General features: G+C 71.6%; 52 protein-coding genes and 2 tRNA genes (2 of these 54 cut by a window edge). 40 read left to right on the top strand and 14 right to left on the bottom strand.

The window, feature by feature from the left end; all coding sequences use genetic code 11:
* The 5 genes from pepN to IEX47_RS07075 all read right to left on the bottom strand — a co-directional run.
* On the bottom strand, window positions 1–2,383 hold the 5' portion of the coding sequence (gene pepN, locus IEX47_RS07095; protein ID WP_188783280.1) for an aminopeptidase N. Its footprint begins 191 nt before the window's first position; only the first 2,383 of its 2,574 coding nucleotides appear in the window; the start codon lies at window positions 2,381–2,383; its stop codon lies beyond the left edge, outside the window.
* A gap of 104 nt (window positions 2,384–2,487) precedes the next feature.
* Window positions 2,488–3,930: an aspartate ammonia-lyase gene (aspA, locus tag IEX47_RS07090; RefSeq protein WP_229662694.1), complete on the bottom strand. Its 1,443-nt coding sequence runs from the start codon at window positions 3,928–3,930 to the stop codon at window positions 2,488–2,490.
* Between the two features lie 55 nt (window positions 3,931–3,985).
* On the bottom strand, window positions 3,986–4,993 hold the full coding sequence (locus IEX47_RS07085; RefSeq protein WP_188783279.1) for an asparaginase: 1,008 nt from the start codon (window positions 4,991–4,993) through the stop codon (window positions 3,986–3,988).
* Window positions 4,993–6,432, bottom strand: a complete 1,440-nt coding sequence (locus IEX47_RS07080; protein WP_188783278.1) for an amino acid permease — start codon at window positions 6,430–6,432, stop codon at window positions 4,993–4,995. The genes IEX47_RS07085 and IEX47_RS07080 overlap by 1 nt, the downstream gene beginning before the upstream one ends.
* Complete coding sequence (locus IEX47_RS07075) at window positions 6,429–7,115, bottom strand: FadR/GntR family transcriptional regulator (protein WP_188783277.1); 687 nt, start codon at window positions 7,113–7,115, stop codon at window positions 6,429–6,431. Before IEX47_RS07075 ends, IEX47_RS07080 begins: the two co-directional genes overlap by 4 nt.
* A 139-nt stretch (window positions 7,116–7,254) precedes the next feature.
* Here IEX47_RS07075 and chrA point away from each other — a divergent pair, with 139 nt between their 5' ends.
* The 7 genes from chrA to IEX47_RS07040 all read left to right on the top strand — a co-directional run bounded on the left by chrA (window position 7,255) and on the right by IEX47_RS07040 (window position 14,576).
* On the top strand, window positions 7,255–8,610 hold the full coding sequence (chrA, locus tag IEX47_RS07070; protein ID WP_229662693.1) for a chromate efflux transporter: 1,356 nt from the start codon (window positions 7,255–7,257) through the stop codon (window positions 8,608–8,610).
* A 29-nt stretch (window positions 8,611–8,639) separates the two neighbouring features.
* Window positions 8,640–9,260, top strand: coding sequence for a DsbA family protein (locus tag IEX47_RS07065; protein WP_229662692.1), 621 nt, complete (start codon window positions 8,640–8,642; stop codon window positions 9,258–9,260).
* 52 nt (window positions 9,261–9,312) lie between these two features.
* A complete protein-coding gene (locus tag IEX47_RS07060; RefSeq protein ID WP_188783274.1) occupies window positions 9,313–10,548 on the top strand; it encodes an N-acetylmuramoyl-L-alanine amidase in 1,236 nt (411 codons plus the stop codon).
* Window positions 10,549–10,637: 89 nt separating this feature from the next.
* Window positions 10,638–12,446, top strand: a complete 1,809-nt coding sequence (gene metG / locus IEX47_RS07055; protein WP_188783273.1) for a methionine--tRNA ligase — start codon at window positions 10,638–10,640, stop codon at window positions 12,444–12,446.
* Between the two features lie 25 nt (window positions 12,447–12,471).
* Window positions 12,472–12,687 carry a hypothetical protein gene (locus tag IEX47_RS07050; protein WP_188783272.1) on the top strand — a complete coding sequence of 72 codons (216 nt, stop codon included), beginning with the start codon at window positions 12,472–12,474 and terminating at the stop codon, window positions 12,685–12,687.
* 307 nt (window positions 12,688–12,994) lie between these two features.
* Window positions 12,995–13,840 (top strand): hypothetical protein, encoded by an 846-nt coding sequence (locus tag IEX47_RS07045; protein ID WP_188783271.1) that lies wholly within the window; start codon window positions 12,995–12,997, stop codon window positions 13,838–13,840.
* 85 nt (window positions 13,841–13,925) lie between these two features.
* Window positions 13,926–14,576: a hypothetical protein gene (locus tag IEX47_RS07040; protein WP_188783270.1), complete on the top strand. Its 651-nt coding sequence runs from the start codon at window positions 13,926–13,928 to the stop codon at window positions 14,574–14,576.
* Here the strand turns inward: IEX47_RS07040 and IEX47_RS07035 are convergent.
* The 3 genes from IEX47_RS07035 to IEX47_RS07025 are packed head-to-tail and all read right to left on the bottom strand — an operon-like array spanning window position 14,552 to window position 17,309.
* Window positions 14,552–14,929: a YrdB family protein gene (locus IEX47_RS07035; RefSeq protein WP_188783269.1), complete on the bottom strand. Its 378-nt coding sequence runs from the start codon at window positions 14,927–14,929 to the stop codon at window positions 14,552–14,554. The two genes, IEX47_RS07040 and IEX47_RS07035, sit on opposite strands and share 25 nt — an antisense overlap.
* A gap of 12 nt (window positions 14,930–14,941) precedes the next feature.
* Complete coding sequence (locus tag IEX47_RS07030; protein ID WP_188783268.1) at window positions 14,942–16,594, bottom strand: DUF885 domain-containing protein; 1,653 nt, start codon at window positions 16,592–16,594, stop codon at window positions 14,942–14,944.
* A gap of 40 nt (window positions 16,595–16,634) precedes the next feature.
* Window positions 16,635–17,309, bottom strand: coding sequence for a nitroreductase (locus tag IEX47_RS07025; protein WP_188783267.1), 675 nt, complete (start codon window positions 17,307–17,309; stop codon window positions 16,635–16,637).
* Between the two features lie 37 nt (window positions 17,310–17,346).
* Between IEX47_RS07025 and IEX47_RS07020 the strand changes: the two genes are divergently transcribed.
* The 17 genes from IEX47_RS07020 (at window position 17,347) to IEX47_RS06940 (ending at window position 30,095) form a co-directional block, all read left to right on the top strand.
* The gene (locus IEX47_RS07020; RefSeq protein WP_188783266.1) at window positions 17,347–17,916 is read left to right on the top strand and encodes an LURP-one-related family protein; all 570 of its coding nucleotides are present in this window, start codon (window positions 17,347–17,349) and stop codon (window positions 17,914–17,916) included.
* Entirely contained in the window at window positions 17,916–18,284 is a 369-nt protein-coding gene (locus tag IEX47_RS07015; RefSeq protein WP_188783265.1) for a hypothetical protein, read from the top strand. The genes IEX47_RS07020 and IEX47_RS07015 overlap by 1 nt, the downstream gene beginning before the upstream one ends.
* 54 nt (window positions 18,285–18,338) lie before the next feature.
* A complete protein-coding gene (locus IEX47_RS07010; protein ID WP_107700354.1) occupies window positions 18,339–18,848 on the top strand; it encodes a ribose-5-phosphate isomerase in 510 nt (169 codons plus the stop codon).
* Window positions 18,848–19,678, top strand: a complete 831-nt coding sequence (locus IEX47_RS07005) for an Fpg/Nei family DNA glycosylase (RefSeq protein ID WP_188783264.1) — start codon at window positions 18,848–18,850, stop codon at window positions 19,676–19,678. The genes IEX47_RS07010 and IEX47_RS07005 overlap by 1 nt, the downstream gene beginning before the upstream one ends.
* 51 nt (window positions 19,679–19,729) lie before the next feature.
* Window positions 19,730–20,779, top strand: coding sequence for a PP2C family protein-serine/threonine phosphatase (locus IEX47_RS07000; RefSeq protein WP_188783263.1), 1,050 nt, complete (start codon window positions 19,730–19,732; stop codon window positions 20,777–20,779).
* A 77-nt stretch (window positions 20,780–20,856) separates the two neighbouring features.
* Window positions 20,857–20,930 (top strand) — tRNA-Gly (locus tag IEX47_RS06995).
* 23 nt (window positions 20,931–20,953) lie between these two features.
* A tRNA-Pro gene (locus IEX47_RS06990) sits at window positions 20,954–21,026 on the top strand.
* 70 nt (window positions 21,027–21,096) lie between these two features.
* Window positions 21,097–22,485, top strand: a complete 1,389-nt coding sequence (tig, locus tag IEX47_RS06985) for a trigger factor (RefSeq protein ID WP_188783262.1) — start codon at window positions 21,097–21,099, stop codon at window positions 22,483–22,485.
* Between the two features lie 237 nt (window positions 22,486–22,722).
* Window positions 22,723–23,790 carry an esterase/lipase family protein gene (locus tag IEX47_RS06980; protein ID WP_188783261.1) on the top strand — a complete coding sequence of 356 codons (1,068 nt, stop codon included), beginning with the start codon at window positions 22,723–22,725 and terminating at the stop codon, window positions 23,788–23,790.
* 17 nt (window positions 23,791–23,807) lie between these two features.
* Entirely contained in the window at window positions 23,808–24,356 is a 549-nt protein-coding gene (locus IEX47_RS06975; RefSeq protein ID WP_188783260.1) for a hypothetical protein, read from the top strand.
* Between the two features lie 19 nt (window positions 24,357–24,375).
* Window positions 24,376–25,005, top strand: coding sequence for a hypothetical protein (locus IEX47_RS06970; RefSeq protein ID WP_188783259.1), 630 nt, complete (start codon window positions 24,376–24,378; stop codon window positions 25,003–25,005).
* A 54-nt stretch (window positions 25,006–25,059) separates the two neighbouring features.
* Window positions 25,060–26,274, top strand: coding sequence for a lipase family alpha/beta hydrolase (locus IEX47_RS06965; protein WP_188783258.1), 1,215 nt, complete (start codon window positions 25,060–25,062; stop codon window positions 26,272–26,274).
* Window positions 26,271–26,747, top strand: coding sequence for an SRPBCC family protein (locus tag IEX47_RS06960; protein ID WP_188783257.1), 477 nt, complete (start codon window positions 26,271–26,273; stop codon window positions 26,745–26,747). Before IEX47_RS06965 ends, IEX47_RS06960 begins: the two co-directional genes overlap by 4 nt.
* Before the next feature lie 120 nt (window positions 26,748–26,867).
* Complete coding sequence (locus tag IEX47_RS06955; protein ID WP_188783349.1) at window positions 26,868–27,473, top strand: ATP-dependent Clp protease proteolytic subunit; 606 nt, start codon at window positions 26,868–26,870, stop codon at window positions 27,471–27,473.
* Window positions 27,474–27,481: 8 nt separating this feature from the next.
* The gene (locus tag IEX47_RS06950; RefSeq protein WP_107700343.1) at window positions 27,482–28,087 is read left to right on the top strand and encodes an ATP-dependent Clp protease proteolytic subunit; all 606 of its coding nucleotides are present in this window, start codon (window positions 27,482–27,484) and stop codon (window positions 28,085–28,087) included.
* An 87-nt stretch (window positions 28,088–28,174) separates the two neighbouring features.
* Window positions 28,175–29,452 (top strand): ATP-dependent Clp protease ATP-binding subunit ClpX, encoded by a 1,278-nt coding sequence (clpX, locus tag IEX47_RS06945; protein ID WP_188783256.1) that lies wholly within the window; start codon window positions 28,175–28,177, stop codon window positions 29,450–29,452.
* Window positions 29,453–29,591: 139 nt separating this feature from the next.
* Window positions 29,592–30,095 (top strand): hypothetical protein, encoded by a 504-nt coding sequence (locus tag IEX47_RS06940; RefSeq protein ID WP_188783255.1) that lies wholly within the window; start codon window positions 29,592–29,594, stop codon window positions 30,093–30,095.
* 175 nt (window positions 30,096–30,270) lie between these two features.
* Here the strand turns inward: IEX47_RS06940 and valS are convergent, their stop codons facing one another.
* Window positions 30,271–32,904: a valine--tRNA ligase gene (valS, locus tag IEX47_RS06935; protein ID WP_188783254.1), complete on the bottom strand. Its 2,634-nt coding sequence runs from the start codon at window positions 32,902–32,904 to the stop codon at window positions 30,271–30,273.
* A gap of 137 nt (window positions 32,905–33,041) precedes the next feature.
* On the opposite strand from valS, the gene IEX47_RS06930 reads away from it, so the two are divergent.
* The 8 genes from IEX47_RS06930 to rodA all read left to right on the top strand — a co-directional run bounded on the left by IEX47_RS06930 (window position 33,042) and on the right by rodA (window position 41,408).
* On the top strand, window positions 33,042–34,499 hold the full coding sequence (locus IEX47_RS06930; protein ID WP_188783253.1) for a bifunctional folylpolyglutamate synthase/dihydrofolate synthase: 1,458 nt from the start codon (window positions 33,042–33,044) through the stop codon (window positions 34,497–34,499).
* On the top strand, window positions 34,496–34,966 hold the full coding sequence (locus IEX47_RS06925; protein ID WP_229662691.1) for a DUF4233 domain-containing protein: 471 nt from the start codon (window positions 34,496–34,498) through the stop codon (window positions 34,964–34,966). Before IEX47_RS06930 ends, IEX47_RS06925 begins: the two co-directional genes overlap by 4 nt.
* 28 nt (window positions 34,967–34,994) lie before the next feature.
* Complete coding sequence (gene ndk / locus IEX47_RS06920; protein WP_188783252.1) at window positions 34,995–35,414, top strand: nucleoside-diphosphate kinase; 420 nt, start codon at window positions 34,995–34,997, stop codon at window positions 35,412–35,414.
* A gap of 223 nt (window positions 35,415–35,637) precedes the next feature.
* Window positions 35,638–36,666: a rod shape-determining protein gene (locus IEX47_RS06915; RefSeq protein ID WP_188783251.1), complete on the top strand. Its 1,029-nt coding sequence runs from the start codon at window positions 35,638–35,640 to the stop codon at window positions 36,664–36,666.
* The gene (gene mreC / locus IEX47_RS06910) at window positions 36,666–37,589 is read left to right on the top strand and encodes a rod shape-determining protein MreC (protein WP_229662690.1); all 924 of its coding nucleotides are present in this window, start codon (window positions 36,666–36,668) and stop codon (window positions 37,587–37,589) included. The genes IEX47_RS06915 and mreC overlap by 1 nt, the downstream gene beginning before the upstream one ends.
* The gene (gene mreD / locus IEX47_RS06905) at window positions 37,586–38,110 is read left to right on the top strand and encodes a rod shape-determining protein MreD (protein WP_188783250.1); all 525 of its coding nucleotides are present in this window, start codon (window positions 37,586–37,588) and stop codon (window positions 38,108–38,110) included. Before mreC ends, mreD begins: the two co-directional genes overlap by 4 nt.
* Window positions 38,110–40,233: a penicillin-binding protein 2 gene (gene mrdA, locus IEX47_RS06900; RefSeq protein WP_188783346.1), complete on the top strand. Its 2,124-nt coding sequence runs from the start codon at window positions 38,110–38,112 to the stop codon at window positions 40,231–40,233. Before mreD ends, mrdA begins: the two co-directional genes overlap by 1 nt.
* The gene (rodA, locus tag IEX47_RS06895) at window positions 40,230–41,408 is read left to right on the top strand and encodes a rod shape-determining protein RodA (RefSeq protein ID WP_229662689.1); all 1,179 of its coding nucleotides are present in this window, start codon (window positions 40,230–40,232) and stop codon (window positions 41,406–41,408) included. Before mrdA ends, rodA begins: the two co-directional genes overlap by 4 nt.
* A gap of 18 nt (window positions 41,409–41,426) precedes the next feature.
* Here the strand turns inward: rodA and IEX47_RS06890 are convergent, their stop codons facing one another.
* On the bottom strand, window positions 41,427–43,493 hold the full coding sequence (locus IEX47_RS06890; protein WP_188783249.1) for an acyltransferase family protein: 2,067 nt from the start codon (window positions 43,491–43,493) through the stop codon (window positions 41,427–41,429).
* A gap of 41 nt (window positions 43,494–43,534) precedes the next feature.
* On the opposite strand from IEX47_RS06890, the gene IEX47_RS06885 reads away from it, so the two are divergent.
* Window positions 43,535–45,532, top strand: a complete 1,998-nt coding sequence (locus IEX47_RS06885; RefSeq protein WP_188783248.1) for a TIGR03960 family B12-binding radical SAM protein — start codon at window positions 43,535–43,537, stop codon at window positions 45,530–45,532.
* A gap of 83 nt (window positions 45,533–45,615) precedes the next feature.
* Window positions 45,616–46,197 (top strand): TIGR03086 family metal-binding protein, encoded by a 582-nt coding sequence (locus IEX47_RS06880; RefSeq protein WP_188783247.1) that lies wholly within the window; start codon window positions 45,616–45,618, stop codon window positions 46,195–46,197.
* Here the strand turns inward: IEX47_RS06880 and IEX47_RS06875 are convergent.
* The 4 genes from IEX47_RS06875 to IEX47_RS06860 form a co-directional block, all read right to left on the bottom strand.
* Window positions 46,185–46,859, bottom strand: a complete 675-nt coding sequence (locus IEX47_RS06875; RefSeq protein ID WP_188783246.1) for a DUF4190 domain-containing protein — start codon at window positions 46,857–46,859, stop codon at window positions 46,185–46,187. The two genes, IEX47_RS06880 and IEX47_RS06875, sit on opposite strands and share 13 nt — an antisense overlap.
* Before the next feature lie 73 nt (window positions 46,860–46,932).
* On the bottom strand, window positions 46,933–48,093 hold the full coding sequence (locus IEX47_RS06870; protein ID WP_188783245.1) for a TIGR03118 family protein: 1,161 nt from the start codon (window positions 48,091–48,093) through the stop codon (window positions 46,933–46,935).
* Window positions 48,094–48,230: 137 nt separating this feature from the next.
* On the bottom strand, window positions 48,231–49,097 hold the full coding sequence (locus IEX47_RS06865) for a DUF4190 domain-containing protein (protein ID WP_188783244.1): 867 nt from the start codon (window positions 49,095–49,097) through the stop codon (window positions 48,231–48,233).
* Window positions 49,094–49,591 (bottom strand): hypothetical protein, encoded by a 498-nt coding sequence (locus IEX47_RS06860; protein WP_188783243.1) that lies wholly within the window; start codon window positions 49,589–49,591, stop codon window positions 49,094–49,096. The genes IEX47_RS06865 and IEX47_RS06860 overlap by 4 nt, the downstream gene beginning before the upstream one ends.
* Before the next feature lie 161 nt (window positions 49,592–49,752).
* Between IEX47_RS06860 and IEX47_RS06855 the strand changes: the two genes are divergently transcribed.
* The 6 genes from IEX47_RS06855 to proB all read left to right on the top strand — a co-directional run.
* Window positions 49,753–50,454 (top strand): TIGR03936 family radical SAM-associated protein, encoded by a 702-nt coding sequence (locus tag IEX47_RS06855; RefSeq protein ID WP_229662688.1) that lies wholly within the window; start codon window positions 49,753–49,755, stop codon window positions 50,452–50,454.
* Window positions 50,455–50,812: 358 nt separating this feature from the next.
* Window positions 50,813–54,271 (top strand): Rne/Rng family ribonuclease, encoded by a 3,459-nt coding sequence (locus tag IEX47_RS06850; RefSeq protein ID WP_188783241.1) that lies wholly within the window; start codon window positions 50,813–50,815, stop codon window positions 54,269–54,271.
* Between the two features lie 178 nt (window positions 54,272–54,449).
* Window positions 54,450–54,752 (top strand): 50S ribosomal protein L21, encoded by a 303-nt coding sequence (gene rplU / locus IEX47_RS06845; protein ID WP_188783240.1) that lies wholly within the window; start codon window positions 54,450–54,452, stop codon window positions 54,750–54,752.
* Window positions 54,753–54,797: 45 nt separating this feature from the next.
* Entirely contained in the window at window positions 54,798–55,052 is a 255-nt protein-coding gene (gene rpmA / locus IEX47_RS06840; protein WP_188783239.1) for a 50S ribosomal protein L27, read from the top strand.
* A 108-nt stretch (window positions 55,053–55,160) separates the two neighbouring features.
* Window positions 55,161–56,711, top strand: a complete 1,551-nt coding sequence (gene obgE / locus IEX47_RS06835) for a GTPase ObgE (protein ID WP_188783238.1) — start codon at window positions 55,161–55,163, stop codon at window positions 56,709–56,711.
* Window positions 56,708–56,812 carry the 5' portion of a glutamate 5-kinase gene (proB, locus tag IEX47_RS06830; RefSeq protein WP_188783237.1) on the top strand. 1,008 nt of this gene lie beyond the right edge of the window, so the window shows 105 of its 1,113 coding nt (coding positions 1–105); it begins with the start codon at window positions 56,708–56,710; its stop codon lies beyond the right edge, outside the window. Before obgE ends, proB begins: the two co-directional genes overlap by 4 nt.

The following is a 56,812-nucleotide window of genomic DNA, read 5'->3' as shown; positions in this document are numbered from 1 at the left end:
GGGCCAGCCAGACCGTGCGGGTCTCGAGCAGGGTTCCGGCGATCTCGAGGTACTTGTCGACGTACGGCGCGAGCACCTCGTCCTGCCCGGCGACCTGGAAGTTCGCGCAGGTGCGGCGGGCGGTCTCGTTGGGGGTGTCGTCGGCGAGGACGCCCACCTGCCACGCGCGCGCCTTGGCCTCGGCCGTCGGGATCGCGGCACGGGCACCCGACGCCGCCTCCTGGCCGGAGATGGTCGTGTCGCGCGCCAGCTCGGCGTCGATCTCGACATCACCGATGCGACCACCCGCGGCGAGCGAGGTGATCAGGCCCCACCGGAGGTCCTGCGAGACGTCGAGGCCCTCGACCGTGTGCTCGCCGGCGAGCAGCGAGGCGACCCAGTCGAGCGCGTAGCCGGTGTTGGGCGACGCCGCGAAGGCGCGCACCAGCGCGAGCTGGTGGTCACTGCCCGGCTCGGCCTTGCTGACGAGTCCGCGCAGGCCGTTGGACCAGATCTCCTTGAGCGAGTCGCGGTTGGTGCCCGGCGCGGAGAAGAGGTCGACGGACGACTTGGCGTAGCCGAGCAGCGCACCGACCGCGGTCAGGTCGCTCTCGGTGCCGACGCCCTGCAGGACGAGCGCGACGAAGTCGGTCGCCCGCATCTCCGCGTCGCGGGTCATGTCCCACGCGGCGCCCCAGCACAGCGCCCGGGCGAGCGAGTCGTCGAGCTTGTCGATGTTGCCGACCAGCGTGGCGAGCGAGCGCTCGTCGAGGCGGATCTTGGCGTAGGTCAGGTCGTCGTCGTTGAGCAGCACCAGGTCGGGCTGCTTCTGCCCGACGAGCTCCTCCACGGACGTCGAGGCACCGGCGATGTCGGTCTCGACCTGGTGCACGCGGGTGAGCGCGCCGTCGACCACGTTGTAGAGGCCGACCCGGATCCGGTGACGACGAAGCGTCGGGTAGTCCGGGTGCGCCGCCTGCTCCACGGAGAAGCGCGTGAACTCGCCGGCGTCGGAGACGTCGAACGACGCCGAGAGCGTGTTGACGCCCGAGGTCTGCAGCCACTCCTCCGCCCAGCCGTCGAGCTGGCGCCCGGACGCCTCCTCGAGGGCTCCCAGCAGGTCGGAGAACTCGGAGTTGGAGAAGGCGTGCTTCTGGAAGTACGCCCGCAGGCCGGCCAGGAACGGCTCCTCGCCGACCCAGTGCACGAGCTGCTTCAGCGTCGAGGCGCCCTTGGCGTAGGTGATGCCGTCGAAGTTCTGCTCCACGGCCTCGAGGTCGTGGTTGTCGGCCGCGATCGGGTGCGTCGAGGGGAGCTGGTCCTGGCGGTAGGCCCAGTTCTTGCGCGCGTTGGTGAAGCCGGTCCACGCGTCGGCGTACTTCGTGGTCGCCTTGGCGGCGGCGTGGTGCGAGGCCCACTCGGCGAACGACTCGTTGAGCCAGAGGTCGTCCCACCACTTCATCGTCACGAGGTCGCCGAACCACATGTGCGCCATCTCGTGGAGGATCGTGTTGGCGCGCTGCTCGTAGAACGCCTTGGTCTGGCGCGAGCGGGGAAGGTACTCGTCGCGGAAGGTCACGCAGCCGGCGTTCTCCATCGCGCCCATGTTGTACTCCGGCACGAAGAGCTGGTCGTACTTGCCGAACGGGTAGGGGTAGGCGAAGGCCTCCTCGAAGAAGCCGAAGCCCTGCTTGGTGATCTCGATGATCTCGTCGCTGTCGAGGTGCTCGACGAGCGACTGGCGGCAGAAGACGCCGAGCGGGATCTCGCCGTGCGCGCCCCGGTAGACGTCGGAGACCTCGTGGTACTCGCCCGCGACCAGCGCGGTGATGTACGTCGACATGCGGACCGTCTCCGCGAACTCCCAACGGGCGACGCCGTCGGACACGGCGACCGGCGAGGGAGTGGGGGAGTTGGAGACGACCTTCCAGTCCGCCGGAGCGGTCACGTGGAAGGTGAAGACCGACTTGAGGTCGGGCTGCTCGAAGGTGCAGTAGACGCGACGCGCGTCGGGTACCTCGAACTGCGTGTAGAGGTAGACCCGGTCGTCGGCGGGGTCGACGAAGCGGTGCAGACCCTCGCCGCTGCGGCTGTAGGCCAGGTCAGCGCGGACCACGAGCTCGTTGTCGGCCTCGAGGCCGTCGAGCGCGATCCGCGAATCCGCGTAGACCTTCTCCGGGTCGAGTGAGCGACCGTTGAGCGTGATCTCGTGGATCTCCGCTGCGCCGACCAGGTCGGCGAAGGTCTCCGCTCCCGGCTGGGTGCAGCTGAAGCGGATGGTCGTGGTGCTGGCGAAGGTCGTCGTCGACTCGCCGCTCAGGTCGAGCTGGACGAGGTAGGACGCGACGTCGAGGAGGGCTGCGCGGGTGGCGGCCTCCTCGCGGGTGAGGTTCGTTCCGGGCATGAGCGCCATCCAACCACCCGCTCCCGCACCGTCACAGTGCGGGAGCGGATCGATAGGGAAGCGTGATCAGGCCGTGCCGGGCGCGGTCGTGGTGCCGGCCTCCGTCACCCCGCCGTGACCACCCGGTCCGGACGCGCGAGGTGGTCCGGCTGGAGCAGCTCGGTGAGCCGCTCGGGCGTGAGCAGGCCCCGCTCGAGCACCAGCTCGGCCACGCCACGGCCCGACGCGAGGGCGTCCCGGGCGATCTCGGTGGCGGCCTCGTAGCCGATCGTGGGGTTGAGGGCCGTCACCAGGCCGATCGAGTTCTCGACGTACCCGAGGGTGGTGGCGGCGTTGACCGTGATGCCGTCGACGCAGCGCTCCGCGAGCGTCAGGCAGGCGGCCTCGAGGTGGGAGATGCTCGCCGCGAGCGACTTCCAGATCAGCGGCTCGAAGGCGTTGAGCTGGAGCTGCCCGGCCTCGGCGGCCATGGTCACGGCGACGTCGTTGCCGATCACCTCGAAGGCGACCTGGTTGACCACCTCGGGGATGACGGGGTTCACCTTGCCGGGCATGATCGACGACCCGGCCTGCATCGGCGGGAGGTTGAGCTCGCCGAAGCCGGCGCGCGGGCCCGAGGAGAGCAGGCGCAGGTCGTTGCAGGTCTTCGACAGCTTGACCGCGACCCGCTTCAGCACGCCGGACAGGTGCACGAAGGCCCCGCAGTCCTGCGTCGCCTCGATCAGGTCGGCGGCGGTGACCAGCGGGAGGCCCGTGATCGTGCGCAGGTGCTCGCAGGCCGCAGCGGCGTAGCCCGCGGGGGCGTTGAGGCCGGTGCCGATCGCGGTGGCGCCGAGGTTGATCTCGTGGAGCAGCGCGGCCGACTCCTCGAGCCGGGCGCGGTCCTCGCCGAGCATCACGGCGTACGTGCGGAACTCCTGGCCGACCGTCATGGGAACGGCGTCCTGCAGCTGCGTGCGGCCCATCTTGAGGACGTCGGCGAACTCGTCGGCCTTGGCCGCGAAGGAGTCCTCGAGCACGCGCATCGCGTCGGCGAGGCCGCGCAGCGCGAGGATCGTCGCGACGTTGACCGCGGTCGGGTAGGCGTCGTTGGTCGACTGGCTGAGGTTGACGTGCTCGTTGGGGTGGATCCGGGAGTACTCACCACGGGCGTGGCCGAGGAGCTCGAGGGCGCGGTTGGCGATGACCTCGTTGGCGTTCATGTTGGTCGAGGTGCCGGCGCCGCCCTGGATCGCGTCGACGACGAACTCGCCGTGCAGCGCCCCGCCGCGGATCTCGCGGCACGCGCCGACGATGGCGTCGGTGATGTCGGCCGGGAGCAGGCCCAGGTCGTGGTTGGCCAGCGCAGCGGCCTCCTTGACCGCGGCGAGCGCGGTGACCAGGTGGGGGTAGCTGCCGATGACGACGCCGGTGATCGGGAAGTTCTCCCGGGCGCGGGCGGTGTGCACGCCCCAGTAGGCGTCGGCGGGGACGGCCTTGTCGCCGAGCAGGTCGTGCTCGATGCGGGTGGCCGGGGTCGCGGGCTCGGTGATGGTCGTGGCGGTCACGAGGGTCTTCCTTGGGTTGGTCGCGGATCGCGCGACGGGGGAGGGGTGAGCGGATTCAGCGGAGGGTGAGTGCTGCGGTGAGCGCCAGGCCGTCAGGCCCGGTGGTCGGGAAGCCGGACGCGGGCAGGTGGGGCCGGAGCGCCTCGACGTCGACACCGGCGTGCGCGAGGGCTGCCAGGGTCACGGGCAGGCGGGCCCGGTCGTTGCCGTCGGCGATCTTGAGGGCGAGCGCGGTGCCGTCGGGCAGCGCCGCGACCTGGACCGCCTCGAAGCCGTCCTTCGCCACCAGCCCCGGCACGGCGCGCATCAGCGCTGTCGTGTCGCGGCGGGTGCCGGCGACCATCTCCGGGCTGTCCCGGTACGCCGCGGCCACCGCGGCCTCGGCGGTCCCGTCCGGCGCCGCCGCCAGACGGCCCACGGCGCGGGCGAGTCCGGTGAGCGACATGGCGAAGAGCGGAGCCCCGCAGCCGTCGACGGCGACGTGGGGCGAGTCGGCGCCGGTCAGCTCGGCGACGGTCTCGGCGACCGCCTGCTGGAGCGGGTGGTCGATCGCGAGGTAGCCGCCACGGTCCCAGCCGTTGCGGAGCACCGTGCGGAGCATGGCGGCGTGCTTGCCGGAGCAGTTGTGCGCGAGCTTCGACGGGCCGCGACCTGCGGCGACCCACCGGTCACGCTCGACGGCGTCGTACGGGAGGTCGGCGGGGTTGCCGAGGTCCGCCTCGGTGAGGCCGATGCCGTGGAGCACCGACCGGGCGCCGTCGAGGTGGACCTGCTCGCCGGAGTGGCTGGCGCCGGCGAGGGCGAGCAGCGCGGGCGGCAGGTCGACGCCGAGCCGGGCGAGCGTGGCGGCCTGGAGCGGCTTGGCGGCCGAGCGCGGGTAGATCGGCGCCTCGACGTCTCCGAGGGAGAAGGTGACGTCACCGCTCGGGGAGAGGACCACGACGGAGCCGTGGTGCACGCCCTCGACCATGCCGCCGCGGCGGAGCTCGACGAGCGGGGCGTGGGCCGGGGAGCCGGCCGGCGCGGATCGCGCGCCGGCCGGCTTCACGAGGGCTTCCTGCATCACTCGACCTCGTCGAGGACCGCGGTGTTGATGTTGCCGCGGACCGCGTACCAGCCGGCGACCAGCGCTGCGATCAGCAGCGGGATCGCGAGGAGGGTGATCCGGCCGACCTCGTCACCGGCCATCAGCGCGGCGACGGTGACGAGGAAGACGAGCGTCGCGATCTCGGTGAAGGGCGAGAACGGGAGCCGGAAGGAGGGGCGCTCGACCTCGCCGCGCTTCGCCGCACGGACGAAGAGCAGGTGGCAGACCACGATGATGCCCCAGGTGGCGAGGATGCCGATCGAGGCCAGGTTGAGCACGATCTCGAAGGCCTGCGACGGCACGAGGAAGTTGAGGAAGACACCGCCGACGCAGACGGAGGCGGTGAGCAGGATGCCGCCGTACGGGACATGGCTGCTGTTCATCCGGCCGGCGAAGCGCGGGGCGGAGCCGGCGGCGGAGAGCGAGCGGAGGATGCGCCCGGTGGAGTAGAGGCCGGAGTTGAGGCTGGAGAGCGCGGCGGTGAGGACGACGAGGTTCATCACGTCGCCGGCAGCCGGCACGCCGATGTTGGAGAGCACGGTGACGAAGGGGCTCTCGCCGGCCTTGTACGCCGACCACGGGAGCAGCATCGTCAGCAGGACGACGGAGCCGACGTAGAAGATGCCGATGCGCCACATGATCGAGTTGATCGCCTTGGGCAGGACCTCGTGCGGGTTCTCCGCCTCGCCGGCCGCGACACCGACCAGCTCGACCGAGGCGTAGGCGAAGACGACGCCCTGCATGAGCACGACCATCGGCAGCACGCCGTGGGGGAAGATGCCGCCGTCGCTGGTGAGCAGGTGCGGGCCGGCGTGGGTGTCGCCGACCTGGTGGCCGGTGACGATGAGGAAGATCGCGATCGCCATGAAGGCGACGAGGGTGGCGACCTTGACCAGCGCGAACCAGAACTCCATCTCGCCGAAGACGCGGACCGAGAGCAGGTTCAGCGAGAGGACGACGGCCAGCGCGATCAGCGCGAGGACCCACTGCGGCACCGGGGCGAAGAACGACCAGTAGTGGGCGTAGAGCGCGATCGCGGTGATGTCGGCGATGCCGGTGGTCGACCAGTTGAGGAAGTACATCCAGCCGGTCGTGTAGGCCCCCTTCTCGCCCATGAACTCACGGGCGTAGGAGACGAACGCACCCGAGGAGGGGCGGTAGAGGACGAGCTCGCCGAGCGCGCGGACGACGAAGAAGGCGAAGAGGCCGCACACGGCGTACGCGATGGCGAGGGAGGGGCCTGCCTGCGCAAGCCGGCCGCCGGCGCCGAGGAAGAGCCCCGTGCCGATGGCGCCGCCGATCGCGATCATCCGGATGTGGCGGGCCTTGAGCGCCTTGTTGTAGCCCTCGTCGCTGTGGTCGACAGCGTGATGGGGGTGCGGGGCGGGCGCTGTGTTGAGCGTCTGCTCGGTCATGCGCGGTTCTCCTTGTCGGGCGCGGTGGCGCCGGTGGGGGTGGTGCGGCCGACGATGTGCTCGAGGGCCTCGTCGACGTGGTCGAGGTGGGAGCACATCGCGAGCTCGGCCTGGTCGGCGGAGCCCGCGGCGATCGCCTCGACGATGCGACGGTGCTCGACGTTGGACGCCTCGCGGCGGTCGTCGAGCTGGTTGACGAACGCGGACTGGACGGCAAGGGCGTCGCGGATCTCCTCGATGACCTTGCCGAAGACGGGGTTGCCCGAGGCGCGGGCCACGGTGATGTGGAAGAGCGAGTCGAGCGAGACCCAGAAGGCGTCGTCGGTCTCGGCGTCCATCCGGTCGAGGAGAGCGGTGAGCCCCGCGATGTCCTCGGCCGTGTGGCGCGTGGCGGCGTAACCGGCGGCGGGGACCTCGACGTGGCGGCGTACCTCGAGGAGGTGCTGGGCGGAGTAGGCGCCGAACGTCGGGCTGTCGGCGGCCTGGTCGGAGACGACGTACGTGCCCTTGCCGGTGCGGGACTGGGTGAGGCCGAGTGCCTGGAGGCCGCGCAGGGCCTCGCGCACCACGGAACGGCTGATGCCGAACTCCTGGCAGAGCGTGGCCTCGGAGGGGAGCCGGTCGCCGACGGCGAAGCGGCCCGACTCGATGCTCGAGCGGAGCTCGGCGAGGAGCGCCTCCATGGCACTGACCCGGCGAAGCGGCTGATGTCCGGCTGTCTGCCTGTCTGACAGGTTCATGCAGACGAGCGTGACGTGGGACACGTCCCGGTGTCAAGACCTGACGCTCCACCAATTCGCCGCCGCCCCGATACTGGGCCGCGTGAAGCTAGCCGCGAGCGACCGTCACGTCGTCCCCCTCCGCGAGGCCACCAAGGCCTGGGGGCTCGTCGCCCTGCAGACCTTCGGCGGCCCCGCCGGCCAGATCGCGGTGATGCAGCGGACGCTCGTCGACGAGCGCCGCTGGCTGGGGGAGCGGCGCTTCCTCCACGCCCTGTCCTACTGCATGCTCCTGCCCGGTCCGGAGGCCCAGCAGCTGGCGATCTACACGGGCTGGCTGCTCAACGGCTGGCTCGGCGGCCTGATCGCCGGCGTCCTCTTCGTGCTCCCCGGCGTCGTCGCCCTGCTCGCCCTCTCCTGGACGTACGCCGCCCAGGGCGACACCACGCTCGTCGCCGGCGTCTTCGCGGGGCTGGCGCCGGCGGTGCTGGCGATCGTCGTCCAGGCTGTCCTGCGGGTGGGCGGGCGTGCGCTCTCCACCCGCTTCACGGTCGGCATCGCGGTGGCTGCCTTCGTTGCGCTGGCGGCCTTCGCCGTCCCGTTCCCGGTCGTGGTGCTCGGTGCGGGAGTCGTCGGCTGGCTCGCGCACGCTCGCAACCCGGGGCTCGTCGTCGCGAAGGCCCACGCCGACGCAGACGGCGGGCCGACCCCGCTGATTGCCGACGACGCGCTCCACCACGCCCGCCCGTCGTGGCGTCGCAACCTGGCGATCCTGCTGGGCGGGGCGCTGCTCTGGGCGGCGCCGGTCGCGCTCGTGGCGGCGGTCTTCGGGCGCCACTCGATCTTCGTCGACCAGGGCCTCTTCTTCGGCGGCACCGCCCTGGTCACCTTCGGCGGCGCCTACGCCGTGCTCGCCTTCGTCGCGCAGAAGGCGGTCGAGTCCTACGGCTGGCTCAGCGGCGGCGACATGGTCAAGGGGCTCGCGCTCGCCGAGACCACGCCGGGCCCCCTGATCATGGTCGTGCAGTTCGTCGCGTTCCTCGGCGCCTGGCACGCACCCGGCTCGCTCCAGCCGTGGCAGGCCGCGCTCGTGGCCTCGCTGCTGACCACCTGGGTCACCTTCGTGCCGTGCTTCGTCTTCATCTTCCTCGGCGCCCCGTACGTCGAGCGCCTTCGCGGCAACCGCTCGCTCTCGGCCGCGCTGGCCGGCATCACGGCCGCGGTGGTGGGCGTGATCGCCAACCTGGCGGTCTACTTCGCGCTGCACACGCTCTTCACCCGGACGCACCTGCTCGAGGCCGGTCCCGTGCACCTGCTCGCGCCGGTCTGGTCGTCGTTCGCGTGGCAGCCGGCGGCGATCGCGGTCGCGGCCTTCGCGCTGGTCTTCGGGCTGAAGTGGTCGGTCCTGCGCACCCTCGGCGTCTGTGCGCTGCTCGGCCTGGCCTGGCAGTTGCTGTAGGCAACCAGTCCCGTGCTTTGCTGGGGCGCGTGACCGACGCTGCTGACTTCTGGTTCGACCCGCTCTGCCCGTTCGCCTGGGTGACCTCCCGCTGGATCCTCGAGGTCGAGAAGGTCCGCGACATCGAGGTGCGCTGGCACGTGATGAGCCTCGCCTACCTCAACCAGGACCGCGACATCGACGACGACTACCGCGCGATGCTGGCGCCCGCGTGGGGCCCAGTGAGGGTCTGCGTCGCCGCCGCCGAGCGCCACGGTGACGAGGTCCTCCTGCCGCTCTACACCGCCCTCGGCACCCGGATCCACCACGAGGGCCGCAAGCTGCACCAGCAGGACGACGCAGGCCGGGCGCTCATCGCCGAGGCGCTCGCGGAGGCCGGGCTCGACCCCCGCCTGGTCGACGCGATGGACGACGCCTCCCTCGACAGCGCCGTCGCGAAGTCGCACCGCGAGGGCATGGACCAGGTCGGCGACGACGTCGGCACCCCGACGATCGCGTTCAACGGCACGGCGTTCTTCGGGCCCGTGATCACCCGGATCCCGCGCGGCGAGCAGGCCGGCGCCCTGTGGGACGCCTCGGTCACGCTCGCCTCGTTCCCGTCCTTCTTCGAGCTGAAGCGGAGCCGCACGGAGGACCCGCAGTTCGACTGAGTCGTCCAGGTCGGAGTGGCGGCCGCGACTGATGTGACGCAAGATGTTGAAGGTGCGTGCACGTCTCGGAACCCTGCTGCCCCCTGTCCTCGCCCTCGGCCTCGCGTCGACGGCCGTCCTCGGCGTACGTCTCGACGACGCCGGGAGCATCACGTCGGCGCCGCCGGACGTCGCCCGCGCGGTGCCTGCCGTGGCCCGTGCAGCCCCCGGTGTGCGAGGCATCCAGACGCCCATCACCGCCGACCTGCGCGAGCACGGCGGCGCGACGGGGGTGCTGCGCCCCGGCCGCTTCAGCCAGGTCGCGGTCACGTGGCACGGCACGGCCCCGGCCGTGCGGGTCAGCACCCACACGGCCGGTGCCTGGACGCCCTGGCGCACGATCGAGACGCTCGACGACCTCGACCTGAACGAGGGCGACGGGACCCGCGGCACGGACCTCCTCCCCGTCGGCACCTCCGACGCCGTGAGGGTGCGGGTCTCCGGCGGCCACGCCCGTGAGCTGAAGGTCGTCACGATCGATCCCGGCCCCAACCGCGTCGCGGACGCCACCGACCCGATCGCCCTCGCGGCCGGCACACCGACCGACGGAGCCTCGCCGGTCGCGACGAGCGCCTCGGCCACGCCGGCGTCGATCGCCGACCCGCTGCCGTCGCCGCCGGCGTACACCCCGCCGAGCCACTACGCGCCGCAGCCCTACCTCTACTCCCGGGCGGACTGGGGCGCCGACGAGACGCTGCGCAAGAACCCGCCGGAGTACAACCAGGTGATGATGCAGATCCACGTGCACCACACCGCCTCGACCAACAGCTACACGCGGGCGGACGTGCCGCGGCTGATCCGGGGCATGTACTGGTACCACACGCAGTCGCTGGGCTGGAACGACATCGGCTACAACTACCTGATCGACCGCTTCGGCCGGCTCTGGAAGGGCCGCTACGGGCAGGGCCGCAACGCCCCCGTGCGCGGGGCGCACACCCTCGGCTTCAACTACGAGTCCGTCGGCGTCTCCATGATCGGCAACTTCGAGACGGCCAACCCCAGCACGTACGCCGTCTCGATGCTGGTGAAGTTCGCTGCCTGGAAGGCCGACTACTGGCGGATGAAGCCGACCGGCTACCGGCTCGTGACCTCCGAGGGCAGCGACAAGTACGCCGCCGGCACGCAGGTGCGGCTCCCGGTCATCGACGGTCACCGCAACACCAACGACACCGCCTGCCCGGGCCGGTACCTCTACGCGAAGCTCCCGGACATCCGCAAGCGCGTGCAGACGCGCGTCGACAACTACTGAGGTCGTGACCGGGCGCGGTGACCCAGCGGGGTGACCGGCGCCCGTGACCTCGGCGTACGGCGCGGTGGCCCGGCACTAGGATCGGGCCCATGAGCAACGCCCCCTCGCGCAAGGTCCTCAGCGCGGTCGCCTGGCCGTACGCCAACGGTCCCCGCCACATCGGCCACGTGGCCGGTTTCGGCGTACCGTCCGACGTCTTCAGCCGCTACATGCGCATGGCGGGCCACGACGTGCTCATGGTCTCGGGCTCCGACGAGCACGGCACGCCGATCCTGATCGCGGCCGACGAGGCGGGCGTCTCCGCGCAGGAGCTCGTCGACCAGAACCACCGCAAGATCGTCGAGGACCTCGTGTCGCTCGGCGTCTCCTACGACCTCTACACGCGCACCACCACGCGCAACCACGAGGCGACGGTCCAGGAGCTCTTCCTCGGCGTCTACGCCAACGGCTACTTCGTCGAGCAGACGACGTACGGCGCGATCTCGCCGTCGACGGGCCGCACGCTGCCCGACCGCTACATCGAGGGCACCTGTCCCAACTGCGGCGCCGACGGCGCGCGCGGCGACCAGTGCGACAACTGCGGCAAGCAGCTCGACCCGCAGGACCTCAAGAACCCGCGCTCGAAGATCAACGGCGAGGTGCCGGAGTTCATCGAGACGCAGCACTTCTTCCTCGACCTGCCGGCGCTCGCCGACGCGCTGGGGGAGTGGCTCGACCAGCGTGAGGCCTCCGGCCTGTGGCGCCCCAACGTCATCAAGTTCTCCAAGAACATCCTCGACGAGATCCGCCCGCGCGCGATGACGCGCGACATCGACTGGGGCATCACCGTCCCGCTCGACGGGTGGCGCGAGAACCCCACCAAGAAGCTCTACGTGTGGTTCGACGCGGTCATCGGCTACCTGTCGGCGTCGATCGAGTGGGCCCGCCGCTCGGGCAACCCCGAGGCGTGGCGCGACTGGTGGAACGACCCCGAGGCGCTGTCCTACTACTTCATGGGCAAGGACAACATCACCTTCCACAGCCAGATCTGGCCGGGTGAGCTCCTCGCCTACAACGGCAAGGGCTCGAAGGGCGGCACCGTGCACGCCCTCGGCGAGCTCAACCTGCCCACCGAGGTCGTGTCCTCGGAGTTCCTCACGATGGAGGGCAAGAAGTTCTCCTCGTCGAAGAAGATCGTCATCTACGTGCGCGACCTGCTCGCGCGCTACCAGGTCGACGCGTTCCGCTACTTCGTCGCCTCCGCCGGCCCCGAGTCGCAGGACAGCGACTTCACCTGGGCGGAGTTCGTCCGGCGTACGAACGACGAGCTGGTCGCGGGCTGGGGCAACCTGGTCAACCGCACCGCCAACCTGATCGCGAAGAACTACGGCGAGCTGCCGGCTGCGTCGGCTCTCGAGCCGGTGGACGAGGCCGTGCTGGCAGCGGTGGAGGGCGCGTTCGACACCGTCGGCTCGCTGATCGGCGCCCACCGCCAGAAGGCCGCCATCGGTGAGGCGATGCGCGTCGTCGGCGACGTCAACAAGTACGTCTCCGACCTCGAGCCCTGGAAGCTCAAGGGCGAGGAGAACGCCGACCGCCTCGCGACCGTCCTGCACGTGATGGCCCAGTGCGTGGTCGACCTCAACGTGATCCTGTCGCCGTTCATGCCGCACTCGTCCAACGCGATCGACGCGATCATGGGCGGCGCCGGCGACGTGCAGCCGATGCCCGCGATCGTCGAGGCCGACGACCTGGACGGCGGTGCGGGCTACCCGATCATCACCGGCGACTACACCTCCGCCCGTGCGTGGGGCCGTCGCCCGATCGTGCCCGGCACCCCCGTCGAGAAGCCGGCGCCGGTCTTCGTGAAGCTCGACCCCGCCGTCGTCGACGAGGAGCTCGAGCGCCTCGACGGTTGAGGCCCGGTTCGCGCGTTCGTGGCGCGTGAAGTCGCCGGTCCTGTCGGCGCTCTTCGGGCTCGTCCTCGTTCTCAGCCTGAGTGATCGGGACTGGCGCGCGGCGACGCTTGCCGTGCTGCTGATCACCTGTCAGCTGCCAGCGCAGAGGCGTGGCGAGCCGGTGTGGTCCCGCGCTCTCCGGATCGGTGTCGCCGTCGGGGCAGCCGCGCTCGTCGTCTCGTGGCTCGTGTCGGTGCCCTGACGAACCGGTGGACTTTTCGTCAGCATGTGACGAAAAGTCCTCCCGTTGTTGCGAGCTGCGACGGCGTGCGCCTGACGCCACAAGACGGTAACTCTGGGTCAGCATCTGGCACGGAGTCTCCGCGTTTCTGCGGGCGTCGGCGGCGAGGTGGTGACGGAGCCGGGGCACAGCCCGAGCGTTGAGCTTTCGCCCTCCGCCGCGCCCAGGGCGACCACGCAGGGCGCCGCGGGCGAAAGCGAACCAGGGAGGGCTGCGCCGCGGCGCAGCCACCAGGCCACCCCCACCCAGCACCACCTAGGCTCCCCGCGTGGACCTCAGCCTGCTCGACCTCGGCACCCGCAAGTTCTGGCGTGCGGTGGGCCGGCCTATCGACCTCGACGGCGAGCACGCGTGGCTCCGGGCGCCGACGAGCGACCACGCGCGCGTGCGGGACGGCTGGCTCGCGGCCGAGGCGGCGGCGTACGGCGGCGAGGTCCGCGACGACGTCCCGGGTGCCGGGCTGATCGCCGACATGGCGGAGCTCGACGGTCCCGGGTTCGCCGCCGCTGAGCTCCGTCCGGAGATCCGCGACTTCTACGAGAACACCTCGGACTGGCGGATGGAGGTCTGGGTGGCGTGGAGCCCGGTCTTCTGGCCGGCGGGCGAGCTGGTGTCGCGCGCGTTCGGCAAGCGGCTCGACCAGCTGGCGCTCCCGACGCGGCAGCTCGACGTCGCGCAGGGCATGGACAGCCGGGTCGCGGTGATCACGGACGGTGACGGGAACCAGCGCGGGGCCGGATGGCTGCGGACGTTGCGGTCAACGGGCGACTACGTCTTCAGCGGCTGCTATTCGGTGCGCGCGCTCCCGGGCGCGGACCGGGCGGGCGTGCACGTCGCGTTCCCGCTCGAGGCGGGCAACGTGCAGGTCTTCCTGCGGCCCGACCATGGCGACGACGGTTCGCTCTGGCTCCGCTCACCGGGGGAGCGCTTCGGCGGCAACGGTGCGTACGTCGTCGCCCAGGACCGCGGTCGCACCTTCGCGTCGCGCGCGCCGATCCACGAGACGTTCCACCTGTACGTCGACGACGAGGGCGTCCTGCGGACCGACCACACGCTGAAGCTGTGGTCAGCGCCGGCGGTGCGACTGCACTACCGGCTCGAGCGGCGGACCTGACGAAGCGCGAACCGGGTCCTTCGGCCCGGCGTCGGCATGCGCTCCGGCCCTGTGCCGTCGGGCGCGGTGACGGTGTAGTTGAGCCATGACCACACCGTGGCTCCGCTGGACTGCAGCCGTGACGGCTGCGGAGGCGGCCGGATTTCTCGTCCCGGCCGTCGTCGGCGCCACGACCACGCACGCCGCGCCTGCGGCGGGGTGGGGAGGGCTCCTGCTTGCAGGCGCGGTCGAGGGTGCGTTCCTGGGTGCTGCCCAGGCGTGGGTCCTCGGCCGGCTCGTCCCTGGCCTCGACCGACGGCGATGGGTGCGGTTCACGTCGGCGGCCGCGGTTGCGGCGTACGCGCTGGCCGGGGTCGCGGTGTGGTCGATGACGTGGGGGACGCGGTGGGCCGGGGTGGCTGTCGCAGCGGTGGCGGGCGCTCTGCTGCTGCTCAGCCTCGGCGGCGCTCAGGTGGTGGAGCTGCGCCGCCACGTCCCCCACGCCGGAAGGTGGGTGCTCTGGACCGCGGGTGCGTGGCTGCTGGCGCTCGGTGCCTTCCTCGGCATCGCGACGCCGCTGTGGCACGAGGGCCAGCCCGTCGCCCTGACGGTCGCCTACGGTGCGTTGGCCGGTGTGGTGATGGCGTTCGTGCAGGCGGCGGTGACCGGTTGGGGCCTGGTCCGGCTGCTCCCGGCCCCACCCCGGCCCGGCGCGGCGGTGGCGCGACACCTTCAGGTCGTACGCCGCGCGTCCTGAGTCTCGAGCTCCCGCAGCACGCGGAGCACCGGCGGCGTCTGGGCCAGTGTGTTGACCACGACGCTGCCGACGAGCAGCGCGGCCGCCCAACCGTGCTCGCCCACGGACCAGAGCGCCACGCTGGCGAGTCCGAAGACGATGACCTTCGCGACCGGACGCACCAGACCGCCGCCGTACCTCGCCTTCGGTGAGGCGAGGAAGAACCACGTGAGCATCGCCCCGAGAGGCGCGAGCACGGCGAGGAGCCAGCGGAGGTCGCCGCCGACCTGCCAGCCCCACACGCCGAACGCCGCCATCGCGGCGAGCTCGTCGAGGAAGACCAGGGCCAGCACGGTCAGGGCGAAGGCGCGCATGGTGGTGTCGGCTCAGAGCCGCGCGAGCGCGGCCTTGAGCGGGTCGAGCCCGAGCGACCCGAGGTCGAGCGCCGCGGTGTGGAACGCCTTCAGGTCGAACGCCGCACCAGCCCGCGTCGCAGCCTGCTCCCGCGCCTCGAGCCAGATCCGCTCACCCACCTTGTACGACGGGGCCTGGCCGGGCCAGCCGAGGTAGCGGTTGACCTCGCGCCGGATCGAGCCGTCGTCCATGCGCGAGTGGGCCCGCATGAACTCGAGCACGAGGTCCGCCGTCCACGTCTCGCCGACCCGCCAGTCCCAGGGGTTCGGGGGCACCGTCAGGCCGAGGTGGACGCCGATGTCGACGACCACGCGCGCGGCACGGAAGCCCTGCATGTCGAGGAAGCCCAGGCGATCCCCGGCGTCGGCGAAGAAGCCGAGCTCGTCCATCAGCCGCTCCGAGTAGAGCGCCCAGCCCTCGCCGTGCCCGCTCACCCAGCACATCAGCCGCTGCCAGCGGTTGAGCAGGTCGGCCCGCAGGACCGCCTGCGCGCACTGCAGGTGGTGGCCGGGCACGCCCTCGTGGAAGACGGTCGTCGTCTCCCGCCAGGTGGAGAAGACCTTGTGGTCGTCGGTGAAGGAGAACCACATGGTCCCCGGCCGGGAGAGGTCCTCCGAGGGCGGGGTGTACCAGGCGCCGCCGTCGTTGACCGGGGCGACGCGGCACTCCAGGCGGCGGATCGCCGGGTCGATGTCGAAGTGCACGCCGTCGAACTCGCGCACGATCCGGTCGGACTTCTCCTGCATCCACGCCGCGAACGCCTCGCGCGAGCCGAGGTCGCGCTCCGGGTCCGCGTCCAGCGCGGCGACGGCGTCGGCCACCGAGCCGCCCGGCACGATCCGGCGCGCGGTCTCGGCCATGTCGGCCTCGATCCGCGCCAGCTCCTCCCAGCCCCACGCGTACGTCGCCTCCAGGTCGACCGCTGCTCCGAGGAACTGCCGCGACGCCAGCGCGTAGTGCTCGCGCCCCACCCCGTCGCCCTCGCGACCGCGCGGCGCCATCTCGTTCTCGAGGAACCTCCCGAACTCCGCGTACGCCGACGCTGCGGCCGCCGCGGCCCCGTCCAGGTCGGCACGCAGCGCATCCGGAGCAGGCGCGACGAGGTTGGCGAAGAAGCCGTTGCGCACCCAGCCGGCGACCTGCGCGGCGTGCTCGGCGTACTGCCGGCGTGCGACGACCCGGCCCTGGCCGGCCTCCTCGAGCAGCGTGGCGCGGTAGTCGGCGAGGGCCTGCGGGATCGCCACGAGGCGGGAGGCGATGTTCTCCCAGTCGTCGGCGGTCTCGGTCGGCATCAGGTCGAACGACTCGCGGATCGCGTTGGACCAGCCGCTGATCACCGACAGCTCGGAGCGGGCCAGGCCCGCGTCGATGATCTCGAGCTCGAGCCCGGTGCGCTCGAGGAATGCGTCCTTGGCGACCTGCTCGCGCTCGTCCGTCGGGGTGGCGGCCTCCACGGCGGCGTAGGCCGTCCGCGCGAGTGCCTCGCGGGCGGCGTGGCCGTCGGGGGAGAGGTCGGGGAGCTCGTGGTCGTGACCGGCGATGCCCATCGCGGTGGCACTGAGCGGGTCGAGCGCCGCCACGTCGTCGACGTAGGCATCGGTCAGCTGGTCAATCGGTCGCGTCATGGCCCGAACCTAAGCCATGTGCCAAAGCCAAGGAAGTGGGTTAGGCGTGGAACCGGGCGGCCTCGTCCAGTGCTGCGCGGTCGGTCCGGAAGGCGTTGACCGGAGCGTCGCGATCGGGGACGCCGAACGAGACGCCGAAGACCACCAGCCGGTCCTCGCCCAGCCCGAACCACTCGCGGAAGAAGGCACCGTAGGAGGCGAGCGCAGCCTGCGGCGTCGCGCCGAGGCCGAGCGCCTCGGCGCCGAGCAGGAAGGACTGCAGCCACAGGCCGGCGTCGACCGCGCCGTAGGGACCGAGGGCGGCGGGGGTGTGGACGATCGCGACGTGCGGGGCGCCGAAGAACTCGAAGTTCCGCAGCATCTGCACGAAGCGGGCGTCCTTGTCCTCGCGCGCGATCCCCACGGCGTCGTACAGCTGGAAGCCGCACGCGCGGCGACGGTCGCCGTAGACGTCGGGGTAGTCCGCGGGCCAGGCCAGGTCGGGCGACTGCGGCGCCGACAGGACGTGTGCGAGCAGCGCCTCGCGGAGCTCGGCGAGGGCGGCTCCCGACACGACCTCGACCTGCCAGGGCTGGGTGTTGCACCACGAGGCGGAGCGCTGCGCGGCGGCCAGCAGCCTCCCGACGGTCTCCTCCGGCACCGGTGCCTCGGTGTAGGCACGACAGGTCCAGCGGGACTCGAGCAGGGACGAGAGCGTCGCGAAGGCGTCAGTCACGCGCCGATCGTGACACGCGACCGGCTAGCGTCGCCCCATGACCGCCGAGATGTACCTCCCGCAGTTCCTCCTCAAGCAGAAGCTCACCCTGATGGTGAACCGCTACGAGATCTACACGCTCGGCCCCGACGGCAAGCCCGCCGAGCTGATGGCGTTCGCGGAGCAGAAGCGGATGGCCTTCAAGGAGCAGGTCACCTTCTACACCGACGCCTCGAAGACGCGGCCGGTCTTCGGCTTCAAGGCGCGCAAGGTCATGGACCTCGGCTCGGGCTACGACATCACCGATGAGGCCGGCCAGCCGATCGGCTTCTTCCGCAAGGACTTCGGCGCCAGCCTCCTGCGCTCGACGTTCCACCTCGAGGGGCCCGGCTACACCGGCACCGGCCAGGAGCGCTCGATGTTCGTCGCACTGCTGCGCCGCTTCACCGACGTGCCGTTCCTGCCGATCCACTTCGACTTCACGAACGCCGAGGGCGCGCCGATGCTGTCGAGCACGCGGCGGGCGAGCGTCGGCGACCGCTACACCGTGACGGTGCCCGACCAGCGCGTCGACTTCCGGGTCGCGGCGGCGGTCGCCGTCGCGCTGGACGCACTCATGGCGCGCTGATGGGGCTGCTCGGGCGCCTCCTGGGCGGCGGCGACAGCGGCGACGCACACGGTCACGGCGAGCACCACCTCGTCGTCGTGCGGATCCCCGCCGATCCCGGCAACCCCTTCGGTGCGGTCGCGTGGTCCGGTCCCGTCACCGCCTGGCTCGAGCAGACCGGCCTCGGTGAGCTGCTCGGGGCCGCCGCGGGCGCCGCGCACCACAAGGGGCCGGGCGGCGAGCCGTTCATCCAGCTCGACCTCTCCCTCCACGACGCCGGTGCGAAGACGCTGGGCAGGCTGGTCGCCGAGCTCGAGCGGCTCGGGGCCCCCGAGGGCTCGCGACTGCGCACCGAGCACGGTGAGCCTGTGCCGTTCGGCACCGCCTGAGACCACCCGGGCCCGGGGTCGGCGCAGCCCCGCGCGTACGGAAGAATGGGGGCCATGCGCGTTCACCTCGGCAGCGACCACGCCGGCCTCGAGCTCAAGGACCACCTGATGAACTGGCTGGTCGACAACGGCTACGAGCCGGTCGACCACGGCCCCTTCGTCTACGACGCCCTCGACGACTACCCGGTCTTCTGCCTGCGGGCGGCCGAGGCGGTCGCCGCGGAGCGTGCCGACGGCCAGGACAGCCTCGGCATCGTCATCGGCGGCTCCGGCAACGGTGAGCAGATGGCCGCCAACAAGGTCATCGGCATCCGCGCCGCCCTCGTTTGGAACGACGCCACCGCGCAGCTCGCCCGCGAGCACAACGACGCCAACGTCATCTCCCTCGGCGGCCGCCAGCACACCCTCGACGAGATGACCCGCTTCATCGGCATCTTCCTCGCCGAGCCGTTCCCGGGCGACGAGCGCCACGTGCGCCGCATCGCGATGCTGAGCGACTACGAGGTGACCCGTGAGCTCCCGCCGCTCCCCGAGAGCGCCCTCCAGGGTTCCGCCGACGCCTGATGCCCGAGGGCCACACCCTCCGACGCCTCGCGCTCGACCTCACCGCTGCCTTCGGCGGTGAGGTCGTCGCCGTCTCCAGCCCGCAGGGCCGGTTCGCCGCCGACGCCGCGGAACTGGACCGCACGGAGCTGCTCGGCGCCGACTCGGCGGGCAAGCACCTCTTCATCGAGTTCGCGGGGGAGCGGTTCGTCCACATCCACCTCGGGCTGATCGGCAAGCTCGACGTACGCCGCGGCCCGGCGCCGCCGCCCGTCGGGCAGGTCAGGCTCCGGCTGGCCACCCCCACGGCGTACGCCGACCTGCGCGGTGCCACGCGCTGCGACCTGGTCGACGCCTCCCGCAAGGCCGCCGTGGTGGCGCAGCTCGGCCCCGACCCGCTGCGTCCTGACGCCGACCCTGACAAGGCCTGGGCCCGCATCCGTCTCAGCGAGCGGTCGATCGGCGACCTGCTGATGGACCAGGCGGTGCTCGCCGGCGTCGGCAACGTCTACCGCGCGGAGGTCCTCTTCCGACACCGCATCGACCCGCAGCGGCCCGGCCGCAGCCTCCGCAGGTCGCAGTGGCAGGCCATGTGGGACGACCTCGTGGAGCTGATGGCCGAGGGTGTCCGCAACAACCGGATCGACACCGTCCGCCCCGAGCACACACCGGAGGCGATGGGCCGCCCGCCGCGCGTCGACGACCACGGCGGCGAGGTCTACGTCTACCGCCGGGCCAACCAGCCGTGCCTCGTCTGCGGCACGACGGTGCGCACCCAGGACCTCAAGGGACGCAATCTCTTCTGGTGTCCCCATTGCCAGCCGAAGTACCGCTCCCGCGCCGTACTGTGATCCCACCTACCAGCCCGTGACCCCGAGGACCCCGTGGCCACCGCCCACCGCATGACCAGCCTGTCCGGCTTCCGGCGACGCCAGGAGTCGATCCGGCTGCTGCTCTGCGCGGCGTTCGCCCTGCTGTGCGCGGCTGCGGTGACGGGCTGGCCGGCCCAGGTCAGCGTCTCGGTCTTCGCGCTGCCGCTCTTCGTCGCGAGCTACCTGCTCGGCCCGCGTCGCCTGCCCTGGTACGTCGTGGGCCTGCTCGGCGTCGAGCTGGTCGTGATCGCCAGCCTCGGCGACGTCGACGCGCGCATGGGCGTGAGCACGGCGGTGCTCTTCGCCCTGGCACTGATGGTGCTGCTGACGTCGTTCCGCCGCTCGCAGCTCGGCGTCACCGGCCTGCGCGGGGAGTCGATGCTCGTCGACCTGCGCGACCGGATCCTCTCGCAGGGCATGCTCCCTGCCCTTCCGTCGGAGTGGTACGCCGAGACCGCGCTGCGGTCGGCGGGCGGCACGCCGTTCGCGGGTGACTTCGTCGTGGCCTCGCGCCCGGGCAACGGCCGCCGGCTCGAGCTCGTCGTCGTCGACGTCTCGGGCAAGGGCGAGGACGCGGGCACCCGGTCGCTGCTGCTCTCCGGTGCCTTCAGCGGCCTGCTCAACGCGCTGCCGCCGGGCGAGTTCCTGCCCGCGGCCAACGACTACCTGATCCGGCAGAACTGGGACGAGGGCTTCGCGACCGCGATCCATCTCTCGCTCGACCTGGTCAGCGGTGACTTCGCGCTGCGGGCCGCCGGCCACCCGCCCGCGGTCCAGCGCTGCGCGGGCTCCGGGCGCTGGACCGTGCACCCGTCCGAGGGTGGCACCGTGCTCGGCGTCCTCGAGGACGCCGACTTCCCGGCGGTGACCGGCCGGCTCCGCAAGGGCGATGCGCTGCTCCTCTACACCGACGGCCTCGTCGAGAACCGCAACCGCGACATCGCGATGGGCATCGACCGGCTCCAGGGCCAGGGTGAGCGCCTGCTCCGCAACGGCATCGACGACGGCGCGCGCCGGCTGATCGACAAGCTCGGCTCGCGCAACGACGACCGCGCACTGCTGCTGGTCCACCGCCGCTGACCTGATTCGGACCGTTGTGGGCGGTGTGGCACGATGACACCCGCACATCCGGGCCCTCATGCAGGTCCCGGAAACGCGCGGATGTAGCTCAATGGTAGAGCCCCAGTCTTCCAAACTGGCCACGCGGGTTCGATTCCCGTCATCCGCTCCAAGGGCCCGTGAAGGGCCACTTGGCGGGGCGTAGCGTAGTGGCTAGCGCGCCTGCTTTGGGAGCAGGAGATCGCAGGTTCGAGTCCTGTCGCCCCGACAGCCCCACAGCACCAAATGCACGACACACAGACTCCCTGCATCAATCCCCAACACCGAGGAGAAACACGGTGAAGAGCGCCGTCGAGACCCTGAACCCGACCCGGGTCAAGCTGACCGTCGAGGTCCCCTTCGAGGAGCTCAAGCCGAGCCTCGACGCGGCGTACAAGAAGGTTGCCGCGCAGGTCAACATCCCCGGTTTCCGCAAGGGCAAGGTCCCCGCGGCCGTCCTGGACCGCCAGGGCTACCGCGGCTTCGCCCTGGACGAGGCCGTCAACGAGGTGCTTCCGCGCGCCTATGGCGAGGCCCTCCAGGAGAACAACCTCGAGCCGCTCGGCCAGCCCGAGATCGAGGTGACCAAGTTCGAGGACAACGCCGCTCTCGAGTTCACCGCCGAGGTCGACGTCAAGCCCGAGATCAAGCTCCCGGCATACGACGGCCTCGAGGCCGAGGTCGAGGACATCACCCTCTCCGACGAGGACGTCGAGGAGCAGATCGGCGCCCTGCGCGAGCGCTTCGGCACCCTGAAGGACGTCGAGCGCGCTGCCGCCGACGGTGACTTCGTGACGATCGACCTGGTCGCCAAGAAGGACGACGAGGTCGTCGAGGGCGCCGAGGTCTCCGGCATGTCCTACAAGGTCGGCCGTGGCGGCATGCTCGACGGTCTCGACGAGGCCCTGGTCGGCATGGCCGCGGGCGACGAGAAGACCTTCGAGTCCGAGCTGGTCGGCGGCGAGCTGGTCGGCGAGCCGGTCCACGTCACCGTCAAGGTCACCGGCGTGCAGGAGCAGGAGCTCCCGGCGTTCGACGACGAGTTCGCCCAGCTGGCGTCGGAGTTCGACACCGCCGACGAGCTGCGTGAGGACGTCCGCACCCGCCTGGGCAACGGCAGGCGCCTCGAGCAGGCCGCCGCCGCGCGTGACGCCGTCCTCGAGAAGCTCCTCGAGCAGGTCGAGATCGCGCTCCCCGAGTCGATCGTCACCGACGAGCTCAACGCCCGCCGCCAGCAGGTCGAGCAGCAGCTCATGTTCGCCGGCCTCTCCATGGAGAAGTACCTCGAGGAGGAGGGCCAGACCCAGGAGGAGTTCGAGGCCGAGCTCGAGCGCCGCGTGCGTGACGCGATCGCCGCCCAGTTCATCCTCGACGAGGTCGTCAAGGCCGAGGAGTTCGGCGTCGAGCAGCAGGAGCTCACCAACCACGTCCTGATGCGCGCGCAGCAGCAGGGCCAGGACCCGCAGAAGGCCTTCGAGCACCTGCAGGAGCACCCGCACCACATCCAGGAGTACGTCCAGGAGATCCTCCGCGGCAAGGCGCTCGCCTCGATCGTCGAGGGTGCCACCGTCAAGGACGCCTCCGGCAACGTCGTGGAGCTGAAGAACCTCCGCCCCGACGGCACCATCGGCGAGCCCGCCGAGGAGCCGGCCGCCGAGACTGCCGAGGAGGAGCAGGCGGACGCCTGATCCCCGCATCGCTCGCGCGCCGTTCCCGCCTGTCGGGAGCGGCGCGCGGCGCATTTGGGCCCCGCCCGGCCTGCTGTAACGCGGTGTCCCCGTGGCTCCTGCGCCTCTGCGAGGGCGCAGAAGCCACGAGAACACCGCGTTACAGCGGCTGTTCGCGGCGTGATCCCCGACGCAGTCCCCGCGTGACACGGCCCGCAAGCGGTGCGGGGGAGGCCCCGGCGGTGGGAGACTTGCCGGGTGAACGCGTCGCCCCTCGTCCCCCTCGGTGACGACGAGTACGCCGTGACGCTGCCGCCGGGCCAGCACCGGGGCCACCCCGACGCTCCCGATCCGATCCGCGCCGCCCAGCAGACCGCGCAGCAGCTCACCGAGGGCCTCGCCGGCCGCGTGCAGTTCGGCATCGGCCTGATCCGTGGCGCCGCAGGGCTCGGCCTCCGCCTGGTCGCCCTGGGTCGTCGTCCGCTCGCCCTCGCCGCCGGCCCGCTCGGCCGCCAGCAGGTGCTCGAGCGCGACAAGCTGGTCCGCCCGCCCGTCGCCGTCCGCTTCCTCGACGAGGACCTCGAGCTCGAGCGCGACGAGCTCGCCGTGGCGTACGGCGCCGAGGTCGACCCGATCGAGGCCGGCGACCACCTGGTCGTCTTCGTGCCGCAGCCGGGGGAGGACGAGCGCTCGTGGCGGCGTTCGGTCGAGGAGATCGGCGGCACCTACGCCTCGCGCCTGGCCGGCCTGCTCGGCTGGACCCCGGTCCAGCTCCGCGTCGACGACACCGTCGGCATCGGCAACGCCGCCGTCGAGCTCAGCGGCGTGCTGCAGGAGCTCGTCGAGGCCTGGCCCACCGCCGTACGCCGCATCGCGATCGTCGCCCACGGCACCGGCGGCCTGGTCGCCCGAGGCGCGCTCGGCGTGCGCGCGCCGGGGGAGCGGCCCTGGGCCGACCTGGTCACCGAGCTCGTCGCGCTCGGCACCCCGCACCTGCAGGCCGCACCGCAGCGCTTCGCGCGCGAGGCCGGCAAGCGGCTCGAGGAGCGCCTGGCCGGCATCCTCGCCGCCGACGAGGAGATCGTCGACGTGCCGCCGCACCGCGGCGTGCGCTACCTGCTCGTCACCGACCGCGCGATGGGCATGCCCAACCCGGCTGGCGCCGTCCTCGGCGGCATGCTCTGGTGGCGCCAGCGCGCGATGCGCCAGGTCCGCCGCGCCCGTGATCTCTTCCCGACGGCCGAGCGGCACGAGGTCACGATCGGGGCCCAGTCGCTGGCCAACCACCCCGAGGTCCACCGCGGCCTGATGGACTGGCTGCGCTGACGGAGTCGGGCGACGCGATGGGGGAGTACTTCACCATGGGTGAGGAGTTCGCGCCTGCGTCGCGTGCGTCGCGCAACCACGAGGACAGGGTCGAGGGACCGGGGTGGTCTGCCGAGCGCACCGCTGACGGCTTCGTCCTCGAGTGGGACGCCGGGCAGCTGATGTCGGCGTACGTCTCGAGCGCCATCTCGGAGGCCGACTTCATGGCGCTGCGTCGCGACCCGGCACTCTTCGCGGCGGTCCGGGTGCGGCACGAGCCCGAGTCGAAGGCGCGCCTGTGCGAGGCGATCCGGGCCTACCTTCACTGGCGCCGGTCCCTCGATCCGCAGGAGGACGAGGCCGCCGTTCGCGCGCTGGCCCCGGAGGACCGCTCTGCCGATGAGCTCGTCGCGGCCGTGCACCAGGCGATCGCGGACTCCGAGCAGCACGCCTTCACCATCGAGGAGCTCAAGCAGGACGGCGGGGGCGACCGCTTCAAGGCTGCACTCGCCGCACGGCGTCCGGACCTCGATGACGAGGCGGTCCGCGCGCTCGGCTCCCGCATCTTCCACAACCTCTTCCGCTGACCACCGACCCGGAGGCCCCATGGACCGCGACGACCTTCGCCAGATCGCGCGGGAGTACGGCGACGAGCCGGTCGTCTTCCTCGACGAGGAAGGGATCCGCGAGAACGCCCTGGTGCTCGGCCCCGAGGGCGCGGGATGGCGCGTCTGGTGGACCGACGAGCGTGCCGGACGCTGGGGCGAGGGCTGGGTCGTGGACTCGGAGCAGGCCGCGCTCGAGTGCGCCCGCGACCGGGTGCTGCAGCACGCCCGGACCACGCAACTCATGGCGAGGGCCCGGCGGCGTCGCGCACTGCCGTCCGCCGAGCCGGCACTGGCGGAGGTGAAGGCAACGGTCGCCGAGCTGCGTGCCTTCATGCTCCGGTACGACGTGGAGCGCCTGCGGTACGGCGTGACGACCCTGACCGGGATCCTCGAGTCCGCTGAGCCGCCGGTCGACGTCCTCCTCGCAGCGCGCGAGGCGCACGACGAGATGGAGGCCTTCCCGCCGCGTGACGGCTGGAGTGAGGCTCACGTGGTCGACGGGACCGGAGGTGTCGGCCGGGGCGCCAGCACCGAGCTCGAGGAGATGAAGCGGCGGCTCAGGCAGGCCCTCGAGGCCTGGACGCTCGAGGAGCCGGGCGACGGCCCCGGCAGGAAGCCGCTGCGCTGACCGTGTGACGCAGTTCCAGTGGACAAGCGTTCACTGAAAACGGACACTGGTCCCATGAACGCGCTCGAGCCTGCTCCCACGCCCGTCACCGGCACGGTCGTCGCGCCTGCCACGACCGGCGGAGCGACCCTCCACGGCACCGGTGCCCTCGCCGCGACGTACGCCGAGGACTTGCTTCTCGGCACGGTCCGCGACACGCATCTCGCGATCGCCAGCCGCGTGTGGGGGCTGGCCAACCCGCTGACCGCGGGCGCTGCCAAGCCGTCGCAGGTGGTCCACGACCGGATCGCCGGGACGATCTATGCCTCGCTCGGCGCGGGTCTGCGCACGGGGGCGAAGGTGCTCGAGAAGCAGGAGCGCCGGGGGAGGGGCCGTCGGACCGAGGACCTTCGCTTCGGGCGGCACGTGACGAGCGTCGTCAACGGCCTGATCGGGGACCGGCTGATCCAGGACGGCAACTCCGGCGCGATCCGCATGGCCGTGCGCCACGACGGCCGCGACGTGCCGCTGACGCCGGACGCGCTCGCTGCGGCGTACCCCCGGGCGACGGGGCAGGTCATCCTCTTCGTCCACGGCCTCATGGAGCACGACGAGCACTGGGACAAGCGGGCCGACGAGCTCCCCTGGTATGGCGTGCCGCTGGCCGCGCAGGGCTGGTCGCCGCTGCGGCTCCGGGTCAACAGCGGCCTCTCGATCGCGGAGAACGGCGTGGCCCTCGCCGCCCTGCTCGACCAGCTGCTCGAGGCGTGGCCCGTGCCGGTGGAGCGCATCGCCCTGGTCGGGCACTCGATGGGCGGCCTGATCATCCGGCGCGCCTGTGTCGTCGACACCGGGCACGCCGAGCCGTGGCGCGAGCGCGTCACCGACGTGGTCTTCCTCGGCACGCCGCACCTCGGTGCCCCGCTGGAGCGACTGGCCAACTTCGGCGCGAAGGCGCTCGGCGTGCTCCCGGAGTCACGGTCGTTCGGCCGGATCCTCGAGACGCGCTCCGTTGGCATCTCGGACTTGCGCAACGGCGTACGCGACGAGGTGGCGCGCCTGCCCCACGCGAGCTACCACCTCGTCTCGGCGACCCTCGGCCCGACCGTCTTCCATCCGCTCAGCGTGGCGTTCGGCGACCTGCTGGTGCGGCACCCCTCGGCCATGGGACGCTCTGGCCGCGTCGACCTCTTCCCGGGGGCGAGCACGCTGCACCTGCCCAACACCGACCACTTCGGGCTGCTCAACCACCCCGAGGTGCACCGCAAGCTGAAGGAGTGGCTCGGATGAGCACCCTCGACAAGGCCCCCGACCGCGAGCTGCGCGCCGAGACCGTCATCGACGCCCCCGTCGAGCAGGTCTGGGCCGTGCTGACCGACCTCAGGCGCATGCCCGAGTGGAGCACCGAGCTGGTCAGGATGATCCCGCTCAAGCGTGGTGGCCTCCGGGTCGGCCAGTGGTACCTCGGGCTCAACCGCCGCGGCAAGGCGATCTGGCCGACCCGCAGCGTCGTCACCGCCCTCGACGCCCCGCGTCAGGTCGCGTGGCACACCGCGACCTCGGGTGCGACCTGGATCTACGACCTCACGACCCACGGCGAGGGCACGCGCGTCGTGCACCGCCGTCCGGTGCCGCGCCTGACCTGGATCACGCGGGCCTACTCGCCGATCGCCTTCGGCAGCGCGTCGGCGCACGCCGACATGCTGGAGCGCGACATGGGCCTGACCCTCGCCCGGATCAAGGCAGCTGTCGAAGGTCGCTGACCGGCGGGGCCACGGCCCGTACGCCGAAATCTGCTGTCGGCGAACAGCCCGGTGTTGCCCGTGGAAATGTCGGTGTCCGCGGCTACTGTCGGCGACGTGAACCTGATCTCCAGCCCCCAGATGAACGGCGCCGTGCCGTCGTACGGCCTCGATGCGGATGTCTACCAGCGCCTCCTGCGCGAGCGCATCGTGTTCCTCGGCTCCGAGGTGCGCGACCAGAACGCCAACGCGATCTGCGCCCAGCTGCTGCTGCTCTCGGCGGAGGACCCCGAGGCCGACATCTTCCTGCACATCAACAGCCCCGGCGGCTCGGTCGATGCCGGCATGGCGATCTACGACACCATGAACTACATCCCCAACGACGTCGCGACCGTGGGCATGGGCCTGGCCGCCTCGATGGGCCAGTTCCTGCTCTGCGCCGGCACCCGGGGCAAGCGCTACGCCCTGCCGCACGCGCGGATCATGATGCACCAGCCGTCGTCCGGCATGGGTGGCTCCGCCTCCGACATCAAGATCCAGGCGCAGCAGTCGCTGCACATCAAGAAGGTGCTGCTCGAGCTCATCTCCGAGCACACCGGCCAGACCGTCGAGCAGGTCACCAACGACGCCGACCGCGACCGCTGGTTCACCGCCGACGAGGCCAAGGAGTACGGCCTGGTCGACCAGGTCATCCGCTCCGCCAAGGAAGCCGTCGACCAGGGCCGCCCGGCCCACGCCGAGAACTGAGGACCGCCATGAACTACTACATCCCGCAGTGGGAAGAGCGGACCTCCTACGGCATCCGCCGGATCGACCCCTACGCGAAGCTCTTCGAGGACCGCATCATCTTCCTCGGCACCCCGATCAGCGACGACGTGGCCAACGCGGTCATGGCCCAGCTGCTCTGCCTCGAGTCGATGGACCCCGACCGTGACATCCAGATCTACATCAACAGCCCCGGTGGGTCCTTCACCGCGCTGACGGCGATCTACGACACGATGAAGTTCATCAAGCCCGACGTGCAGACGGTCTGCCTGGGTCAGGCGGCCTCCGCAGCGGCGATCCTGCTCGCGGCCGGTGCGCCCGGCAAGCGCCTGGCGCTGCCCAACAGCCGGATCCTGATCCACCAGCCCTACACCGAGGGCACGTTCGGCCAGACCTCCGACATCGAGATCCAGGCCAACGAGATCCTGCGCATGCGTGAGCTCCTCGAGAAGATGATCTCCGAGCACTCGGGCAAGGACATCGAGCAGGTCAGCCGCGACATCGAGCGCGACAAGATCCTCACCGCCGAGGCGGCCGTCGAGTACGGCCTGATCGACGCGGTGCTCGAGTCGCGCAAGGCCGCGGCGTTCGTCTGAGAAAGCCGGAATCTCCGTGTCGGGCCCGCAGAGGGCCCGACCGGAGGTACCGTCGACAAGCAAGAGTGTTGAGAGAAGAGGAACCCCGTGGCACGCATTGGTGACGGTGGCGACCTGCTGAAGTGCTCCTTCTGCGGGAAGAGCCAGAAGCAGGTCAAGAAGCTCATCGCGGGCCCCGGTGTCTACATCTGCGACGAGTGCATCGATCTCTGCAACGAGATCATCGAGGAAGAGCTCAGCGAGGGCACCGAGGTCGGTCTCGAGGAGCTGCCCAAGCCGCGGGAGATCTTCGAGTTCCTCAACTCCTACGTGATCGGCCAGGAGCAGGCGAAGAAGTCGCTCGCGGTCGCGGTCTACAACCACTACAAGCGGGTCCAGGCCGGCGCGACGCTGGCCGGCAAGCACGCCAAGGACGACGTCGAGGTGGCGAAGTCCAACATCCTCGTCATCGGCCCGACTGGCTGCGGCAAGACCTACCTGGCCCAGACGCTCGCCCGGATGCTCAACGTGCCGTTCGCGATCGCCGACGCGACCGCGCTCACCGAGGCCGGCTACGTCGGCGAGGACGTCGAGAACATCCTCCTCAAGCTGATCCAGGCCGCCGACTACGACGTCAAGAAGGCCGAGACCGGCATCATCTACATCGACGAGATCGACAAGGTGGCCCGCAAGGCGGAGAACCCCTCGATCACGCGCGACGTCTCCGGCGAGGGCGTCCAGCAGGCCCTGCTGAAGATCCTCGAGGGCACCTCCGCCTCGGTCCCGCCGCAGGGTGGCCGCAAGCACCCGCACCAGGAGTTCATCCAGATCGACACGACGAACATCCTCTTCGTCGTGGGCGGTGCGTTCGCCGGCCTGGAGCACATCATCGAGCAGCGCGTCGGCAAGAAGTCCCTCGGCTTCACCGCCGAGGTGCGCGGCCAGGAGGAGCGCGAGGCGCAGGACATCCTGTCGCTCGTCCGCCCCGAGGACCTCACGAAGTTCGGGCTGATCCCCGAGTTCATCGGCCGCCTCCCGCTGATCGCGAGCGTCTCCAAGCTCGACGAGCCCGCGCTGGTCCAGATCCTCACCGAGCCGAAGAACGCCCTCGTCAAGCAGTACCAGCGGCTCTTCGAGATCGACGGCGTCGAGCTCGAGTTCACCGACGACGCGATCCAGGCGATCGCGACCAAGGCGCTCGAGCGCGGCACCGGCGCGCGAGGCCTCCGCGCGATCATCGAGGAGACCCTCCTCTACGTCATGTACGACGTCCCGTCCCGTGGCGACGTCGCCAAGGTCATCGTGACCGGCGAGGTCGTCTCCGACGGTGTCGAGCCGACGCTTGTGCTTCGCGACGAGGAGCCGAAGAAGAAGAAGTCGGCCTGACCGCACGCTTTAGACGACGCCCGCCTCCGGAACGCCGGAGGCGGGCGTAGTCCTTTCGGGTCATTTCGGGGGGCCGACGGCCAGACGAGCCCCCGGAGGGAGGAGACTGGGCCCAGCAAGACCTTGGAGGAGGGACACCATGAACGGCTCGCATGCCCGGCCGATGACGGCCTATGCCGCGCTCTGCGCCGCTGCTGTCGTTGTCCTCGCCCAGGGAGCGCATGCTCCGCGCGTGGCTGACGCCATCGCGCAGGCCGGTCCTCCGGTCCAGCTCTTCGTCCCGACGGTGACCATGGCGATGGCGGATCAGGTCGGCGGCGGCCTTCGCGACCTCAGTGCGTCGATCGCCAACTCGATCGCCCCCGTGGCCTCCGAGGCGAGGAACCAGGCCGTGCGCGTCGTCGGCGGCACGGCGACTGCGGACCGCGCCCAGCGTGCGTCGAGCGCGGCCCGGGTCGCTGCGCCGGCGATGATCGCGCCCGCCACCGCGACCGGCGCGTCCGCGGCCGCGGCAAGCACCCACGCGCGTGCCGCGGGAGCGCACAAGGCGCACCGCGCTGCGGCACACAAGACCCGCAAGGCCGACCGCGCCGCCGCCAAGGACACGCGCAAGGCCCACCGCCACGCGCGTCACCGCCGCTGACCCTCTCCCGGCGACGCGGCGCCAGGCTGCGCCCACAGAGGGCTGAAGCGGCGCCAGCCTGCGCCACGGTGCGCTGAAGCGGCGTGCACCTACGACGAGACCCCGTCGAGGCGGCGTGGGTTCGCGCCGTCCCGACGGGGTCTGCGTGCAAGGTGTGCGCCGTGACGGCGCCCGGTCAGGACTCGTGCGGCGGCACGACCTCGGCGGTGACGACGAGGTCGCCCTCACCCTCGGTGTAGACGACGTCGCCGGTGATCTTGCCGGCGGCACGGAGGTCGGCCTCGGCGCCACGGACGACCTCGAGCACCTCGGCCGGGCCGGTGAACTCGACGCGTGACAGCTCGGTGCGCATCGAGACCTTCGCCTGCGACTTCGCGCCGCGGATGCCACCGAGCGCGGAGGCGACGACCTCGACGGTCGAGCCGTCAGCGGCACCGGCGGAGCCGACCTCGAGGACCGTCGGCCAGGCGGCGTGGTGGACCGAGCCGGCCTGCCACCACGACCAGACCTCCTCGGTGACGTAGGGCAGGAACGGTGCGAGCAGGCGCAGCTGGACGTGGAGCGCGAGCGCGAGCGAGGCCTTGGCCGACTCCTGCTCGGCGGCCGGGATCGTGCCCTCGCGGTTGTACGCGCGCTCCTTGACCAGCTCGAGGTAGTCGTCGCAGAACTCCCAGAAGAACTTCTCGGCCGTCTCGAGCGCGGTCGTGTAGTCGTACGCCTCGAACGCCTCGGTGGAGCGGCGGATGACGCCGGCCAGGCGGCCGACGAGCGCCACGTCGACGGCCTCGCTGATGGCGACCGGGTTGATCTCGGTCGCGCCGACGCCGAACTCGCTGTCGAGCACGAAGCGGGAGGCGTTGAGGACCTTCATCGCGAGGCGGCGGCCGACCTTCATCTGCGACTCGTCGAACGGCGAGTCCAGGCCCGGGCGGGCCATGGCCGCGCGCCAGCGGACGGCGTCCGCGCCGTACTTGTCGAGGATCTCGGTCGGGACGACGACGTTGCCCTTGGACTTCGACATCTTCTTGCGGTCCGGGTCGACCACGAAGCCCGAGAGCATCGCGTGCTTCCACGGGACGGTGCCGTCCTCGTGGTGCGCGCGGACGACGCGGGAGAAGAGCCAGGTGCGGATGATGTCGTGGCCCTGGGTGCACAGGTCCATCGGATAGACCGCCGCCCACAGCGCGGGGTCGGTCTCCCAGCCGCCGGCGATCTGCGGGGTGAGCGAGGAGGTGGCCCAGGTGTCCATGACGTCGGGGTCGCCGATGAAGCCGCCCGGCTTGCCGCGCTGCGCCTCGGTGAAGCCGGCAGGGGCATCGGTCGACGGGTCGACCGGCAGCTGCGCCTCGGTGGGGACGATCGGGTTGGCGTAGTCCGGCTCGCCCTCGGCGTCGAGGGAGTACCAGACCGGGAACGGAATGCCGAAGAAGCGCTGGCGCGAGATCAGCCAGTCGCCGTTGAGGCCGGAGATCCAGTTGTCGTAACGGTGCTGCATGTGCGACGGGTGCCAGTCGATCTTCTTGCCGTCGGCGATCAGCGCGTCGCGCAGGTCCGCGTCGCGGCCGCCGTTGCGGACGTACCACTGGCGGGTGGCGACGATCTCGAGCGGCTTGTCGCCCTTCTCGTAGAAGTTCGTCATGCGCTGCGTGGGCTTCGGGTCGCCGTCGAGGTCGCCGGACTCCCGCAGGAAGGCGACCATCTGCTCGCGCGCGGAGAACGTCGTCTTGCCGGCGAGCTCGTCGTACTTGGCGATCGCGTCGCCCGCGAGCCACTCCGGGGTCTCACGGAGCAGGCGACCGTCGCGGCCGATGACCGTGCGGACCGGGAGCTGCAGCTCGCGCCACCAGGTGACGTCGGTGAGGTCGCCGAAGGTGCAGCACATGACCAGGCCGGAGCCCTTGTCCGGCTCGGCGGCCTCGTGGGCCAGGACCGGGACCTCGACGCCGAAGACCGGCGAGGTCGCGGTGGTGCCGAAGAGGTGCTGGTAGCGCTCGTCGGTCGGGTGCGCGATCAGCGCGACGCAGGAGACGATCAGCTCGGGGCGCGTCGTCTCGATGACCAGGGGAGTGCCGTCGGGAGCGTGGAAGCTCACCCGATGGTAGGCGCCGGCGTACTCGCGCGACTCGAGCTCGGCCTGGGCGACGGCGGTCTGGAAGGTGACGTCCCACAGGGTCGGCGCCTCCTGGAGGTACGCCTCACCGCGCGCGAAGTTGCGCAGGAACGCCTTCTGGGAGACGGCCTGGGCCTTCTGGCCGATGGTCGTGTAGGTCTCGTTCCAGTCGACGGAGAGGCCGAGCGTGCGCCACAGCGACTCGAAGACCTTCTCGTCCTCCTCGACCAGCTGCTCGCAGAGCGCGACGAAGTTGGGGCGCGAGACCGGGATCTGCTTCTTCGGGTCCGGCTTCTCCGGCGCCTTGAAGTCAGGGTCGTAGGGGAGCGACGGGTCGCAGCGGACGCCGAAGTAGTTCTGCACGCGGCGCTCGGTGGGCAGGCCGTTGTCGTCCCAGCCCATCGGGTAGAAGACGCTCTTGCCGGTCATCCGCTGGAAGCGGGCGATGACGTCGGTGTGGGTGTAGGAGAAGACGTGGCCGACGTGCAGCGAGCCCGAGACGGTCGGCGGCGGGGTGTCGATCGAGTAGACGTTCTCGCGCGGCTGCGACCGGTCGAACTTGTAGGTGTCGTCGGCCTTCCACTGCTCGGCCCACTTCGCCTCGAGGCCCTCCAGCGCCGGCTTCTCCGGTACGACGACGGCGCCGGCGGTGGGGGCGTCAGTCGTCTCGGGGGCGGCGTTCTGGGGAGTCTCAGTCATGCGCGGGAGTTTACGGGCGCCGCGCGGACCCGCGAAAACGAGTTGCCGCAGGTGGGACGGGGTGCGCGGGGCCCGTGGCGGCGGTGCCGGGCTCGCGGCGCGGGGGAGCGCGCTCGACGCCTAGACTGACCGACGAGATGACTGACTTTCCCGTGGCTGAAGGCCGCCCTGCCCAGACCTTCCAGGAGGCCGAGGACGCGCTGCTGTCCCGCTGGCCCGAGACCCGGCTGGAGCCCTCGCTCGACCGCATCGAGGCGTTCACCGAGCTCCTCGGCCGGCCGCAGGACAGCTACCCGGTCATCCACCTGACCGGCACCAACGGCAAGACCTCGACGTCGCGCATGATCGACACCCTGCTGCGCACGCTCAACCTGCGCACCGGCCGGTTCACGTCGCCCCACGTCGAGAAGATGAGCGAGCGGATCTCCATCGACGGCGAGCCGCTCAGCGACGAGGCGTTCGTGGCGACGTTCAACGAGATCGCGCCGTACCTCCACGTCGTCGACGCGAGCCAGCCGCACCCGATGAGCTTCTTCGAGTCGGTCGTCGCGATGGCCTACGCCGCGTTCGCCGACGCCCCGGTCGACGCGGCCGTGGTCGAGGTCGGCATGGGCGGCTCGTGGGACGCCACCAACGTCGTCGACGCGAAGGTCGCCGTGGTGCTGCCGGTCGCGATGGACCACGCGCAGTACCTCGGTGACACTCCCGCCGAGATCGCGCGCGAGAAGGCCGGCATCATCAAGGCCGGCTCGACCGTCGTCCTCGCCGAGCAGAGCGCGGAGGTCGCCAAGGTGCTCCTCGAGCGCGCTGTCGAGGTCGGAGCGACCGTCGCCCGCGAGGGCGTGGAGTTCGGCGTCGTCTCGCGGGTCCCCGCGGTCGGCGGCCAGCACCTCACGATCCAGGGCCTCCGCGCGACGTACGAGGACCTCTTCCTGCCGCTCTACGGCGCGCACCAGGCGCAGAACGCCGCGGTTGCGCTCGCTGCGGTCGAGGCCTTCCTCGGCGAGGGCGCGCTCTCCGACGAGGTCGTGCGCGAGGCGTTCGCGCTGGCCACCAGCCCCGGCCGGCTCGAGGTCGTACGCCGTTCGCCGACGGTCGTCCTCGACGCGGCCCACAACCCGCACGGCGCGACGGCCAGTGCTGCTGCGCTCGCGGACTCCTTCGCCTTCGAGCCGCTCATCGGCGTGATGGGCGTGATGGGCGACAAGGATGTCGAGGGCGTGCTCGCGGCGTTCGAGCCGCACGTCAACCACCTGATCTGCACGCAGAACTCCCAGCCGCGGTCGATGTCGGCGGCTGACCTCGGTCGGCTCGCGGTCGGGATCTTCGGTGAGGACCGGGTCACCGTCGAGCCGTCGCTGGCCGACGCGATCGACCGGGCCGCTGCGCTGGCCGAGGCCGGCGCGGCGTTCGGTGAGTCGATCGGCGCCGGTGGCGTGCTCGTGACCGGCTCGGTCGTGACCGTCGGCGAGGCCCGCGGCCTGCTGGTGCACAAGGAGGACTCGATCGACCGGGCCGCCGCGCGGACCGCGGAGCGCATCGCGATGCGCGAGTCCAGGCTCCTCGAGGCCACTGACTGGGAGGACGAGGCATGAGCGACAACAACCCCGGCCCCCTCGACGGCGTGCTCGGCTCGGCGGCTGATGCGGCCTCGGCCGAGGTCGACGCCCAGGGCAACCGCAAGATCACCGGCGCCAAGCGGGGCATGTGCGCCGCGATCCTGACGCTCGAGGGCATCGCCTTCGGCCTCGTCACGCCCGTGCTGCTGACCCTCACGCCTCTCTCGACCGGTGTCGCCCTCCTGATCGGCCTCGGCTTCGTCGTCGTCTGCTTCGTGCTCGCCGGCATGCTCAAGCGCCCGTGGGGCTACTCCGCGGGCCACGTCGTCCAGGGCCTCGTGATCGGCCTGGGCTTCATCGTGCCGATGATGTTCGTCGTCGGCGGGCTCTTCGCGCTGCTGTGGGGCACGGCGTACTGGCTCGGCGGCAAGATCGAGCGCGAGAAGGCCGAGGCCTGGGCCGCCTGGGACGCCGAGCAGGCCGCGCAGGCCGGGCAGGCGTGAGCGCACGGCGTTCGCTAGGGTCTGACGCATGACCCAGCGCACCCTCGTCCTCGTCAAGCCCGACGGCGTCCGCCGTGGTCTCTCCGGCGAGGTCCTCCGTCGCATTGAGGCGAAGGGCTACACGCTCGTCGCGCTCGAGATGAAGCAGGCCACCCGCGAGATGCTCGCGGAGCACTACGCCGAGCACGAGGGCAAGCCGTTCTACGAGCCGCTCGTGGAGTTCATGCTCTCCGGCCCCGTGACCGCGGCCGTGTTCGAGGGCGAGCGCGTCATCGAAGGCTTCCGCTCGCTGGCTGGCGCGACCGACCCGACGGCCGCTGCCCCGGGCACCATCCGCGGTGACCTCGGCCGCGACTGGGGCCTGAAGGTCCAGCAGAACATCGTGCACGGCTCCGACTCCGAGGAGTCCTCCGCGCGCGAGATCGCGATCTGGTTCCCGAACCTCTGATCCACCCAGCCTGACCCGGAGGGGCCTGCCGCGCCGCGGTGGGCCCCTCCGGCGTTCCCGGACGCGCCGGAATGGTCCAAACGGGCCATGTCTGCGCCGCGCGCGGCGAGCCTCCCGGTTTCGCCCGCTCCGGCTCCTTAACCTCGTTCGCGAGTACGCCGGGTGAATGAGGTCGCTGGGGCGGGCTCACCTTCCCCACCACTCGACCAGAGGCACTGCAGGCATGGCGAACAGCTTCATCGGACGCGACATGGCCGTCGATCTCGGCACGGCCAACACGCTGGTCTACGTCCGCGGCAAGGGCATCATGCTCGACGAGCCGTCCGTGGTCGCCCTGAACGAGTCGACCGGTGAGGTGATCGCGGTCGGCCACGAGGCCAAGCGCATGGTCGGCCGCACCCCCGACAACATCAGCGCCATCCGTCCGCTCAAGGACGGCGTGATCGCCGACTTCGACGCGACCGAGCAGATGCTGCGCTTCTTCATCCAGCAGGTGCACCGCCGCCGCTACTTCGCCAAGCCCCGCCTGGTCGTGTGCGTCCCGAGCGGCATCACCGCCGTCGAGCAGCGCGCGGTCAAGGAGGCCGGCTACCAGGCCGGTGCCCGCCGGGTCTACATCGTCGAGGAGCCGATGGCGGCCGCGATCGGCGCCGGGCTCCCGGTCCACGAGGCGACCGGCAACATGGTGGTCGACGTCGGCGGCGGCACCACCGAGGTCGCCGTCATCTCCCTCGGTGGCATCGTCACCTCGCTCAGCGTCCGCACCGCCGGCGACGACCTCGACCAGGCGATCATCGCGTGGATGAAGAAGGAGCACTCCCTGATGCTGGGGGAGCGCACCGCCGAGGAGATGAAGATGACCCTGGGCTCGGCGTTCCCGCTGAGCAAGGAGCCCGAGGCCGAGATCCGTGGCCGCGACATGGTCTCCGGCCTGCCGCGCACCGTCGTGATCTCCAGCGCCGAGCTCCGCCAGGCGCTCGAGGAGCCGCTCCACGCGATCGTCGACGCCGTGCGCACCACCCTCGACCAGACGCCGCCCGAGCTGGCCGGCGACATCATGGACCGCGGCATCGTCCTCACGGGCGGCGGCGCGCTGCTCCGCGGCCTCGACGAGCGGATCCGCCACGAGACCGGCATGCCGGTCCACGTCGCCGAGGACCCGCTCACGTCGGTCGCCCTGGGCGCCGGCAAGTGCGTCGAGGAGTTCGAGGCCCTCCAGCAGGTCCTCGTCTCCGGCCCCCGGCGGTACTGATGGCGATGCGCGAGAAGCGCTGGCGCGACCGGCTCGAGCCCGTCGACCGCTCGAGCCGCTCCACCCTCGTCGCGCTGGTCCTCGCCTGCGCCACCCTGATCACCCTCGACCACGTCGGTGGTGCGCTCGACCCGGCCCGTCGTGCGGTCGGCGAGTTCGTCGGCCCGGCCGAGGACGCCGCCAACGGCGTCGTCGCCCCCTTCGAGGCGGTCCCGCGCTGGTTCCACACGCGCAGCAGCCTCGAGGACCGCGTCACCGCCCTCAAGGCGGAGAACGCCCTGCTCCGGCAGCAGGTGGCGACCACCGCCCTCGACCGCAACCGCCTGGCGGAGTACGACGGCCTGGCCGCCACCGCGAGCACGGTGCGGCACACGCTGGTCCCCGCCCATGTCATCGCGCACGGTCCGGCGCAGTCGTTCTCGCAGACGGTCACGATCGACGCCGGCACCGCCGCGGGCGTCCACGCCGACCTCACCGTGCTCAACAACGACGGCCTCGTCGGCCGCGTCATCTCTGCCACGCGCAGCACGGCCACCGTGCTCCTCCTGCTCGACCGCGACTCCGTGGTGGGTGGCCGGCTCGGCTCGAGCATGGAGGTCGGCTTCCTGCAGGGCCGCGGCCAGCTCTCCGGCGACGCGACCCTCGACCTGAAGCTCCTCGACGGCGCCTTCATCGCCAACAAGGGCGACACCGCGGTGACGTTCGGCAGCGAGGACGGCGCGCCGTACATCGCGGGGGTGCCGATCGGCAAGGTCACCGCCGTCTACTCCAGTCCGCGCGAGACCTCGCGCCGGGTGGAGATCAAGCCGTTCGTCGACTTCACCGCGCTCGACCTGGTCGGTGTGGCGGTCCCGTCGGGCACGCGGTCGGACCGCGGCCTGGTCAAGCCCGGCCAGTCGGCCGCGAAGGAGGCAGGCCGATGAGCCTCGTCCGCGGGTTCCTCGCGCTGCTCCTGCTCCTGGTCGCCGTCCTGCTCCAGGTGACCTTCTTCCCGCACGTCGCGTGGCACGGTGTCGTGCCCGACCTCGCCCTGCTCGTCGTCGTGGCCGCGGGCCTGACGCGCGGGCCGCAGTTCGCCGCCGTCCTCGGCTTCACCGGAGGGCTCCTGCTCGACCTCGCGCCGCCGGCCGACCACTACGCCGGTCGCTGGGCGCTTGCGCTGGTCGTCGTCGGCTTCGTCGTCGGCCGGATCCGCCCGCCGGGCCAGGGCTCCCGCCCGGAGCCGGTGATGGTCGTGGCGGCCGCGGCTGCCGCGTCGTTCCTCGGCACCTCGCTCTTCGCGCTCTCCGGCCTCGTGCTGCAGGACCCGGTCGTCAGCGTGCCCGACATGCTGCAGGTCATCCTCGTCGCGCTGGTCTGGGACGTCCTGCTGACGCCGCTGCTCGTGCCGCCGATGATGCTGCTCTTCCGCCGCACCGAGCCGGCCCGGGTCTCGCTCGCATGATGTACCGCCCGACCTCCGCCGCAGCCCAGCGCAGCCGCGTGCGGCTCGTCGTCCTGCAGGCCCTGGTCCTCTCGCTGTTCGCGACGCTGCTGGTCCGGCTCTGGTACCTCCAGGTGGCCACCGGCGACGACTACCGCGCCAAGGCCGCCAACCAGTCGGTGCGCGAGGTCGTGGTCCAGCCCGACCGGGGCCTGATCGTCGACACCCAGGGCCGCCCGCTGGTCGCCAACCGCAGCTCGTGGGTCGTCTCCATCGACCGCACGACGCTGGCGCGGATGTCCGACGACCAGCAGCAGCTGCTGGTCGACCGCGTCGCCCACGCGCTGCACCGCAAGCCGAAGGCGATCCGCGCGCGGCTGCTCAACTGCGGCACCGAGGGCGCGGTCGCCGGCACCTGCTGGAACGGCTCGCCCTTCCAGCCCGTCCCGGTCGACAACGACGTGGCGCAGAAGACCGCGCAGCTGATCCGCGAGCAGGCCGAGGACTACCCGGCCGTCGTCGTCCAGGAGCAGGCGCTTCGCGCGTACCCCCGGCCCTTCGGCGTCGACGCCGCCCACGTCCTCGGCTACCTCAGCCCGGTCACCGAGGACGAGCTCACCGCGGCCGAGAAGGATGCCGACCTCTCCATCAACGGTGCGTCGCAGGTCGGCCGCGCCGGCGTCGAGAAGCAGTACGACGCGTACCTGCGCGGCATGCCCGGCTACCAGCACGTCGCCGTCGACTCGAAGGGCCAGGTGCTGGGGGAGTCCGGCGTCGACGAGGCCCGGCCCGGCGACACGGTGGTCACCTCGATCGACGCCAAGGTCCAGGGCGTCGTCGAGCGGGAGCTCCACAACGCGATCCTCGCCGCGCGCGCCCGCACCGACCGTCACGGCCAGCACTACAAGGCCGACTCGGGTGCCGCCGTGGTCCTCGACGCGCACACCGGCCGGGTCATCGCGATGGCCAGCGAGCCGACGTACAACCCGGCGATCTGGGTCGGCGGCATCACGCAGAAGCAGCTGTCGCACCTCTACTCCGTGAAGGCCGGCACGCCGCTGCTGGCCCGCGCGATGCAGGGTCAGTTCGCGCCGGGCTCGACGTGGAAGCCGATCATGACCGTGGGCGCGATGACCCACGGGATGGGGCCGCAGACCCGCCTGAACTGCTCGCCGTCCGTCCAGATCGGCAACCGTGCCTTCGGCAACTACGAGTCCGAGAGCTTCGGCATGATCGACTTCCGGACGGCGATCACGGTCTCCTGCAACACGTTCTTCTACCGCGTCGGCCTCTACTTCTGGCAGAAGTACGGCTCCGACCCGGCCAACGTCAACGCCAAGGACCCGCTCGTCGCGGAGGCGAAGAAGTTCGGCTTCGGCAAGGCGACCGGCATCGACATCCCCGGCGAGGCGTCGGGCCGGATCGCCGACCGCCACTGGAAGCGCGCCTACTACGAGTCGATGAAGCACTACTACTGCGGCCTGGAGAAGCACCCGGGTGACGCCTCGGCGTTCGTCCGGCTCTTCGCCCGCGAGTTCTGCGCCGAGGGCTACGCCTACCGCGCCGGCGACGCGGCCAACTTCGCGATCGGCCAGGGCGACACCATCGTCACGCCGCTCCAGCTCGCCCGCGCGTACGCCGCCCTGGCCAACGGCGGCACGCTGTACCGACCCACCATCGGCAAGGCGATCGTCGACCCCGACGGCAAGCTCGTGAAGCGGATCCGGCCGGTCGCGCAGGGCAAGGTCAAGATCCCGCGGTCGGTCCTCGACTACGTGCGCAGCGCGATGAACAACGTCACCCTCGCCGGCACGCTCGCCGGCACCTTCGCGGGATGGCCGCAGGACAAGGTGATGATGCACGGCAAGACCGGCACGGCGGAGGTCTACGGCAAGCAGACCACCGGCTGGATCGGCTCGTACACCAAGGACTACGTCGTCGTCTCGATGATCAGCCAGGCCGGCACCGGTGCCGGCGCCAACAGCACGGTCGTCCGCAAGATCTGGGACACGCTCTACGGCTTCGGCGAGGACGGCAAGCCCGCGAAGCCGGCGATCCCGGGAGTCGTCGAGAGCAACGCGCTCCCGGTCTTCTCGCCCGACGGCGCCATCCTGCCGCCGGCCCGCAAGGAGGAGAAGCAGTGAACGCCCCGCGCCAGGGAGGGCTCGGCCGCCACGGGCTCGACTGGATCCTCATGGGCGCCGTCATGGTGCTCACGCTGCTCGGCACCCTGCTCGTCTGGTCGGCCACCAGCGAGCGCGACACGCTCACGGGCGGCGACCCCACGGCGTTCCTCCGCAAGACGCTGGTCAACGTCGCCATCGGCCTCGTCCTCATGGTCATGGTGCTGGCGACCGACCACCGCTGGGTCCGGATCCTCGCCCCCGTCGTGTACGTCGCCTCGCTGATCGGCCTGCTGCTCGTCCTCGTGATGGGCTCCACGATCAATGGCTCGAAGTCCTGGGTGCGGCTCGGCGGCATGTCGATCCAGCCGGCCGAGTTCGCCAAGCTGGCGGTCATCATCGGCATGGCGCTCTTCGTGGCCGAGCGCTTCGAGGGCCGCTCCCGGCGCCAGGTCGGCACCGGCGAGGTCGTCGGCATGCTGCTCATCGCCGGCCTGCCCGCGGGCCTGATCCTGCTCCAGCCCGACATGGGCACCACGCTCGTGCTCGGCGCCACCGTCTTCGGCGTCCTCGCCGTCGCCGGCGCACCGGCGAAGTGGCTCGCGGGTCTCTTCGTCAGCGCGGTAGTCGGCGCGGTCGCGGCGGTGCAGCTCGGCGTCCTCAAGGCCTACCAGGTCGACCGCTTCCTCGCCTTCCTCAACCCCCGCCTCGACCCGCGTGGTGCCGGCTACAACGTCGAGCAGGCCCGCACCGCGGTCGGCAACGGCGGGTGGTTCGGCCAGGGGCTCTTCCACGGCTCGCAGACGCGCTCGGGCTTCGTGCCGGAGCAGCAGACCGACTTCATCTTCACGGTCGCGGGAGAGGAGCTCGGCCTGATCGGCGCCGCCCTCCTGATCGGCCTGCTCTGCCTGATCGTCTGGCGCGCCCTCGTCATCTCGCGCGAGTCGCAGGACATCTTCGGCCGCGCTGCTGCCGCCGGCATCGCGTGCTGGTTCGGCTTCCAGGCCTTCCAGAACATCGGCATGTGCATGGGCATCATGCCGGTCACCGGCGTACCCCTGCCCTTCGTGTCGTACGGCGGCTCGTCGATGTTCGCCGGCATGCTCGCGATCGGGCTGCTGCAGAACATCCACCTCCGTGGTGCGCCCGCGCTGCCGACGCGCTTCTCGCCGGGTCGGGTCTTCGCCGGGCGCTAGGCCGCCGCTCCCTGCTCGCTAGCCGAGCAGGCCGGAGGAGACCAGACGCCGGCGGATCTCGGCGACGTGGTCGAGCAGCACCTCGGTGGAGTAGTGCTGGACGTCGCGCCAGACCGGGATGCCGTGGAGCACGGGCTGGCAGACAGGGAGGGTCGGGCACATGATGTCGTTGAGGCTGACGCTGCGGATCGCGCCGTGCGAGCCGATGGCGAGGGTGTGCAGGATCGAGTCCGCGAGCGGCGGCGGATCGGGACGGAAGGCGCACTGACCGACGGTCCGCGCGGAGGCGAGGCAGTCGAGGGGGTCGACTCCGTCGTACCGCTGGATCCAGGAGTCGACGATGAGCGCCTTGACGCCGGCGGCCCGGATCTTCCGGAGTGACGAGGTCATCGTGCTGAGGTCGAGCTCGTCGACGCTCGCGGTGCTGCCGGTGAGCGACTCGAGGCCCTTCGACCAGGCGCCGCTGGAGCGCGGCATCTCGGTCAGGATGACGACGTCGACCTTCATCTTCTTCAGCAGGCCGTCGTAGAGCGCTGCACGGGCGCGCTGGCACTGGTCCTTCGTCTCGGGGTTCGTGTACGTCGAGACGACGCCCTCCTGCCAGGGGCAGCTGGGGACCATGCTGTAGCTGAGGGTGAAGTTCCGCTGCTCGGCGATCTTGAGCAGGGTCGGGGCGGTGACGCGGGCGTGGCTGTCGCCGACGAGCATCACGTGGAGCCCGCTGGTGCCGCGGTGGCCGATGCAGCTGGTGGTGTCGTCGAGCGTGCAGAACGACGTCTCCGCGCCCCGGCTCTCCTTGAGCGCGGCCCAGTCGAGCTTCGGCACCGGGTCGCCCGGGCGCGCGATCTCCCGTGCGCGGGGGTCGGGCTTCGGCGCCGCGGTGGTGCGGGGGAGGGCGCTGCCCGCCAGGGCGCTCGGCGTGCTCGACGCGACGCTGTCGCTGACGAGCGCCGGCCGGACGTCGTTCTCCAGGACGCGCGGCACGACGGCGTACGCGGCGAGGACGGAGCAGGTCAGGCCGACCAGGATCGTGGGGCTGGCGGAGACCGCGAGGCGGGCGGAGGTGCGGACCGGCTTCTCGAGCAGCTCGAACGAGAGCGAGGCGAGGCCCGTGGCGACGGCGGCGGTGAGCAGCGCGTCCGCCCACGCGGGAGCGTCGACAGCGGAGGTGACGAGCAGGAGCACCGGCCAGTGCCAGAGGTAGGTGCCGTAGGAGATGCGGCCCAGGTAGGCGAGTGGCGCGAGCGAGAGGAACCGGTCGAGCGAGGGGGTGGTGCGGGTCATCACCGTGAGCACGAGGCCGGCGGAGAAGACCGTCGCGAGCAGGCCGCGCGTGCTCTGGCTGACGTCGACCGCGCTCGACGCGACCACGACCAGCCCGACCAGCATCGGCCAGCCGGCACGGCGCAGGGCCCGCTTGCGGGTCGCGAGGTGGCGCCAGGCGATCGCCGCGAGGACGCCGGCCATGGGCTGGTAGAGGCGCGCGTCGGTGCCGTAGTAGGCGTGCAGGCTGTCGTGGTGCGCCCACCAGAGCTGCGCACCGAGCGAGGCAGCGAGGATCGCGGTGATGCCGACGACCACGGCCGGGCGCCACCACCGCTTCAGCGTCACCAGGCCGAGCAGCACGAACGGGAACGCGACGTAGAACTGCTCCTCGACCGAGAGCGACCAGAAGTGAAGGTACGGCGAGGCGTGGATGTCGGCGCCGAAGTACTCGTTCGAGCTGTGCAGGAAGCGCCAGTTGGCGACGTACAGCAGGGACGCCTGGGCGTCACCGACCCAGTCGAGGCGGCGGGTGACCGGCGCGACCAGCAGGAAGACGAGCGCCGTCGCGACCACCACGACGAATGCCGCGGGCAGCAGTCGCCGCATCCGGCGCGCGAAGAACGAGCCCAGCGCGATCGTGCCCGTGGCGTAGCGCTCCTCGAGCAGGAGCGAGGCGACGAGGAATCCGGAGAGGACGAAGAAGAGGTCGACACCGACGAAACCGCCGTCGGCCCAGGCCAGCTTCGCGTGGAAGCAGAGGACGAGGTACACCGCCACCGTTCGCAGCCCGTCGAGCGCGGGACGGTACTGCCAGACCATGGAGGCGAGGGTAGTGCCTTGCACCGCGTACCCTTGAATGCGTGTCTGCCTCTGTCTTCCCCCAGCTCGAGCCGCTCCTGTCCGGCGTCCAGAAGCCGATCCAGTACGTCGGTGGCGAGCTGAACTCCACCGTCAAGGAGTGGGACTGCGCTCCTGAGGGATCGACCGTCCACTGGGCGCTGATGTACCCCGACGCCTACGAGGTCGGCCTGCCCAACCAGGGCGTCGCGATCCTCTACGAAGTGCTCAACGAGCGCGACTGGATCGTCGCCGAGCGCACCTACTCGGTCTGGCCGGACCTCGAGAAGATCATGCGCGAGCACCAGATCCCGCAGTTCACCGTCGACGCGCACCGCCCGATCCGCGACTTCGACATCCTCGGCCTCTCGTTCTCCACCGAGCTCGGCTACACCAACATGCTCAACGCCCTCGACCTCGGCGGCATCGCGCTGCACGCGGTCGACCGCACCGACGCGGACCCGATCGTCCTCGCGGGCGGTCACGCGGCGTTCAACCCGGAGCCGATCGCCGACTTCATCGACGCCGCCGTGCTCGGTGACGGCGAGGAGATCGTGCTGAAGATCTCCGAGATCATCAAGGAGTGGAAGGACGCCGGCTCGCCGGGCGGCCGCGACGAGCTCCTCATGCGCTTCGCCGCGACCGGTGGCATCTACGTGCCGAAGTTCTACGACGTGGCGTACGACGACGCGACCGGCCAGATCGCGTCGTACGCGCCCAACCGCGCGGGCGTCCCGGAGAAGGTCGTCAAGCACACGCTGATGGACCTCGACCAGTGGCCCTACCCGGCGAAGCCGCTGGTGCCGCTCGCCGAGACCGTCCACGAGCGGTTCTCCGTCGAGATCTTCCGTGGCTGCACCCGTGGCTGCCGCTTCTGCCAGGCCGGCATGATCACCCGCCCGGTGCGTGAGCGGTCGATCACGACGATCGCCGCGATGGTCGAGAACGGCGTCCGCAAGTCGGGCTTCGACGAGGTCGGCCTGCTCTCCCTCTCCTCCGCGGACCACACCGAGATCGGCGACATCGCCAAGGGCCTGGCCGACCGCTACGAGGACAGCAACGTCTCGCTCTCGTTGCCGTCGACCCGCGTCGACGCCTTCAACATCTCGCTGGCCAACGAGTTCTCGCGCAACGGACGTCGTTCGGGCCTGACCTTCGCGCCCGAGGGTGGCTCGGAGCGGATGCGCAAGGTGATCAACAAGATGGTCACCGAGGAGGACCTGATCCGCACGGTCGCTGCGGCGTACTCCCACGGCTGGCGCCAGGTGAAGCTCTACTTCATGTGCGGCCTCCCGGAGGAGACCGACGACGACGTCATGCAGATCGCCGAGCTCGCCAAGAAGGTCATCCAGAAGGGCCGCGAGGTCACCGGCCACAACGACATCCGCTGCACCGTCTCGATCGGTGGCTTCGTGCCGAAGCCGCACACGCCCTTCCAGTGGGCGCCGCAGCTCGACGTGGAGACCACTGACGAGCGGCTGCGCAAGCTGCGCGACGAGGTCCGCGCCGACCGCCGCTACGGCCGCGCGATCGGCTTCCGCTACCACGACGGCAAGCCCGGCCAGGTCGAGGGACTCCTGTCGCGCGGTGACCGCCGCGTCGGCGCGATCATCGAGCAGGTCTGGCGCGACGGCGGCCGCTTCGACGGCTGGAGCGAGCACTTCTCCTACGACCGCTGGGTGGCCTCCGCCGACAAGGCGCTCGAGGGCACCGGCGTCGACCTCGCCTGGTACACCACGCGTCCCCGCGAGTACGACGAGGTCCTGCCCTGGGACCACCTCGACTCCGGCCTCGACAAGGACTGGATGTGGGCCGACTGGGAGGACGCGCTCGCGGCCGCCAACGGCGAGGACATCGAGGTCGAGGACTGCCGCTGGACTCCCTGCTACGACTGCGGTGTGTGCCCGGAGATGGGCACCGAGATCCAGATCGGCCCGACGGGTCAGCAGCTGCTGCCGCTCGCGGTCGTCGGTGGCGGCCAGCCTGGTCAGCCGGGCACGGTCACCCAGGTCGTCCACTGACCCCTTGGGGTGATCACCGGGGTTCGCACCTTCGGGTCGCGCGCGGCCTCCCTCAGGCGGAGAGTGGGTCGTGAGGAGGCGTGATGGAGACGAGCGAGCTGTTCCACCGATCGCTGGTGCGATGGCGGGAGATCGTGCGTGGTGTGGGGGAGGGCCAGTGGGCCGCGCCCACGCCCTGCGCGGAGTGGGACGTGACAGCCCTCGTCAACCACGTGGTCGGCGAGATGCTCTGGGCGGTGCCGCTCTTCGAGGGCGCCACGATCGACGAGGTCGGGGACCGGTTCGAGGGCGACCTGGTCGGGCCTGATCCGCTCGCGGCGGCCGTGGCCGCTGCGGAAGCGGCCGACGCGGTCGTGGCGGCGCGGCTGCGGCCCGGGGCCCGCGTCCACCTGTCATACGGCGAGGAGGATGCGGGGGAGTACGCCCTCCAGCTGTCGGCCGACCTCCTCGTCCACGGGTGGGACCTGGCGGCGGCCACCGGGCAGGACCGTCGGATCGAGCCCGACCTGGTGGCGGCGGTCGCCGGCTGGTTCGCTGACCGCGAGGAGATGTACCGGACCGGAGGCGCCGTCGGCCCGCGCGTCCCCGCCGCCGGCGGGCCGCAGGCCGCGCTGCTGGCAGCCTTCGGCCGGGCCGCCGACTGGGAGCCGCCTCACGCCTCCTGAGGAGGCTCGGGTCCGGAGCCGCGGTCGACCAGCGGCGCCTCGAGCTTGTGGTGGTCGGAGCGCTCCGCCCAGCAGATCCAGGCGTCTCCCGGCTCCGGCACGTCGGGGTCCACCGCGTCGGTGCTGAAGCCGAGCTCGAGGTCCTTCTCGCGGATCAGGTCGAGCAGGGCGGGCTCCAGGGCCTTGCGGCACCACGCCTCGCCGCTCAGCTCCGCCGCCCTCGCCGCTCCCACGTGGCCGAGCCTGCCGGCGGCCAGGACCTCCGCGTCGTGCGGGGCATAGCAGTCGGACCACCGCACGTCGGTGCCGTCGAAGGCGCGGGTCACGTCGAGGCAGTCGCCGGGCACGGCGTCGCCCTCGGACGTCGTGCCGAGGAGCGCCACGGTCCCTCCGATCAGGACGACGACCCAGACCACCATCCCGGCGACGCCGAGCACGAGCCCGGTGACGGCCGCCCACAGCCCGCGGCGGCGACCGTCCGTCGTACGGACCAGGCCGACGATGCCCAGCACGACGGCCACCGGCGCCGCGCAGCAGGTCAGCCCGGACGCCAGCGCGGCCACCGACACCCCGTCGTACGGCGCGCGGACGGGCGGCCGGGGTGCGAAGGGGCTGCCCGGGCCGGGCGGCAGCGGCGGCGGGAGGCCAGGAGGAGTGGTCATCGCGCACCATCCTCGGCTGCCCGCGGCCCGGGCGGCGGGCCTTTCGGTGAAATCGCGCCGCCCGGGAGCCGGGTCAGTCCTGCCAGGTGAGGCGGCCGAAGATGCCGTCGGCCTCGGGGCCGGGGCCGGCTGCGAAGTAGAGGGCGTCCTTCGCGCCGAGCGACTCGCCGTTGCCGAAGGTCAGGCCCCAGAGGCCGTCGATCTCGACGCGGTGTCCGTCGGGCCGGCGCAGGAAGTCGACCGCCTTGTGGGTCGTGCTGTCGAGGACGGCGATGGTGCCGTCGCCGAAGTTGCCGACGAGGAGGTCGCCGTCGTACTTCCCGAAGCCCTTCTCGGGCGCCTTGGCGATGCCCCACGGGGCGTTGAGGTAGCGGCCGCCGTCCCACTTCTCCACGAGCTTGCCGTCGGGCGTGAACTCGGCGACACGGCCCTCGCCCGGCGCGGGCTCCTCCTCGCCGGCCGAGCCCCACTCGGCGTACGTCACGAAGACCGAGTCGCCGATGGTCTGCACGTTGAACGGCTGGTAGCCCTTCGGGAAGGGGTTCGCGAAGCCCGCGTCCTGCACGACCTCGAACTTCTGGTCGAGGACGACGACGCCCGGCTTCGCGCCGAAGTCGGCGAGGTAGATCCGGTCGTTCGCCGGCGAGATCGCCATGCCGAGGTACGACGCGCCGGCCTTGCTGTCGTCGTGGACGACGACGGAGTCCGTCGGGCGCGAGGCCGTGCCGTCCTCGTGCTTGACCTCGGTCCAGGCCGTGACCAGGCCGTCGTCGGTGGAGAACAGGAACGTCGCCGGCTGGGTGACCCGCCCTTCGCCGGGCACGCGCTGGCTGATCACGAAGCCCGTGCCGTGGTCGTTGTAGACGGTGCCGGTCGGGGTGCCGTCGCCGCCACCTGCCTGGGGGACGTCGACGACCTTCAGGTCGTCCTGGTGCAGCTTCTCCCCGTCGACGTCGCCGACGTACTCGAAGGACTTGCCCGTCGCGTTGGCCGTGACCCAGAAGTGGCCGCCCGCGCCGGCGGGGCGCAGCGAGATGCCCCAGGCGTTCTGCAGGCCGGGCTCCACGATCTGCGGCTTGTACGCCGACCAGTTGGCCACGAGGTTCGTCTGGACGTAGCCCGCGGGCCGGTCGTCCTGCCCTGCGTCGCCGGAGCCGGAGCTGGAGCAGGCGCTGGCGCCGATCACGAGGGTGAGCGCGACGGCGGACGTCGCGGCGGGACGGAGGAACTTCATAGTGAACCCTTTCGAGGGCAGGCAAGGTAAGGCTGCCCTAATGTAAAGGATCCTCGGGATGACACGACACCGGCCCGGCGCGTGGACGCGCCGGGCCGGTGTCGTGGCAGGAGTGGTGCGGTGAGCTGTCGGGCTGCTCAGTCGACCACGTCGTCGTCGAGCACGCCGTCGGTCGCCTCGACCCAGCAGGCCACCGGGCTGCCCGCCTGGAGCGCGCTGTGGGCGCTCGCGGCCGCGACCTCGACCTCCTCGCCGTGGAGGTTCAGGCGGGGAGCGCCGTCGACGGCGCGGACCTCGGCGCCGGGGAAGGCGCCGGCGATCCGCGTGAGGCAGAGCTGCATCTGGGTGCGGTCGGCCGCTTCGTCGGAGGCGGTCGGCGTGACGACCGCGAAGATCTGGCCGTTGTGGTCGACCGAGCAGCCCAGGTCGACCATCGTGACGGTGTTGTCCGTGGTCTTGGCCTGCACGCACTGGCCGGCCCTGGCGTTCTCCGGCGTCACCACCCGGTCGCTGACCGCGAAGACGGCGATGGCCCCGATCACGAGGAGCACCGTGCCGAGCACACCGAGCACGATGCCGGTGATCGCCATCCAGCGGCCGCGCGCCTTGCCCGGGCCGGTCCTGGCGATGCCGATCGCGCCGAGGATCACCGCGGGAATGCCCAGGCAGCAGGTGAGGCTGCACACGAACGACGCGATCGCGAGCGCGCTGTAGCCCGCGTTGCCGTCATTGGGCCCGGCGTACGCCTGGTACGCCGGCGGCGGAGCGAGTGGTCCGCCCGGGGGAGCGGGCGGCGGCGGGGTGGCGCCACCCATCCCCGGGTACGCCGGCGCGGGCGGAGCTGCCGGGGGCGGAGGTCCCGCGGGCGGGGCGACCGGCGGCGGGGGAGCAGGAGCACCGGCGGGTGGCGGAGGCGGCGTGGCCGGCGCCGGAGGCGTCTCGGGCGCTGCGGGCTCCTGCGGCTCCTCGGGCTGCGGCTGTCCCGGGTACGGGGGAAGGGTCACTGGGAACTCCCTGTGCTGAAGACGGCGCCCCGTAGGGGAGTGCCGCCGCTGTGGCGGACGAAGCAGGCGACCGTGTCGCCGGTCGTGGGTGTCGTGTCGGTGAGGGCGAGCGGCCGCACCTCGAGGCTGCGCGAGTCGAGCGCCGAAGCACCGACGCCCAGGTCCTCCGCGGCGCCGAGGCACCGCCAGCCGATGGTGGCGAGGTCGTCACCCGAGCCCATGGTCCGCAGGGCGAAGACCTCGGCGTCGTGGGTCTTCGCGCAGTCGACGGCGCCGAGCTTGCGCAGGCTGCTGCTGCCGGTGGCGAGGTCAGGGCTGGTCAGGCAGGTGCCGACGACGATGGTGGGCAGCCGGACCGCATCGTGGTGGACCAGGCGCCCGGTCAGGGCGGCGCAGCCGGCGACGACGGCGAGCGCGAGCACCACGCCGGCGACCAGCGGCCAGCGCCGTCGGCGGCTGGTCGCGTCGGACGTCGCACCCTCGGCGTCCTCCACGGGGGCACGGTGTCCCCGCCAGGTCGGTTGCTGCGCCACGGGCCACCTTCCGTGAGTTGCCGGAGTCGTGGACCGCAGCGTATCGCCGCAGGTGGCACCTCCGACGGGCAACGAGAGGATCCCTGTGCATGACCTCGGCCGCGCGGGCATATCCTCAGCCCGTGCGCGAACAGCCCGAGCAGCAGGCCCCACCGGTCCAGCGACTGCGGATCCGGTACGCCAAGCGCGGCCGCCTGCGGTTCACCAGTCACCGCGACTTCAGTCGCGCCTTCGAGCGCGCCGTCTTCCGCGCCCGCATCCCGATGGCCTACTCGTCGGGCTTCAACCCCCACCCCCGCATCTCGTACGCCGGCGCGGCGCCGACCGGCTCGGCGAGTGAGGCGGAGTACGTCGAGATCGCCCTGCGCGAGAAGGTCGACCCGGCTGCGGTGGGCGCGCTCCTCGAGGAGGCGCTGCCCGACGGGCTCGACGTGCTGACGATCGTCGAGTCGCCCGGCGGGTCGCTCGCCGACCGGCTCGAGGCGAGCCGGTGGCTCATCGACCTCGCCGCCGACGTCGCCGCCACCGAGGCTGCGGTCACGCAGTTCCTCGGCTCCGACGAGGTGCTCGTCGAGCGGATGACCAAGAAGGGGCTCCGCTCCTTCGACTGCCGCGGTGCCGTGGTGGCCCTCGCGGTGGCCCCGGGCGAGCGGGGAGCCCGCCTCGACCTGGTGCTGCGCCACGGCGTACCGAGCGTGCGTCCGGACGACGTCCTCACGGGCCTGGCCGGCGCAGGCCTGGCGAGCACGGGTGCGCCCCTCTTCACCCGCCTCGAGCAGGGCACCCTCGACGACGACGGCACCATCGGCGACCCGCTGGTCTGATCGGGGTTTCTGGCGCCGCAGAGGCCGTGTGCGATACTCGCCAGTGACCGACGTCTCTCCCGCACCCGCGAGGGCGACCGACGTCCGACGACGTTCTCGCCGGTCCTGCCGGCACAGTGGTGAAGGTCGTCACCACGCCGCGACGCGGCTCCCTTGGTTGGCCGAGCTGGTGACAGCAGCTCCCGATCGGCGGGGCACAGCGACCGCGGCAGGTGGCCGACGCGCACGACTGACGCACCCCGAGCGGGGGACTCGCCGCCACCACCAGGCTTTCGTGCTGCGCCCCGGGCGACCGGAGCGCGAGCGCCGAACAGGATTGCGCCGGGGGTCCAGGGGCCCACCGGCGGAGGAGCACCACATGCTCGACGAGACCACCGACACCACGGTCGAAACCACCGCGCCGGAGGCAGCCGAGGCTGCCGAGGCGCCCGCTCCGGCCAAGAAGGCCGCTGCGAAGAAGACCGCCGCCAAGAAGGCGCCGGCGAAGAAGGCCGCTGCGAAGAAGGCGCCCGCCAAGAAGGCCGCCGCCCGTCCCGCCGCCGCGGAGACAGCCGACGCGAACGCCGAGGGCGAGACCACTGCGCCGGCCGAGAAGCCCGCGAAGAAGGCCGCCGCCAAGAAGGCGCCGGCGAAGAAGGCCGCTGCGAAGAAGGCGCCCGCCAAGAAGGCCGCCGCGAAGGCGAAGCCCGTCGACGAGGCGCTCCCGCTCGACGTCGCCGCCGACACCACTGACACCGCCGGCGCTGCGGTCGCCGACACCGCTGACGCTGCTGCTCCCTCAGAGGGTGCGAGCGCGGCCGTGCTCTTCCAGGCGCCGGAGACCCCGAAGCGCACCCGCACTCGCCAGCCCGCGAAGAAGGCCGCTGCGCCTGCCCCGCAGGAGCCGGTCGAGGACGAGGCCGTCGAGGACGACGAGACCGGCGAGGCCGAGGCCACCGAGGCGCTGGTCGAGGCCGCCGCGACCACGGAGGCATCCGCGGAGGCGACCGACGTACCTGCCGAGGCGGACGACGCCGAGGACGAGGACGACGCCGAGGACGGCGATGACGCCGACTCCGACGAGGAGGGGCAGCCCCGCAACCCGAACCGTCGCCGTCGCCGTCGCGGAGGCCGTCGCCGCCGCAAGCCGGGCGAGGGCAACGGCGCGTCCGACGCCGAGGGCAACGACGACGCCGAGGGCGAGACCGAGGCCGGCCAGGGCAACGGCCAGAACCAGGGCCAGAACAACGGTCGCAACGGCGGTCAGGGCAACGGCCAGAACCGCAACCAGAACCGCAACCAGAGCGCCAAGGCCGACGCCGAGGCCGCCGACGAGGCGTCCGCCGACAACGGCCCCGAGGGCGACGACAACGACAACGAGGGTGGCGAGGGCGGCACGACCCGCCGCCGTCGCCGCCGCGTCCGCGCCGGTGAGTCCACCGCCGGCGACGACGACCCGGAGAACACCGTCACCCGGGTCCGCCCGAGCCGCACCGGCGAGGACCAGATCACCAGCGTCCAGGGCTCCACGCGCCTCGAGGCGAAGAAGCAGCGCCGCCGCGAGGGCCGCGAGGCCGGCCGCCGCCGCGCGCCGATCGTCTCCGAGGCCGAGTTCCTGGCCCGCCGCGAGTCGGTCGACCGGGTCATGGCGATCCGCCAGCGGGGCGACCTCACCCAGATCGCGGTGCTCGAGGACAAGGTCCTCGTCGAGCACTACGTCGCCCGTGAGTCGCAGACGAGCCTCATCGGCAACGTCTACCTCGGCCGCGTGCAGAACGTCCTGCCCTCGATGGAGGCCGCCTTCATCGACATCGGCAAGGGCCGCAATGCCGTCCTGTACGCCGGTGAGGTCAACTGGTCCGCGCTCGGCCACAAGGAGGGCCAGCCGCGCAAGATCGAGAACGTCCTGAGCTCCGGCCAGACCGTCCTCGTCCAGGTGACCAAGGACCCGATCGGCCACAAGGGCGCGCGCCTGACCTCGCAGGTCTCGCTCGCCGGCCGCTTCCTCGTCTACGTGCCCGACGGCACGACGAGCGGCATCTCCCGCAAGCTCCCCGACACCGAGCGCGCCCGTCTGAAGGCCCTCCTCAAGGAGATCGTCCCGGACACCGCCGGCGTCATCGTCCGCACCGCCGCCGAGGGCGCCGCCGAGGACGAGCTGACCCGCGACGTCGAGCGTCTCAAGGCCCGCTGGGAGGAGATCGAGCGCCAGACGCAGGGCGACGCCAAGGGCAGCGCCCCGAAGCTCCTCTACGGCGAGCCCGACCTCACCCTGAAGGTGGTCCGCGACCTCTTCACCGAGGACTTCGCCAAGCTGGTCATCCAGGGCGACGACGCGTGGAACACCGTCCAGCAGTACGTCGCGCACGTCGCGCCCGACCTCGAGGACCGCCTCGAGAAGTACGACGGCGACGACATCTTCGCGACGTACCGGGTGACCGAGCAGATCCAGAAGGGCCTCGACCGCAAGGTCTGGTTGCCCTCCGGTGGCTCGCTGATCATCGACCGCACCGAGGCGATGACGGTCGTCGACGTCAACACGGGCAAGTTCACCGGCTCCGGGGGCAACCTCGAGGAGACGGTCACCAAGAACAACCTCGAGGCCGCCGAGGAGGTCGTCCGCCAGCTCCGCCTGCGCGACATCGGCGGCATCATCGTCGTCGACTTCATCGACATGGTCCTCGAGTCCAACCGTGACCTCGTCCTGCGTCGCCTGGTCGAGTGCCTCGGCCGCGACCGCACCCGCCACCAGGTCGCCGAGGTCACCTCGCTCGGCCTCGTGCAGATGACCCGCAAGCGGATCGGCACGGGCCTCGTCGAGTCCTTCTCCGAGACCTGCGAGCACTGCCACGGCGACGGCTACATCACCCACACGATGCCGATCGAGCCGAAGAAGACCGACGAGGGCGGCAACGCCCGCGGCGGCAACCGGCGCAACCGCGGCAAGGGTGGCAACCAGCAGGACAACAACGGGGGCAACGGCCAGGACAACGGTGGCAAGGCCCCGTCGCCCAAGGACGTCGCCGCGATGGCGCACGCCCCCGAGGCTGACGGCCACGCGGACGCCGACGGTGTGAGCGAGGCGACCGCGGTTGCCGACGCTGCGGTCGAGACCGTCGTCGAGGCCGCTCCGGCCGGCCAGCGCGAGCAGGCCGTCGTCCCGGAGTTCCTGCCCGGCGAGCCCGACCTGCGTGAGCTCCGTGCCCAGCAGAAGGCCGAGGAGGAGGCGCGTGCCGCCGCCGAGGCCGAGCGCCAGGCGGAGGAGGCCGAGCGCAAGGCCGCCGAGGCCGCGGAGCGCAAGGCGCAGCGTGACGCCGAGCGCCAGGCCCAGCGCGAGGCGCGTGCCGCCGAGCGCAGGGCGGCCGCCGAGGCCGCTGCCGCAGCCGAGGGTGAGTCCGCCGACGAGCCGGACGCCGAGGTCGCCGCTGCCGACGACGCCGACGCCGCTCCCGACCAGGCTCCCGCCGTGGAGGCTCCCGCCGTGGAGGCTCCCGTGGAGACCAAAGGGGAGGCGGAGGTTCCGGCTGCCCCGGTTGCCACGACCAAGGTCGTGACCCGCGAGCGCCGCGCCGTACGCCGTGTCGCCGGCTCCACCGCCGGTGCCGCGCCCGAGCCGGTCGTGGTCGCGCCGCCCGTGGTCGTCGAGCCGGCGTCCGCGCCGGAGCCGCCGCGCGTCATCACCCGCCAGCGCCGGGCCGTGACCCGCGCTGCGGGCGCGGGCACGCCGGTCGAGGCACCCGTCGTCGAGGCACCCGCCGAGGACGCTGAGGGGGCTGCGGAGCACGCGGCCAACGAGCTCCACGTCCCGGTCAAGAAGAAGGGCGCCCGCAAGCGCTGACACGGTCTCCGCGGCAGCGGCCGCAGGCGGGGTCAGCCCCGTTTTGCGCCTCTGCCGCGGGTTCCGTAGTATTGCCCCTCGGTGTGCATCAGCGCGCCCGTCATTCCCTGTGCGGCCCCGGTGCCGGCGTGCCCCAGGGGAGCCCTTAGTTTTCAAGTACTGATCGAAGGAGACCGCGGTGTACGCGATCGTCAAGGCTGGCGCCAAGCAGCAGAAGGTTGCCGTGGGCGACGTCATCGAGATCGACCTGGTCGAGACCAAGGCCGGCGACTCCGTCGAGCTGCCCGTCGTCCTCCTCGTCGACGGCGAGGCCGTGACCTCCACCGGTCTCGACAAGGCTTCTGTCACCGCTGAGGTCCTCGGCGGCTTCAAGGGCCCGAAGATCATCATCCAGAAGTACAAGAACAAGACCGGCTACAAGAAGCGCCAGGGTCACCGCCAGAAGTACACCCAGGTCAAGGTCACCGCGATCAACGCCTGAGGCGTCGCGGACGAGAACTTCGAACAGATCCCAGAGGACTGAAAAATGGCTCACAAGAAGGGTGCCGCGAGCACCAAGAACGGTCGTGACTCCAACGCGCAGCGCCTCGGCGTGAAGCGCTTCGGCGGTCAGCTCGTCAACGCCGGCGAGATCATCGTCCGCCAGCGTGGCACCCACTTCCACCCGGGCGCCAACGTCGGCCGCGGTGGCGACGACACGCTCTTCGCCCTCGCCGCCGGTGCGGTCGAGTTCGGCACGAAGCGCGGCCGTCGCGTCGTCAACATCGTCCCGGGCGAGTGACTCTGACGTCACTCACCTGAGTCTTTCGAAGGGCGTCCCTGCAAGCGGGGGCGCCCTTCGGTATTTTCTTCCCGCGCCGTCCGGCGCATCCCAGAAGCGGAGTAACCCATGGCAGTGCCCACGTTCGTCGACAAGGTGACGCTCCACGTCGCCGCCGGACGCGGTGGTCACGGCGTTGCCTCCGTCCACCGGGAGAAGTTCAAGCCGCTCGGCGGGCCCGACGGCGGCAACGGTGGCCCCGGCGGCTCGATCATCCTGCGCGTCGACCCCGACGTCACCACCCTGATCGACTACCACCACAGCCCCAAGCGCCGCGCCTCCAACGGCGGCCAGGGCGCCGGCGACCACCGCAACGGTGCCCACGGCCAGGACCTGGTCCTGCCCGTGCCCGACGGCACGATCGTCAGTCTCCGCGACGGCACGGTGCTGGGCGACATGCTCGGCGCCGGCACGGAGATGGTCGTCGCGCAGGGTGGCAAGGGCGGCCTCGGCAACGCCGCGCTGGCCAGCGCCAAGCGCAAGGCCCCCGGCTTCGCGCTGCTCGGCGAGCCCGGCGAGGAGCTCGAGATCGTCCTCGAGCTCAAGGTCGTCGCCGACATCGGCCTCGTCGGCTTCCCCTCCGCCGGCAAGTCCTCGCTGATCGCGAGCATCAGCCGCGCACGGCCCAAGATCGCCGACTACCCCTTCACGACGCTGGTCCCCAACCTCGGTGTCGTCCGCGCCGGCGACACGACGTTCACCGTCGCCGACGTTCCCGGCCTGATCGAGGGTGCCGCCGAGGGTCGCGGCCTGGGCCACGACTTCCTGCGCCACATCGAGCGGTGTGCCGCTCTGCTGCACGTCATCGACACGGCCAACATCGAGCCCGGCCGCAACCCGGTCGACGACCTCGACATCATGGAGGGCGAGCTCCAGCGCTACGGCGGCCTCGAGGACCGTCCCCGCCTGGTCGCGCTCAACAAGATCGACGTGCCCGACGGCCGCGACATCGCGTCGTTCGTCGTCGACGAGCTCCGCGAGCGCGGCCTCGAGGTCTTCGAGGTCAGCGCGGCGTCGGGCGAGGGCATGAAGGAGCTCATCTTCGCGATGGCCCGGATCGTGCAGGCGGCGCGCGCCGAGAAGCCGCACACCGAGGCGACCCGCATCGTCATCCGTCCGCGCAGCGCCGACGGTGCCGACGACTTCACCGTCACCCGCACCGGCGAGGGCTGGCGTGTCCGCGGCGAGAAGCCCGAGCGCTGGATCCGCCAGACCGACTTCTCCAACGAGGAGGCCGTGGGCTTCCTCGCCGACCGCCTCAACCGCCTCGGCGTCGAGAAGCGCCTCGGTGAGCTGGGTGCCGTCGAGGGCGACGCGATCCTCATCGGTGCCGAGGACAACTCGGTCGTCTTCGACTACCGCCCCGAGCTCGACGCCGGTGCGGGCGAGATGCTCGGCCGCCGCGGCGAGGACCAGCGGCTGCGTGAGGACCGCCCCGCCAACCAGCGCCGCCGCGACATCGCGGAGGCGCTGGAGGAGAAGGGCGAGAACGAGACCCGCGCCGACGTCGCCCGCCGCCTCGACCAGAAGCGCGGCGGCAGCTCCGGCCCGATGTCCTACGAGATCGGCTCTGCCGAGGACCCTGACTGGAACGAGTCCGACCCGGACGCCCAGTCGTGACCGCTCGCTCCGAGGTCACCTCGGCCGCGCGGGTCGTGGTCAAGGTCGGCTCCTCCTCACTCACGACCGCCGCGGGCGGCATCGACCCCGACGCCGTGCGC

Origin of the sequence: Nocardioides phosphati, from assembly GCF_014646375.1 — a bacterium.
In the GTDB taxonomy this organism is placed as follows: Bacteria; Actinomycetota; Actinomycetes; order Propionibacteriales; family Nocardioidaceae; genus Nocardioides; species Nocardioides phosphati.
The sequence above is the reverse complement of the archived record's forward strand: the minus strand, read 5'-3'. Positions and strand labels throughout refer to the sequence as shown.

What these genes read in the sequence shown, in the direction of transcription:
- mreC (WP_229662690.1), top strand. Translation starts at nt 36,666, where the DNA reads ATGGCGATGCGCGAGAAGCGCTGGCGCGACCGGCTCGAGCCCGTCGAC.
- IEX47_RS07005 (WP_188783264.1), top strand. Translation starts at nt 18,848, where the DNA reads ATGCCCGAGGGCCACACCCTCCGACGCCTCGCGCTCGACCTCACCGCT.
- mreD (WP_188783250.1), top strand. Translation starts at nt 37,586, where the DNA reads ATGAGCCTCGTCCGCGGGTTCCTCGCGCTGCTCCTGCTCCTGGTCGCC.
- IEX47_RS06925 (WP_229662691.1), top strand. Translation starts at nt 34,496, where the DNA reads ATGAGCGACAACAACCCCGGCCCCCTCGACGGCGTGCTCGGCTCGGCG.
- valS (WP_188783254.1), bottom strand. Translation starts at nt 32,904, where the DNA reads ATGACTGAGACTCCCCAGAACGCCGCCCCCGAGACGACTGACGCCCCC.
- IEX47_RS06930 (WP_188783253.1), top strand. Translation starts at nt 33,042, where the DNA reads ATGACTGACTTTCCCGTGGCTGAAGGCCGCCCTGCCCAGACCTTCCAG.
- IEX47_RS06970 (WP_188783259.1), top strand. Translation starts at nt 24,376, where the DNA reads ATGGACCGCGACGACCTTCGCCAGATCGCGCGGGAGTACGGCGACGAG.
- IEX47_RS06850 (WP_188783241.1), top strand. Translation starts at nt 50,813, where the DNA reads ATGCTCGACGAGACCACCGACACCACGGTCGAAACCACCGCGCCGGAG.
- IEX47_RS06940 (WP_188783255.1), top strand. Translation starts at nt 29,592, where the DNA reads ATGAACGGCTCGCATGCCCGGCCGATGACGGCCTATGCCGCGCTCTGC.
- mrdA (WP_188783346.1), top strand. Translation starts at nt 38,110, where the DNA reads ATGTACCGCCCGACCTCCGCCGCAGCCCAGCGCAGCCGCGTGCGGCTC.
- IEX47_RS06955 (WP_188783349.1), top strand. Translation starts at nt 26,868, where the DNA reads ATGAACGGCGCCGTGCCGTCGTACGGCCTCGATGCGGATGTCTACCAG.
- IEX47_RS07040 (WP_188783270.1), top strand. Translation starts at nt 13,926, where the DNA reads ATGACCACACCGTGGCTCCGCTGGACTGCAGCCGTGACGGCTGCGGAG.
- IEX47_RS07010 (WP_107700354.1), top strand. Translation starts at nt 18,339, where the DNA reads ATGCGCGTTCACCTCGGCAGCGACCACGCCGGCCTCGAGCTCAAGGAC.
- IEX47_RS07035 (WP_188783269.1), bottom strand. Translation starts at nt 14,929, where the DNA reads ATGCGCGCCTTCGCCCTGACCGTGCTGGCCCTGGTCTTCCTCGACGAG.
- IEX47_RS07000 (WP_188783263.1), top strand. Translation starts at nt 19,730, where the DNA reads ATGACCAGCCTGTCCGGCTTCCGGCGACGCCAGGAGTCGATCCGGCTG.
- IEX47_RS07085 (WP_188783279.1), bottom strand. Translation starts at nt 4,993, where the DNA reads ATGCAGGAAGCCCTCGTGAAGCCGGCCGGCGCGCGATCCGCGCCGGCC.
- IEX47_RS06875 (WP_188783246.1), bottom strand. Translation starts at nt 46,859, where the DNA reads ATGACCACTCCTCCTGGCCTCCCGCCGCCGCTGCCGCCCGGCCCGGGC.
- obgE (WP_188783238.1), top strand. Translation starts at nt 55,161, where the DNA reads ATGGCAGTGCCCACGTTCGTCGACAAGGTGACGCTCCACGTCGCCGCC.
- IEX47_RS07015 (WP_188783265.1), top strand. Translation starts at nt 17,916, where the DNA reads ATGGGGCTGCTCGGGCGCCTCCTGGGCGGCGGCGACAGCGGCGACGCA.
- IEX47_RS07075 (WP_188783277.1), bottom strand. Translation starts at nt 7,115, where the DNA reads ATGGAGGCGCTCCTCGCCGAGCTCCGCTCGAGCATCGAGTCGGGCCGC.
- ndk (WP_188783252.1), top strand. Translation starts at nt 34,995, where the DNA reads ATGACCCAGCGCACCCTCGTCCTCGTCAAGCCCGACGGCGTCCGCCGT.
- IEX47_RS06880 (WP_188783247.1), top strand. Translation starts at nt 45,616, where the DNA reads ATGGAGACGAGCGAGCTGTTCCACCGATCGCTGGTGCGATGGCGGGAG.
- IEX47_RS07030 (WP_188783268.1), bottom strand. Translation starts at nt 16,594, where the DNA reads ATGACGCGACCGATTGACCAGCTGACCGATGCCTACGTCGACGACGTG.
- IEX47_RS06960 (WP_188783257.1), top strand. Translation starts at nt 26,271, where the DNA reads ATGAGCACCCTCGACAAGGCCCCCGACCGCGAGCTGCGCGCCGAGACC.
- IEX47_RS06870 (WP_188783245.1), bottom strand. Translation starts at nt 48,093, where the DNA reads ATGAAGTTCCTCCGTCCCGCCGCGACGTCCGCCGTCGCGCTCACCCTC.
- IEX47_RS06890 (WP_188783249.1), bottom strand. Translation starts at nt 43,493, where the DNA reads ATGGTCTGGCAGTACCGTCCCGCGCTCGACGGGCTGCGAACGGTGGCG.
- IEX47_RS07080 (WP_188783278.1), bottom strand. Translation starts at nt 6,432, where the DNA reads ATGACCGAGCAGACGCTCAACACAGCGCCCGCCCCGCACCCCCATCAC.
- IEX47_RS06975 (WP_188783260.1), top strand. Translation starts at nt 23,808, where the DNA reads ATGGGGGAGTACTTCACCATGGGTGAGGAGTTCGCGCCTGCGTCGCGT.
- metG (WP_188783273.1), top strand. Translation starts at nt 10,638, where the DNA reads ATGAGCAACGCCCCCTCGCGCAAGGTCCTCAGCGCGGTCGCCTGGCCG.
- IEX47_RS07020 (WP_188783266.1), top strand. Translation starts at nt 17,347, where the DNA reads ATGACCGCCGAGATGTACCTCCCGCAGTTCCTCCTCAAGCAGAAGCTC.
- IEX47_RS06915 (WP_188783251.1), top strand. Translation starts at nt 35,638, where the DNA reads ATGGCGAACAGCTTCATCGGACGCGACATGGCCGTCGATCTCGGCACG.
- IEX47_RS06965 (WP_188783258.1), top strand. Translation starts at nt 25,060, where the DNA reads ATGAACGCGCTCGAGCCTGCTCCCACGCCCGTCACCGGCACGGTCGTC.
- rpmA (WP_188783239.1), top strand. Translation starts at nt 54,798, where the DNA reads ATGGCTCACAAGAAGGGTGCCGCGAGCACCAAGAACGGTCGTGACTCC.
- IEX47_RS06950 (WP_107700343.1), top strand. Translation starts at nt 27,482, where the DNA reads ATGAACTACTACATCCCGCAGTGGGAAGAGCGGACCTCCTACGGCATC.